Source organism: Stenotrophomonas sp. 220_Sma (genome assembly GCF_056487375.1).
The window spans coordinates 4,732,442-4,788,563 of sequence record NZ_CM151348.1; the positions used below are offsets into that span (position 1 = coordinate 4,732,442).

A 56,122-nucleotide genomic window follows, 5' to 3' on the forward strand; every position below is an offset into this window, starting at 1 on the left:
ATGGGCGTGGGCAGCAGTGGCTCGCCGGTGGGCATGTCGGTCGGCGCCGGCACGTTCGGCTCGCACGTCGGTGGCGGCGTCGGCATCGGTATTCCGACCACGCAGAAGCGCGCCGCCGGCGTCGCGATCTGGGTGCCGAATCCGGCACCGCCCGCGCGGTTGCCGACACAGGTGATCACACCGCAGCCGCAGCGGTGACCCGAGAGGGTCACCGCCGGTAGTGCCGGCCGCTGGCCGGCAACCTCAGGAATCCTCTCTGCCCAAGGGAAATGCCGGCCAGCGGCCGGCACTACCCCTGCAATAACCAACGCATCGCTCTGGCAGGTGCCAACCTTGGTTGGCACGAAACCCACAGCGCCGACCAAGGTCGGCATCTACCGACGGCAATTGCCGGCCAGCGGCCGGCACTACCCCTGCAACCACCGACGCATCGCTCTGGTAGGTGCCAACCTTGGTTGGCACGAAACCCACAGCGCCGACCAAGGTCGGCATCTACCAACGGCGCTTGCCGGCCAGCGGCCGGCACTACCCCTGCAATAACCGACGTATCGCTCTGGTAGGTGCCAACCTTGGTTGGCACGAAACCCACAGCGCCGACCAAGGTCGGCATCTACCAACGGCAATTGCCGGCCAGCGGCCGGCACTACCCCTGCAACCACCGACGCATCGCTCTGGTAGGTGCCAACCTTGGTTGGCACAAACCCACAGCGCCGACCAAGGTCGGCATCTACCAACGGCGATTGCCGGCCAGCGGCCGGCACTACCCCTGCAATAACCGACGCATCGCTCTGGTAGGTGCCAACCTTGGTTGGCACGAAACCCACAGCGCCGACCAAGGTCGGCATCTACCAACGGCGATTGCCGGCCAGCGGCCGGCACTACCCCTGCAATAACCGACGCATCGCTCTGGTAGGTGCCAACCTTGGTTGGCACGAAACCCACAGCGCCGACCAAGGTCGGCATCTACCAACGGCGATTGCCGGCCAGCGGCCGGCACTACCCCTGCAACCACCGACGCATCGCTCTGGTAGGTGCCAACCTTGGTTGGCACGAAACCCACAGCGCCGACCAAGGTCGGCATCTACCAACGGCGATTGCCGGCCAGTGGCCGGCACTACCCCTGCAACAACCGACGTATCGCTCTGGTAGGTGCCAACCTTGGTTGGCACAAACCCACAGCGCCGACCAAGGTCGGCATCTACCAACGGCGATTGCCGGCCAGCGGCCGGCACTACCCCTGCAACCACCGACGCATCGCTCTGGTAGGTGCCAACCTTGGTTGGCACGAAACCCGCGGCGCCGGCCAGTGGCCGGCACTACCGGTGATGCTCAGCGCTTGTACTTCGGCACGAACACCTTGTTCACCGCATCGGCCAGCTGGTCCGGCGGCAGCAGGCCCTGGTCGAGCAGGAAGTTGTTGAACGCCAGGCGGTCGAACTTCGCGCCCAGTGCCAGCTCGGTCTGCATGCGCAGTTCGAGGATGCGGGTGTAGCCGTAGAAATAGCTGCCGGCCTGGCCCGGCATGCGCACCATGTAGCGGTCCAGTTCCTGGGTGGCCATCGCCTTGGACAGGCCGACCTGCTCCATCAGCACGCGCTCGCCGTTGGCACGATCGGTCAGGCCAAGGTTGAGCATCGGGTCCAGCATCGCGCGTGCGGCGCGCAGCAGGCGGAACTGCAGGGCGATCATCTGCCCGTCCAGCGGCTCGTACGGCACCATCTCGGCTTCGGCATACAGCGCCCAGCCCTCCACGTTCACCGAATTGAACGCGAACATGGTGCGAGCCAGCGACACGCCGCGCTCGACCATGGCGGTGAACTGCAGCTCGTGACCCGGGCGGCCCTCATGCGCGCTCAGCGTCCACGCCGCCGCACCGAAGTTGAAGTCGTCGTACTGCGCACCCGGGCCCGCGGCCGGGTTGCCCAGCGGCAGCACGAAGGTGCCCTGCTGCCCGGTGTTGTTGACCAGCGGCGCCGGCAGGAAATGCGGCGCCGGGCTCGCAGCACTCTCGGCGGCCGAGCCCAGGCGCATCTGCATCGCGCGCTTGGGCACGTCGACGATGGCGTGCTCGCGGATCAACGGGTCGATCGCATCGATCACCTTGCGGTAGTGGCCTTCCAGATGATCGTCGGCGATCTTGTCGGCCTTCAGCGCGCGGATCACCGCCACCGGGTCGCTCGGGTCGGCCACCTTCAGGCCCTTGTCCTTCACCACCAGCGGCGCCAGCTGCTGCATCGCCGATCGGGTTTCCATGAACTCCAGCTGCGCGCGCTGCATCAACAGCTTCGGGTCGATGTCGATGCCGACCTGCTTGAGCTGGTACGCGTACAACGGTGCCGGCAGGCGTGCGTCGGTGCGAGCCTTCGGCAGCACGGTGGTGCGCGTCCAGCTGGCGTAGTCCTTCATCTGCCCGGCCAGCGCCTTCATCGCTTCATCGGCACCGGCGATCTGGTACTTCTTCAGCAGCGACTCGATGCCGGTGATGTAGGTCTCGACGTTGTCCAGCGACTGCTGCACTTCGATCTTGGTCGGCTGCAGCAGACTGCTGTCCTTCAATCGCTCTTCGTAGCGCTGGCGGGCCAGCGTGGTGAACGCGGTGCCGCCCGGCTGCAGGCCGGCATAGGCCTTGAGGCGTTCGATCGCCTTGGCCCGGCGCTCGGCGGGCACCTGGTCGGACAGCAGCAGGTTGAGGCCGCTGAACACGGTCTGCGGCGCGTCACTCCATGGCAGCAGGTACTTCTCGTTGAGCTCGCTGCCTTCGATGTTCTGGTTGGCGGCGTGGATCATGATCTCCAGGTCCTGGCGGACATTGGGATCCTGTTCGGTGGCCAGCTTCGCCTTCAGTTCGTCGCGGGCCTTGGCCATCGCGGCGCGGTAGCGCTTGCCGTTGTCCGGGCCGAGGTCGGCCACCTTGTCGTCGTAGCCGGGCACGCCGAAGAAGCCGGTTTCCTCCGGCTGGAACGGGCCCTGCGCATCAAGCAGGATCTGCGCCAGTGCATTGCTGCGGGCGACCCAGGCAGGGCTGGCGGGAGTCGCGGCCTTGGCAGCCGGCGCGGCCAGGGCCGGCGGTGCGGACAGCAACGGGGCGGCAGTCAGGGCCAGGGCAACAGCGAGCGCAATCGGCTTCATGGGACACTCCAGCAAAGGGTTGCCCGCAACTTACGCGCTCACGGCGATGGCGACAATCGGCTGGAGGTCACGGCGCGGCTGATGGGTAGAGTCGACTGTCAGTCGACTATCGCGCGCAGCGCGGGGTTTTTCAGGCGTCTTGTGGAGAGCAGTCGACTAACAGTCGACTCTACATGGCCGCCCTTACCCGGCCGCGCGACCTGCGGTCACAGCGCGGCGGTCAGCGGGCATTCGCCACGCTCACGGCAGGCCTGCAGCTCGCACTCCCCCGCAGCCTCGTCGTCATCCAGTGCAGTCAGGTCGAAGGTCTGCTTGTCTTCGGCCAGTACATACATCACCGGGTAATCCCAGACTTCATCGCGACGGCTGCCCTGCACGAACAGCCGGCCGTGCGCATGCGGTCCTTCCAGCGCAACGGTCAGGCCGACGTCGCGCTGGCCGTTCATCGCGGTCTGCATGCTGCCCAGCGGCATCGATTCGATATGCAGCGGCTCGCCAAAGGCTTCCACCAGTTCGATGCTGCAGCCCGCGCGGCGCAACGCTTCGCGCATCGGCGGGCTCTCGCGTGCCGCCTCGCTCCAACGCAGCACGCTCCAGGTCACCACGCCACCGGCGCCGCCCAGCACCAGCACCACCGTCAACGGCATCGCCCAGCGCCAGTGTCGGCACCACCAGCTGGCAGGCCTCTGGCCATGGGCAGGAATCGGCGGTGGCAGGGTCATCGGCGGGCTCCTTCCCGGCTGTGGATCAGGGTTTCAGGCAGCGTCCCAGGAAGGCTTCGGCCACGCGGTAGCGATGCAGCGCATCGGCACCGGACAGGCCATGCTTGGCACCCGGGTAGGTCATCAGCTCGAACGGCTGTGCACGCTTCTGCAACGCGCTCATCAGGCTGGTGGAATTGGTGAACAAGACGTTGTCGTCGGCCATGCCGTGGATCAGCAGCAGCGGCGAGCGCAGGCCGTCGATATGGGTCAGCACGCGCGCTTCGCGGTAACCCGCTTCGTTGCGCGCCGGCAGGTCCATGTAGCGTTCGGTGTAGTGGCTGTCGTACAGGCCCCAATCGGTCACCGGCGCACCGGCCACGCCACAGGCGTACTGGTTCGAGGCCTTGGCCAGCAGCATCAGGGTCATGTAGCCACCGTTGGACCAGCCCTGCACGCCGATGCGCGCCGGGTCCACCCACGATTGCTGCTTCAGCCAGGTCACGCCGCGCAGCTGGTCGGTCACTTCCACCGTGCCCTGCTTGCCGTACAACGCGCCACCGAAGTCACGGCCACGGCGCGGGGTGCCGCGGTTGTCCAGCGAGAACACCACGTAGCCCTGCTGGGCCAGGTACTGATTGAACAGGTGGTCGCCACGACCGGGCCAGCTGTCGGTGACGGTCTGGCTGGCCGGGCCACCGTAGACGTACACCGCCACCGGGTAACGCTTGGACGGATCGAAGCCGGCCGGCTTGATCAGGCTGTAGTTGAGCGGGGTCTTGCCGTCGGCCGCGGTCAGCGTGCCGAACTCGATCGGGCGCTGTGCATCGCGGTAACGCGCATACGGATGCTTCGGGTCGGCCAGGTCGTTCTCGAGCAGAGTGGCGATCTTCTCGCCATTGGCGCGGAACAGTTCGATCTGCGGCGGCGTGGTGCTGTTGGACCAGCTGTCCACATAGACGCTGGCATTGCGGGCGAAGCTGGCGCTGTGCATGCCCGGTGCCTTGGACAGGCGCTGCGGCTCACCGCCCTGCAGCGACACCGCGTAGATCTGGCTTTCGCGCGAGGTCTCGATGCCGGCGCGGAAGTAGGCCTTGCCAGCCTTCTCATCGACCGCCAGCAGTTCGTCCACCGGCCAGTTGCCGTGGGTCAACGCGGTGGCCTTGCCCTTGCTGTCGATGCGGTACAGATGCTGGAAACCGGTGCGCTCGGACGACCACAGCACGCTGCCGTCATCGAGGAAACGCAGGCTGTTGTGCAGCGGCACCCAGGTCGGGCTGGTCTCGTGGGCGAGCACGCGCTGGCGATTGGAGTCGAGCGCCACTTCCACCAGGTCCAGCTGCTTCTGGTCGCGCGACTGGCGCTGGAAGCTCAGGTGCTGCGCATCGCGCCAATCGACACGAGCCAGATAGATGTCCTGTTCCTTGCCCAGGTCGACCCAGCGCGGCTGCGCATCGGCGGCCGGTGCGATCACGCCCAGCTGCACGCGCACGTTGGCGTCGCCCGCGGCCGGGTAACGCTGCTCGATCACGTCGGTGCGGTCGGCGTAGACCTCGTAGCGCTTCTGCACCGGCACCGGTGCTTCATCGATGCGCGCGAAGGCGATGGCCGAATCATCCGGCGCCCACCAGTAGCCGGTGTGTCGGTCCATTTCCTCGTCGGCGACGAACTCGGCCACGCCGTTGCCGATGGTGGTGCTGCCGTCGCGGGTGAGCTGCAGCTGCTTGCCGCTGGCCAGGTCGATCACCCACAGGTTGCGGCCACGGATGAAGCTGACGAAACCGCCCTTGGGCGACAGCTTGGCGTCGGTAGCGAAGCCCTCGCCGTGGGTCAGCTGGCGCACTGCGGCCTGGCCCTGCTGCTTGAGGTCGTACAGGTACAGCTCGCCGCCCAACGGGAACAGCAGGCGCTGCGCGTCCGGCGACCACTGGTAATCGACGATACCGGTCATCGCGGCGATGCGCTGGCGCTCGCGGCGGGCCTTTTCCTCATCGCTGAGGGTCTCGGTGCCGGGCAGCACCACCTTCGAATCCACCAGCAGGCGGGTCTGGCCGCTGCCGATGTCATAGGTCCACAGGTCCAGCTGGTTGCGGTCGCTGTCCTTGCCGCGCAGGAAGCTGACCTGCGAACCATCGGGGGCGACCTTCGGCTTCATCAGGGTCGGGCCGGAAAGCGGCAGCGGGCCGGTGATGGCTTCCAGAGTCAGCTTTTCAGCGTGGGCGGCGGTACTGGTGGCGAGCATGAGGGCGAGCGAAGCGAACAGGTGGCGCATGGAGGATCCCGGCAAACGGCAGGTCCGCCACCGCGATGGACGCGGGGCGGTCAGCCTCCATCCTAACCAAGCCGGTGCGGGAAGGCAGCATGACCTTCTGCCCATGAGGCGTGCCGACCAACGGTCGGCACCAATCGTTCCGGGTCAACGCTGGCCGAACAGGTGCTTGCGCTCTTCGTCGCTGAGCGGCTTGCCGGCGTTGGGGTTCACCTGCTGGCGCAGGGCATAGGCGCGCTGGGTGGCCGGGCGTGCAGCAATCGCTTCGTGCCAGCGCTTGAGGTTCGGGAACGCGGCGAAATCCACCGGCAGCTTGTCGTAGGCGCCGATCCACGGGTAGCTGGCCATGTCGGCGATGGTGTACGCGTCCCCGGCCAGGAAGGCGTGCTGGGCCAGGCGCTTGTCCATCACCCCGTGCAGGCGGCGCACTTCGTTGTCATAGCGCTCGATCGCATACGGGATCTTCTCCGGCGCATACACATTGAAGTGGCCCATCTGGCCGCTCATCGGACCCAGGCCGGCCATCTGCCAGAACAGCCACTCCAGGGTGGTGACGCGGCCGCGCGGGTCGCTGGGCAGGAACTGGCCGGTCTTCTCGGCCAGGTACAGCAGGATCGCACCGGACTCGAACACGCTCTGCGGGGCGCCGCCATCGGCCGGGGCGTGGTCGACAATCGCAGGCATCTTGTTGTTCGGCGAAATGGCGAGGAATTCCGGCTTGAACTGGTCGCCCGAGCCGATGTTGACCGGATGGATGCGGTACTCCAGGCCGGCTTCTTCCAGCAACAGGGTCACTTTGTGGCCGTTCGGGGTGGGCCAGTAATACAGGTCGATCATGGCGGCGGCTCGGGGTGCGGAAAGGAACCTGAAGTCTAGTGCGAGAGTTGGGTTGGCACCGTCACGACGGGCCGGTAACCTCGCCTCTCCCCCGCAACGCAGCATCCTCCGCATGAGTGCAAACCGCCCGCCGCTCTCCCCGCTGTCCACGCTGATCTTCGCCTCGCGCTGGCTGCAGCTGCCGCTGTACCTGGGCCTGATCGTGGCGCAGTGCGTCTATGTGTTCCTGTTCGGCAAGGAACTGTGGCACCTGATCTCGCATTCGGCCTCGATGGGCGAACAGCAGATCATGCTGATCGTGCTGGGCCTGATCGACGTGGTGATGATCTCCAACCTGCTGGTGATGGTGATCGTCGGTGGCTACGAGACCTTCGTCTCGCGCCTGCGCCTGGAAGGCCATCCGGACCAGCCGGAATGGCTGAGCCACGTCAATGCCAGCGTGCTGAAAGTGAAGCTGGCAATGGCGATCATCGGCATCTCCTCGATCCACCTGCTGAAGACCTTCATCGCCAGTGGCGCGCTGGGTGGCATCCCACTGTGCACGCCGGAGCAGATGAGCGTGGCCGCCGCCAACATCGGTGTCGCCCGCTGCTCGATGCTGACCCAGGACGGCGTGCTGTGGCAGACCATCATCCACTGCGTGTTCATCCTGTCGGCGATCGGTATTGCCTGGACCGACAAGCTGATGTCCAACAGCCACAGCAAGTCGCACGACCACTGATGCGGCAACCGGCAGCGGTCCTTCGCCGCTGCCCCATCCCGGCCCCTGCCCCTTGTACGCGGCGGTGGCCGGGATGCTAGATTGCACCCTCGCCGTTGCCGGCGGTGGCGTCGGGAAACGTCATCGTTCCGCGCCCGGACCACAGGTCCCGGCCATGCGTATCAATGATTTACGTCACGTCGTCTTCTAGAGGGGAGCAGGATGTCGCACGTCTCAACGATCACCGCCGCGCGCCGGTGGCTGCCGGTTGCTTTGGCACTGGCGCTGGCCGCCTGCTCGGGAAAGGAAGAATCTGCAGCACCGGCCCCGGCCGCCGCACCCGCCACCGCTGCACCGGCCGCACCGGTGGTCGCCGCCAAGGTGCAGTCCATGGGCACCGAACAGCTGCGTGAATCGGCCAGCCAGGCACTGCGCGAGAACCGCATGTACGCGCCGGCCGGCGACAACGCCATCGAGTACTACCTCGCCCTGCGCGACAAGACACCGGACGACGCGTCGGTGAAGAGCGCGCTGACCGACCTGCTGCCCTACACCCTGATCGCCGCCGAGCAGCACCTGGGCCGCGAGGACTACACCGAGGCGCAGCGCCTGGTGGCACTGATCGAGAAGGTGGACGCCTCCGCTCCCGCCCTGCCGCGCCTGAAGGAAGGCCTGGCCAAGGGCGTGGAAAATGCGGCCAAGCGCAGCGAGACCGAAGCCGAGAAGGCCAGGAAGGACGCCGAAGACCGGACCAAGCAGCAGGCCGAACAGCAGCGCCTGACCGAGCAGCGCGCCAAGGAAGCCGATGCGGCCAAGCAGATTGCCGCGCAGCAGGATGCCGCACGCCGCGACAACGAGCGCCAGGAGGCCGAGCGCCAGGCCGCGGCCCGTCGCGATGCCGAACAGAAACAGCAGCAGGCCGCCGCCCAACAGGCCAGCGCCGCACGCCAGGCAGCCGCCGCGGCAGCGCCCACCCTCCGCCCGGTCAGCACGCCGGCGCCGCGCTATCCGGCCGAGGCACTGCGTTCGGGAACGTCGGGCGAAGTGCTGGTGGAGATCACCGTCGGTACCGACGGCTCAGTGGTCAGCGCCCGCGTGCTGCGCGCGACGTCGGGACGGACCTTCGACCGCGAAGCCCTGAACGCGGTCAAGCGCTGGCGCTTCGAGCCGGTCAACGCGCCGGTCACCACCCGCCGCACCCTGGTGTTCGCACCGGGCGGCTGACCGCAAAAAAGGGGACGAAGGGGATTAAGTCGTTTCTGCCACCTCCATGACGCCAAGGCCCGGTCCGTCCGGGCCTTGTCCGTTTCAGGCAGCGCCATCAATCAGGCGCTGCAACGCCAGATCGCGCGCAGCCAGCACCTGGAACAGGCCCAGCGCATGCAGGCCGGGCAGCAACGCACGCAGGTCGGCTTCGGCAGTGGCGCGTGTGGCGTGATCGCTGGACGGATCCTGCCAGTCGCGGACGCTGGCCAGGAAAGCACCCACGCTGCCCTTGCGCACGGTGAGGCCATTTACCTGCACGTCGTTCTGATGGTCGGGAAGAATGTCCTGTGGCTGCATGGGGAAGCGCTCCGTTGAAGTGGGCTCCAGTGTCTGAGCCCGGACGCGACGTTTCTGCCGTATAACTGCCAATTGATATGGCAGATCAGACAACCACCGCATTGATTGACCCGGCGCTGGCCAATGCCGCCGACGGGCCTGCATTGCTGGGGGCGCAGCTGCGCCTGCCGGCTCCGCGCCGCACGGCACGCCACCAGCACGCCCGCGGGCAGCTGCTGGGTGCACATCAGGGCCTGCTGCGGATCGAGGTGGGCGACCTGCACTGGCTGCTGCCGGCGGGTCATGTCGCCTGGATACCGCCTTCGCTGCCCCACGCACTGGCCAGTACCAATGCGTTCGACGGCTGGAGCCTGTACTTCAGCGCGCAGGCCTGCACCGACCTGCCTGCAGCCCCTCGCATCTTCCAGCCGGGGCCGCTGCTGCAGGCCGCGGTGATTCGGGCGCTGCAGTGGCCGCATGTTCCTCTGGATGCCACACAGGCACGACTGGCCGGTGTGATCGCCGATGAGATTGGCGCCAGCTCGCCATTGCCGCTGGCCCTGCCGCAACCGCGTGACCGGCGACTGCAGAAACTTGCCGCCGCACTGGCGCGCGCACCGCACGACAACCGCAGCATCGAGGACTGGGCCGCCAGCAGCGGTCTGTCCAGCCGCAGCCTCGCCCGCCATTGGCTGGCCGAGACCGGCCTGTCGCCAAGCCAGTGGCGGCAACGCCTGCGGGTGCTGCTGGCACTGCCACGCCTGCTGTCCGGCGAGTCGGTGATCAGCGTCGCGCTGTCGATGGGCTACGACACACCCAGTGCCTTCATCGCCGTGTTCAAGCGCGAGATGGGGGTGACGCCTGCGCGGTATGGAAAAGGGGACGGAGGGGATTAAGTCGCTTCTGCCCTCCCCCACATCAATTCGCGGCATCGCCTGATGCCCTTCGCGGTCACGGAGGCGGCAGGCTGATGATTCCTTGAACCCCCTGAACTGCCATGCCTCGACAAGCACGCCTGATGTTGGCCGAACAGCCGTATCACGTAACCCAGCGCGGTGTGAACAAGGGGGCGATCTTCGTTGACGATATCGACCGCCAGCTGTTTCTGCACCTTTTGCACAGTGCCTTCCTGAAACATCAGGTCGCGCTGCATGCCTACGTATTGATGGGCAATCACGTCCATCTATTGGCCACACCCTCCACTCAGGCCGGCTTGGCCAACGCGATGCGGATGCAGGGCAACAACTATGTCCAGGCGTTCAATCAGCGGCATGAGCGCAGCGGACCACTCTGGCAGGGCCGCTTCCATTCTTCGATGGTGGACAGCGACGCCTATCTGCTCAGCGTCTATCGCTACATCGAACTCAATCCGGTTCGTGCAGGCATGACAGGCGCCCCGGAAGATCACCCATGGTCGAGCGTGCATGGAAACCTGCAGCGCCGCGATGATCCGATGCTGACAGAACACCCCGCCTTTCAGGCACTGGCCTCGACCAAGCGACAGCGGACGACGCTCTATGCGCAGTTCCTGCGGGACGTGAACGCGTCCGCCGACCTGCCGGCAATACGCGCGCACAGTGCCGGGCAGCATCCGTTGGGAAATGCAGCTTACCTGCGGATGGTGGAACAGACACTGGGCCGCCCCGTGGTGCTGCGCAAGCGGGGGCGCCCTCAGAAGAAGGGGGCGGAGGGTTAAAAACGACTTAATCCCCTCCGTCCCCTTTTTGCAGTCAGCCCGAGATCGCCAGACGCTCGTTGTGGTAACGGCGCACGGCGGCGAACCACAGCAGTGCGGCCAGGCCGAGGCTGGCACCGAGATAGATGGCCCAGACCGACGGCGTGATGGTCTCGTGGCGGATCACCTTCAACAGCATCTGGTTCTGCGACAGGAACGGCACGGCGTACTGCCACAGCTCGCTCTTCAGCGGATAGGCCACCAGCGCGTAGCCGGGCATCATCGGCAACAGCATCAGCCAGGTCATGTGGCTCTGCGCTTCCTTCATGCTCTTGGCCGCCGCCGACAGGAAGGTCAGCAGCGAGGTGCCGATCATCAGCATCGGCAGCATCACCAGCAGCATCTGCAGCATCGAGGCGACGTTCATGTTGAACTGGCGGCCGATGTTGCCGGGCGCGATCTGTGCGCTCACCTTGAACGCCACCAGGGTCAGCAGCAGCGATACGAACCCGACCACGCAGGCGGCGGCGATCTTGCCGCTGACAATGGCGCTGCGCGAGCCGGGCGTGGCCAGCAGCGGTTCCAGTGACTGCCGCTCGCGCTCGCCGGCGGTGGCATCCATCACCAGATAGGCGCCGCCGATGAACGAGGTCAGCGTGAGCAGCACCGGCAGCAGCATCGACAGGATCATGCCGCGCTTGGCCTCGGCACTGGCCAGGTCCTGGCGCGCCACGTCCAGCGGCCGCGCCACCTGCGCGTCGATGCCACGCGCCATCAATCGCAGCGCGCCCACCTGGCCGTTGTAGGTGGCCAGCGCCGCCTCCAGACGCGCACTGGGTACTTCTGCGGCGCGACGGGTACTGTCCTTGATCACCTCCACCAGCGCCGGCTTGCCATCGGCCCAGTCCTTGCCGAAGTCATCGCTGATGCGCAGCGCCACGTCGATCTCCTGGCTGCGGATGGCCTCGGCCAGGTCCTTCGGTGCCGGCGCGGTATTCAGCCCCTGCGCGGCGAGGAAACGCACCAGATTGGGGGCGTTCTCCGCACCGATGGTCGGAATCTGCAGCGGCTGCTCGATCTGGGTGCGTACCCGGCTCTCGGCCAGCTTGCCCATGCCCAGCAGCAGCACCGGGTACAGCAGCGGCCCGAACAGCAGGGTGAGCAGCAGCGTACGGCGATCACGGGAAAGATCGCGCAGCTCCTTGCGCATCACCGTCATCAGGGTCGACATCATGCTCATGCGTGCAGGCCCTCTTCGCTGCCGATCAGTTTCACGAACGCGTCTTCCAGGTTGGATTCGCCGGCTTGCGCACGCAGTTCATCGGCGCTGCCGGCAGCCATCACCGTGCCCTTGGCGATGATCACGATGTGATCGCACAGCGCGGCCACCTCCTGCATGATGTGGCTGGACAGGATCACGCAGCGGCCCTCTTCGCGCAGGCCCAGCAGGAAGCGGCGCAGTGCGCGCGTGGTCATCACGTCCAGGCCGTTGGTCGGCTCATCCAGAATGACGTTGCGCGGGTCGTGCACCAGCGCGCGGGCGATCGCGGTCTTGGTGCGCTGGCCCTGCGAGAAGCCATCGGTCTGGCGGTCGAGGATGTCACCCATGTCCAGGGCATGCGACAGCACTTCGATGCGTTCGCGGATGCGCTCGGCCGACAGGCCATGCAGCTCGCCGAAGTAGGCGATGTTCTCGCGCGCGGTCAGGCGCTTGTAGACGCCACGCGCATCGGGAAGCACGCCAAGGTGGCGGCGTACTTCCACTGGATTGCGTGCGGCATCGACACCATCGACGCCGATGCTGCCCTGGTCCGGGGTCATCAGCGTGTACAGCATGCGCATGGTGGTGGTCTTGCCGGCACCATTGGGGCCCAGCAGGCCGGTGATGCGGCCGTCCTCGGCGCGGAAGCCGACGTTGGAGACCGCCTGGATGCGGCCGGTGCGGGTGTCGAAAGCCTTGTGCAGGTTGTCGGCGACGATCATGGTTCCCATCCGTTGAACGAGGTGAACGCCGGCACGTAGCTCAGCGTGTCCAGGCAGCCGGCATCCAGCGCCTTGGCATCGGTCTTGTCGATGAACTGGCCGAGCAGGCGCGGCATGCAGCCGGCACTCAGCGTGCCGTGGCCCTGGCCGCGGGCGACCAGCGCGCGGCCACTGGGCAGGCCCTTGAGGACCTGTTCGGCATAGCGCGGAGGTGTCACCGGGTCGAGTTCACCGGACAGCAGCAGCGCCGGTACGTCACTGCGCAGCGGCATGGCATTGGCCGCTGGCGCCGGCTGGTGCGGCCATACCGGGCAGGCCGCGAAGAAGGCACTGGCCACGTCGTTGCCGAACAGTCGCTCCGGGTCCTCGGCCGGCGCCTTGTAACGCGGCGCATCCTCGCTGCAGATCACCGACCACTGCATGCCTCGGTTGATCTGGAAATCCATGCTGCGGCTCGCACCGCGTGCCAGCGACGCCAGCGGTGCATAGCGGCCATGCGCGGCTTCATCGAGCACCAGCGGCAGCAGCGAGGAATACTGCGGCACATAGGAGAAGGCGAACGCCAGGCCGATCACGCTGTCCGGACTCAGCACATCCTGCCGGGTCTGGTTGGTGCCGGGGTCGCGATACTCCACCGAGACCGGCGCACGGCGCAGGGTCTCGACCACGCTGCGCAGCTGCGCGCGGGTGTCGGTCGGGAAGCGTTTGCTGCAGGCGGCATCCTTGCGGCACTGCGCCGACTGCAGGGCGATCGCATCCTCGAACGTCGTGGCGAAGTCGCCGCCCACCACCAGTTCATTGGGCACTACGCCATCGATGACGATGCTGCGGGTGTGCTGCGGATAGGCACCGGCATAGCGCTGGGCCACGCGGGTACCGTATGAGCCGCCGACCAGGTTGATCCGGTCCACGCCCAAGGCCTGGCGTACCGCATCCAGGTCGGCGATGGCTTCGGTGGTCGTGTAGAAGCGGGCATCGGCACGCCCCTGCAGCGAGGCCGCGCAGCGCTGCGCGTAGTCGCGCAGCGACGCCTCGGTGGGAGCGGCGTCCTCGTCCATCTGCAGGTCCTTGCCGTCCGCGCCGAGGCAGCTGAGCGGGTTGGAGCCGCCGGTACCCCGCTGGTCGACAAGGAAGATGTCGCGCTGCTTGCGCACCTGGCGCAGCGCGGTATCGACGATAACCGCCACTTCGCTGGCCGCCTGGCCGGGGCCACCGGCCAGGAAGAACACCGGATCGGGCTGGCTGGAGCCGCTGCTGCCCGATTCCAGCCAGGCGATGCGCAGGCCAATGCGTCGGCCATCGGGCTGGGCCCGGTCCTCCGGCACCTGCAGGGTGGCGCACTGCGCTTCCACGTTGGCGCTGGCGCCTTCGGTGGACAACGTGCAGGGCTGGAAGTCGATCGTGCCGAAACGGCGGCTGGGTGCATCGCTGGCGCTTTCAGCGCCGGGTGACGGTGACTGGCTGCAACCGGCAAGCATCAGGCTGGCCAACGCTGCGGCCAACGCGAGGTGGTGTCTTTGCATCGTGCTCGTTTCCCCTGGAGGACGTTCCTGGCAACCACGACGGGCTGCCGCGGAAGATGTGACTCAACTTACACGGGCACGGCGTCGTCGGCGATGGGCAGACGCGAAATCTCCGCGGGCGTGGCGCAGGCCAGGCGGTCGCGGCCTGCGGCCTTGGCCCGGTACAGCGCCGCATCCGCCGCTGCCAGCAGCGTGGACAGGTCGCCATGGCCGTCGTCCATGGCCAGGCCGATGCTGGCGGTGACCGTCACCGGCCCGGTGCCCAGCCGCGCCGGCTTCTGCTGCAGAGCGGTACGGATCGCGGCGGCCCACGCCATCGCTTCGCCCTGTGTGCTGCCGGCCAGCACCAGCACGAACTCCTCGCCACCGTAGCGGCCCAGCAGCGTGTCGTGGCCCTGCAAACCATGCTGCAGCAGCGCAGCGAAGTGACGCAGTACCTGGTCACCGGCCAGGTGGCCCCAGCGGTCGTTGATCTGCTTGAAGTGATCGACGTCGACCAGCAACAGGGCCAGTGGCCGGCCCTGCCGACGCAGCCGCTGCAACTGCGCCTGGCCATCGGCCAGCACCGCGCTGCGGTTGAGCAGCCCGGTCAGGCCATCGGTGCGTGCCGCACGCCGCAGATCGACCAGCATGCGCTCGACCAGCAGCAGTACCATCGCGAAGCATCGCGCCAGCTCCAGCATCACCCCGGCAATGTAGGTGACGAACATCGGCGTGCCGGTGCGCATGATGTCCTCACCGGCATCCGGCGCCACCGGCAGGAACAGGCGCACCGCGTACAGTGCCGCCTCGGCCAGGAACACCGCCGCCGCCAGACGGCAGCTGGTGCGCTGCTGCACGGGGGCATGCCGCAGCAGCAGCCATGCGATCCAGCCATCGACCAGCAGCGTGAACACACTGAACACCTGCAGGCGCACGCCCAGGTCCGGCCAGAGCACCAGGAAGGCGAAGATGCAGGCCATGAACGCGGCTGCCATCAACAACGGCCGCCACAGCGGCAGCGGCTGTTCCAGATGCAGCGCCACGCCGCGCAGCATCAGCACCGCGCAACCGGCCATCGCCGCATTCCCGGCCAGTATGGCCGGCGCCAACGGCAGGTAGGGGCGCAGCGCAAGCAGGGTCACGCCCAGGGTCAGCAGCCACAGGCTGGCGGTCCACAGGCGCAGCACCGGTTGCCCGCGCAGCACCACCAGCAGCAATGAGAACCCCACGGCGATGCCGATGCAGAGCAGGAAGCCAAGCACGGTGATGGTGGGGAAATCCAGGGACATGCGGCGCTCATCGGCCGGGGCGGCGCGCGCATCTTAGCGCCTTGCGGTGCGATCCCCGTGGCACTGCCTGGCCCGATGGCGATGCCGGGTCTGAAAACGGCGAGCATGACGGCCGGTGCGTGCGCAGAATCCGGGGAAAACCAAGGAGACGCCCATGCATGCGTGGTACCTCGGTGGCCTCGACCACCGCCCCTTCCAGCACCTGTTCGAGAAGAGTGACACCGCGCTGGCTGCGCTCGGCATCCAGCGTCGCTGGGCCGGCGAAACAGGAGGACACCCCTGCCGGATCGGCCTGAGCGATCCGCCCAGCGGCAGCGAGCTGCTGCTGTTGTCCCATGTGCACCTGCCGCTGCACTCGCCCTATCACGCCTCGGGCCCGATCTTCGTGCAGCGTGGCGTAACGCGCTGCGTGCTGCCGCCGGGCGAGGTACCCGCCTATGTACAGCGCCGTACGATCTCGTTGCGCGCCTATGACCAGGCTGCATTGATGCTGGCCGCAGAGATCAGCGCGGGCACTGATGTTGCCGCCCGGCTGGACGCGCTGTTTGCCGACCCTGCCGTGGCCTTCGTGCAACTGCACAACGCGGCCCACGGCTGCTTCTCGTGCCAGGCCGATCGGATCGACTGCGAGATTGCCCAGCACGATCTCCACGACGTGATCGATGCCACGCCGAAGACGTGATCGCCAACGCATCCGTTCAGCCCCGCGTGAAGCCGGCGGGAAGGGCTTCACACCCCCAGTCACGGATCGGCGCTTCGGTGGTTCCGCACCCTGCATCGCGGCTCGATACTCGCCGTGGTGCCGCCGAAAGTCCGCCGTGCAGCGCAGCTCCTGCGGTCACCGTTCTCTTTCGACGACCACAAGGAAGCGCCATGTCATTCCGATCCACACCGCTGTTGCTGGCCACCTCGTTCGCCGCTGCGGGCCTGTGCCTGGCCGGCAACGCGTTCGCCCACGGCACCATGACCACGCCGGTCAGCCGCGTCTATGCCTGCTTCCAGGGCAATCCGGAGAACCCGACCAACCCGGCCTGCGCCGCCGCGAAAGCGGTGGGCGGTTCGCAGGCGTTCTACGACTGGAACGGCATCAACCAGGCCAATGCCAACGGCAACCACCAGGCCGTGGTGCCCGACGGCAAGCTGTGCAGCGGCAACAACCCGACCTTCCGCGGGCTGGATGTTAACCGCAGCGACTGGCAGACCACACCGATCCAGCCAGACGCCAGCGGCAAGTTCACCTTCGTGTTCAAGGCGACCGCGCCGCACGCCACGCGTGACTGGCGCTTCTTCGTCACCCGCGCCGGCTGGCAACCGGGCAGCCCGCTGCGCTGGGCCGACCTGCAAGAGTTCTGCACGCTGGGCAACACGCCGCTGTCGGCCGATGGCACCTACAAGCTGCAGTGCACGCTGCCACAGCGCAGCGGCCAGCATGTGATCTACAACACCTGGCAGCGCTCGGATTCGACCGAAGCGTTCTACACCTGCATGGACGTGCGCTTTGAAGGAGGCGGTGGCAGCACCCCGCCCGCAGCGCAGTGGCAGGATGCCGGCCCGGTCACCGCGCGCGGCGAGCTGCCGGTCGGCACCACCCTGGCGTTGCGCGTGTTCAACGCCAACGGCAATGATGTCGAACGCGTGGAAGCGACCCTGGCCAGTGGCCAGACTGCGGCCGCGCAGTGGCCGTTGGCGCTGGCCCGCAAGGTCAATACCAGCGCCCAGCACGCACGCGTGGGCGTGCTCAGCAATGGCGTGATCACACCGACGGCCTCGGCCACCGCCAACCGCGTGTACCTGAAGGATGGCAACCGCTTCCAGCTCGATACCCAGGTGCCCGACCCCGGCACGCCATCACCGGGCGGTGATTTCGACCACGTGTATCCCGCTGGAATCGGCAGCTACGTGCCGGGCCAGACCGTGGTGAAGGGCGGCGACGGCAAGCTTTATGCCTGCCGCCCGTTCCCGGAAGGTGCATGGTGCAACGTCAACGCCGAAGCCTACCGGCCGGGCGTGGGTGCAGCATGGCGCGATGCGTGGATCGCGTACTGAGGCAGTGATGCGGGAGGCGGTGCACAGTGCACCGCCTTTCGCCCGGATGGCGGCACAGTGAGCACCGTGTTGCAGATCGAACACAGCCGCCATCGATTTCAAACTTGTCCGATGTTGCCGACGGCCCTGCATGTGAAGACTGCGCGAGGTTTCCCACACTTCGCAAAGGAGTTCCTGCATGCATCTGTCCCACCGGGCAGTCCTCGCTCTGTCCGTCGTTGTCGGCCTGGCCCTGTCCGGCAGCGCCCTCGCCCACGGCACCATGTCCAAGCCGCTCAGCCGCGTGAAGCAGTGCCACGAAGGCAATCCGGAAAACCCGACCAACCCGGCCTGTGCCGCGGCCAAGGCCATCGGCGGCGCGCAGCCGTTCTATGACTGGAGCGCGATCGCCCACGGCAACGCCAATGGCAACCACCGTGACCTGGTGCGCGATGGCGAGCTGTGCAGCGCCAGCATCCCCAAGTACCGCGGCCTCGATCTGAATCGCAGCGACTGGCCGACCACGCCGGTGCGCGCCGATTCGCGTGGCCGCTACACCTTCGAATTCCTGGCGCCGGCGCCGCACGCCACCCGCGAGTGGAAGTTCTACGTCACCCGTGACGGTTGGCAGCCGGGCAGCCCGCTGCGCTGGGCCGACCTGCAGGAATTCTGCACCCTGGGCAACGTGCCGCTGTCCGAAGGCGGTGTCTACAAGCTGGACTGCCCGCTGCCCAAGCGCACTGGCCAGCACATCATCTACAACACCTGGCAGCGCTCGGATTCGCAGGAAGCGTTCTACACCTGCATGGACGTGCGCTTCGAAGGTGGCGGTGGCGTGGTTCCGCCGCCGCAGTGGCAGGATGCCGGCGCGGTGACCGCCAATGGCGCACTGGACGTGGACAGCACCGTGACCCTGCGTGTGTTCAATGCCAACGGCAACGACCTGGAGCGCGTGGAAACCAAACTGGCCGCTGGCCAGACCAGCCCGACGCAGTGGCCGCTGGCCCTGGCCCGCAAGGTCAATACCAGTGCACAGCATGCGCGCGTGGGCGTGATGAAGAACGGCGTGATCACGCCGGTCGCCTCGGCCACCGACAACCGCGTGTACCTGAAGCCGGGCAACCGCTTCCAGCTGGAAACCCAGGTGCCGGGGCCGGGCCCGATCGATCCGGTCGATCCGCCGGGCGGCGACTTCGACTTCGTGTATCCGGCCGGCCTCGGCAGCTACAAGCCGGGCGAGACCGTGGTGAAGGGCACTGACGGCAAGCTGTATGCCTGCCGCCCGTTCCCGGAAGGCGCCTGGTGCAACATCAATGCCGATGCCTATCGTCCGGGCACCGGCTATGCGTGGCGCGACGCCTGGATCGCGTACTGAGGCAGGACACCGGGGGCGGCGTGATGCCGCCCCTGGTTCATGGGCTGCCGGCCAGCGGCCGGCACTACGCAGGCTTACTTGCTGCTGACGTACTTCTCGCGGCGGATCTGCGGGTTGCCCAGGCCAGCGGCCTTCAGCAGTTCGGCACAGGCATCGACCATGTCCGGGTTGCCGCACAGGTAGGCGATGTCGGTGGCCGGGTCCGGGGTGAAGCCGGCCAGCGCCTGCTGCACGTAGCCGTGCTGCACGTCCGGGTGCGGATCAGCCGGCAGTTCGCGCGACAGGCATGGAACATAGCGGAAGTTCGGGTGTTTTTCGGCGAAGCTGTAGAAATCTTCGCTGTACAGCAGCTCACCCGGGCTGCGCGCGCCCTGCAGCAGCACGATCTGCACGCCGCGCTCGGCCATGGCCGTTTCCAGCAGCGGCAGCATCGAGCGGTACGGGGTAACGCCAGTACCGGTGGCGATCAGCAGGTAGCGGGCGTTGTGATCACCGGGATTCAGGCAGAACCGGCCATAGGGGCCGGACGCACTGATCTGGCCGCCCTGCTCCAGCGCCTCGAACAGGGCCGTGGCGGCGCCGCCGGGTACGAAACTGACCGCGATATCCACCGCCTCGCCCGGGCCCAGCGCGTGGTCGTGGATGGTCGCCAGCGAGTAGCTGCGCTTGGTTTCGGTGCCGTCGGCGTAGCTGAAATGGACCTGGATGAACTGGCCGGGCTGGAAATCCAGCGGCTGTCCATCGTCACGCACGAACTGGTAGTGGCCGACGGTCGGGGCCAGCATGCGGCAGCCGACCAGCTTGAGGGGGAATTGAACAGGCACGACTTTTCGGGACAGTGTGTAGCCGGGGCAAGCCCTCGGGGTCTTCTATAATAGCCCCTCCCCGCCCCTCTCCAGCGCCAGCCCATGGGCGCGAAGGCTTCGAGCTTGGCATCCCAGAACGATACGGCGCCCGCCCTGCGCGTGCGCGACCTGCGCAAGACCTATGACAACGGCACCCAGGCCCTGAAGGGCGTTTCCCTGGAAGTGGCCCCGGGCGACTTCTTCGCCCTGCTCGGCCCCAACGGTGCCGGCAAGTCCACCCTGATCGGCATCATCAGCTCCCTGGTCAACCTCAGCGAGGGCCAGGTGGAAGTGTTCGGCAGCGACCTGGTGCGCAACCGCAGCGCCACCATGCGCCTGATCGGGCTGGTGCCGCAGGAAATCAACTTCAACCTGTTCGAAAAGCCCTTCGACATCCTGGTGAACTACGCCGGTTTCTATGGCGTGCCGCGCGAGGAAGCCGAGCAGCGTGCCGAAGAGGAACTGAAGCGGGCGCACCTGTGGGAAAAGGCACAGGTGATGAGCCGTACGCTGTCCGGTGGCATGAAGCGCCGGCTGATGATCGCCCGCGCGATGATGACCCGCCCGCGCCTGCTGATCCTGGACGAGCCGACCGCCGGCGTGGACATCGAGATCCGCCGCGACATGTGGCGCGTGCTGAAGGAGATCAACGCCGCCGGCACCACGATCATCCTCACCACGCACTACCTGGAAGAAGCCGAGTACCTGTGCCGCCACCTGGCGATCATCAACCATGGCCAGATCGTCGAGCAGGGGCCGATGCGCACCCTGCTGGCCAAGCTGGACGTGGAAGGCTTCCTGCTGGACATCGACGGTGACCTGCCGGCGCAGCTGCCGGTGATCGAGGGCGCGACGCTGACCGCACCGGACCCGCACACGCTGGACATCGACATGCCGCGCGCAATGGACCTCAACCGCGTGTTTGCCACGCTCAACGAGTCCGGTATCCGCGTGCGTTCGATGCGTACCAAGAGCAACCGCCTGGAGGAGCTGTTCGTGCGCCTCACCGGCAACCTGGAGAAGCCTGCATGAGCACCACCGAGCTGACCGACGGCCAGCGCAACCGCATCGCACTGATGACCATCGTGCGCCGCGAAGTCGCCCGCATCATGCGCATCTGGGGCCAGACCCTGGTGCCGCCGGCGATCACCATGACCCTGTACTTCCTGATCTTCGGCAACCTGATCGGGTCGCGCGTGGGGGACATGGGCGGCTACACCTACATGCAGTTCATCGTGCCGGGCCTGGTGATGATGAGCGTGATCCAGAACAGTTACGGCAACATCAGCTCCTCGTTCTTCGGCGCCAAGTTCGGCCGCCACGTGGAAGAGCTGCTGGTCAGCCCGATGCCGAACTGGGTGATCCTGTGGGGCTACGTGGCCGGTGCGGTGCTGCGCGGCCTGATGGTGGGCGTGATCGTGCTGATCATCGCGATGTTCTTCACCCCGGTGCGCATTCCGCACCCGCTGGTGATGCTGACCACGGTGATCCTGGGTGCGACGATCTTCTCGCTGGCCGGTTTCATCAACGCGGTGTATGCGAAGAAGTTCGATGACGTGGCGATCGTGCCGACCTTCATCCTGACCCCGCTGACCTACCTGGGTGGCGTGTTCTATTCGGTAAAGCTGCTGCCTGGCTGGGCGGAAGCGGCGACGCACGCGAACCCGATCTTCTACATGGTCAATGCATTCCGCTATGGCCTGCTGGGCAGCAGCGATGTGCCGCTGCCGGTGGCCTACGGGCTGATGATCGGATTCGTGGTGGTGCTGACGGCGCTGGCGCTGTGGCTGCTGCGCCGTGGCGTGGGCATGCGCAGCTGAGGGGTGCCTGCAGGGCCTGCGGCCCTGCACCTGCACCTGCAGTGGTAGTGCCGGCCGCTGGCCGGCAACAGCAACAGCCAAGGCGGAAGCATCACGAGTTGGGCGGGGCGGTGTGAGGGTGCAGGACACGCCGTAAACCCGTCCGTGGGGGCTCGATGGCGCCATCCATGGCGCCAACGGTCCTGCACCCCCACACCGCCCCACCCCTGACAGTTTCCAGTCGCTGTTGGTAGGTGTCGACCTTGGTCGACACGGTAGATCCACGCCATGCGTGGATGAAGCGTTCCTGTAGAGCCAAGCCGATGCTTGGCTATTTTCGTTTCGGATTACGGCTAGGCTGTGGCGATGAAGATCACTTCCATTGCGTTGGACAAGGCCGTGTCGGATGGCCCGATCGATGCCTTCAGCCATGTCCTGCTGAGCGATTCGCCCATGCTGGATGAGGTGCTGGATTGCCTAGCCTCGCTGCACGTGGCTGATCCCCTTCATCGTTATCTGTGCACGCTCGACGAAGTCGGCCAGTGCCGCTACACCAGCATGCACGCGTCCGACGACGAGCGCATCGCGCTGTACGAGGACGAAGACCCGGCGACGCCTGAAGATGCGTTGGCGGCACGCGAGCGGTTGCTGGCGCACGTCGTCGCGCAGCTCGAGCATTCCACGCATCGGCTGCAGTGGACCGCGTTGGCGGGTACGTTGATGTGCAGCGACGAGGACATCGAGGCGCTGGTCGCTGCCAATGCGAAGCCGGATCTCATCATCGATGACGTGGTCTGCGTGCAGCAGGTACCCGTAGCCAGTGACGACCTGCTGATTGCCGCCCTGCCCAACGGCTACTTCAGCGCGGACTGGGACATCTTCCAGAACCACGCCCTGATCCGGCATCTGCAGGAGCGCTACGACTACCGTCTGTTCGGACTCGGCGCATCGTGGCTCGGCTTCCAGCGCGACCGCGCACCGTCACCTGCAGAAACGGACGCGTTGGTCGCGGACCTGCAGCGCGTCTACGCGGCCGGAACACACGACACGTGGTCACAACTGGCTGCAACGCTGGCCAACCGCACCACACTGCTATTGGGCTACACCGAAGACTTCAGCGAACAACTGCCCTGAGCACCGCTCTACACGAGCGAGCGCAGCGAGCGACCCGCTTCCGCTCTTGATCTGCTTTCCGTGGTGGCCGCGCCCGGAACATGTCCGTGGCCGGGCGGGTAGGTTGCGCAGGGGCGTGAGCCGCATGGATGCGGCGACCGAGCTTACATGGATGTACTTGCAGCGTCCCCTGCGCGGCCTACCCGCCCGGCCAACCCCAGTGAACAGTGCATTCCGCGAACCACCACGAGGGGCTCCGCCGTTGGCCGCAATCTCCGGCACAATCGCACTCCTGATTCCCCAGAAAACGGTGAACGTGCAATGCGCATCCTGATCCTCGGCGCCGGCGGTACCGGCGGTTACTTCGGCGGTCGCCTGGCTCAGGCTGGCGTGGACGTGACCTTCCTGGTGCGCCCCGCACGCGCCGCCCAGCTGGACCGCGATGGCCTGGTCATCCGCAGCCCGCTCGGCGACGCCAGTTTCCCGGTGCAGCACGTCACCGCCGATGCGCTCCCGGCATTGGCCGCGCAGAAGCCGTTCGACCTGGTCATCCTCAGCTGCAAGGCCTACGACCTGGACAGCTCGATCGATGCCATCGCGCCGGCAGTCGGTGCGAACACCACCGTGCTGCCGATCCTCAACGGCCTGCATCACTACAACGCGCTGGACCTGCGCTTCGGCCGCGACGCTGTGCTCGGTGGCCTATGCTTCATCAGCGCCACCAAGGCCCCCGACGGCGCCGTGCTGCACCTGGGCAAGCCGGCCAAGCTCACCTTCGGCGAACGCGATGGCGGTGCGATCTCCACGCGCGTGCGTACCTTCGCCGCCGCCTGCGTGCAGGCCAACCTCGATCATCTGGCCAGCGAGCATATCGGCCAGGAACAGTGGATCAAGTACACCTTCCTGACCGCACTGGCCGCCGCTACCTGCCTGCTGCGTGCGGATATCGGCAGCATCGTCGCCACCGATGATGGCGAGGCGATCGTGCGTGGCCTGTACGACGAATGCCTGGCCGTGGCCGAAGCTGCCGGTGAGCCGATTCCCGATGCTGCGCAGGACACCGCACGCGGCACCCTGACCCAGGCCGGCTCTGCGTTGAAGGCTTCGATGCTGCGCGATCTGGAAGCCGGCCAGCAGGTGGAGGCAGAACAGATCGTCGGCGACATGCTGGCGCGCGCGCGCAAGGCCGACCAGGAAGCCCTGCTGCTGCAGGTCGCCTACAGCAGCCTGCAGGCCTACCAGGCGCTGCGCAGCGCGTGAGCGCCGCGTTGCAGACCAACGCGCTGCCGGCGCGGGTGCTGATCCTCGGCATGGGCTGGAGCGGGTGCGTGCTGGCTACGCATCTGCGGGCGTTGGGCGTACGCGTGGCCGGCACGGTGCGCGACCCGGCGTCGGCACCGCACGATGGCCTGCCGCGCCATCAGCTGCGAGCTGACATGCCACCGTCGCCCGCCCTGCTCGATGAGATCGCGCAGGCCGAGGCCGTGCTGTGCAGCGTGCCGCCCGATGCCGAGGGTGACCCGGCACTGCGTCTGCTGCTGCCGGCACTGCAGGAAAGTCCAACACTTCGCTGGGTGGGCTATCTGTCATCCACGTCGGTCTATGCCGATCGGGCCGGCGGCTGGGTCAACGAAACCAGCGTGGCCGATGCTACTGAAACGACCGGCATGCAACGCAGACGCGCCGAGGACCAGTGGCGTGCGCTGGCGGAGCAGCGCGGTATCGCCTCGGCGGTATTCCGCCTGCCCGGCCTGTACGGGCCGGGACGCAATGCGCTGCTGCAGCTGGCACAGGGACGTGCGCGCCACGTAGTGCGTCCAGGGTTGGTATTCAACCGCCTGCACGTGGATGACCTGGCAACGGTCGTTACCGCATCGATGCAGCGGCCGTGTGTGGATGGGCTGTATCTGCCGGCCGACGACGTGCCGGCACCGCCGCAGCAGGTACTGGCCTTCGCCGCGCAGCTGGGCGGGTTTGCGATGCCACCTGCCATGCCCTGGGACGATCCGGCGCTGAGCCCGACACTGCGGCGCTTCTACGAGAGCAGCAAGCGCATCGACAGCACCAGTACGCGCGAGGCGCTGGGCTGGGAGCCGCGCTTCCCGACGTATCGGGAAGGGCTGCGCGGGCTGCTGGAAGCACTCTGACCCGCTTGTAGAGTCGAGCTTGCTCGACTGCTTCTGCACGGCAGTCGAGCAAGCTCGACTCTACGACACACGGTCGCCGCGTTCGACGCGACGAAGGGAATCAACCCGCGTCCGGCAGGCGGAAGAACGTACGCGTCGCGGCAGTTGCATTCGCGGCGGTCACCGCCACGTCTTCGCCACGGTCGCGCGCCAGTTCTTCCACGATGTGCGAGAGGAACATCGGTTCGTTGCGGCGGTCCTTCGGCATCGGTTTCAGCGTGCGCGGCAGCAGGTATGGCGCGTCGGTCTCGATCATCAACCGGTTGGCCGGGATGTTCTTCACCAGTTCGCGCAGGTGCGCGCCACGGCGCTCGTCGCACAGCCAGCCGGTGATGCCGATGTACCAGTCCTGGTCCAGGTAGTCGAACAGCTCGTCACGCTCACCGGTGAAGCAATGCACCACCGCCGGGCCGACACGGCCTTCGAAGTTCTTCATCTGTGCCATGAAATCGGCATGCGCGTCGCGCTGGTGCAGGAACAGCGGCTTGCCGTTGTCTGCGGCCAGCTGCAGCTGGCGTTCGAACGCGCGGTGCTGGGCCGGGCGCGGCGAGAAGTCACGGAAGTAGTCCAGCCCGCACTCGCCCACCGCCACCACTTCCGGGTGGGCATGCAGCGCGCGCATCTCGGCGTCGCATTCCTCGGTGTATTCCACCGCATGGTGCGGGTGCACGCCGGCGGTCGCATACAGGAAGCCCGGGTGCTGCTGCGCCAGCTGCAGGGCCAGTGGCGAGTGCTCGCGGCTGGCACCGGTGATGACCATCTGCACCACGCCGGCCTGGCGCGCGCGGTCCAGCACGGCATCGCGGTCGCGGTCGAAGGAGTCGTGGGTCAGGTTGGCGCCGATATCGATCAGGTGCATGGTCATCGCGGGGGAAAAGTGCCCGCGCATTGTACCTGCGGCTGCCATGGCCCTTTATCCTTTGCACATGAACGCCCCGCTCTTCCCGATTTCCCCGCTGTTGCCGCAGATCCAGCAGCACCTGGCCACGCAGCCGAGGCTGGTGCTGGAGGCGCCGCCCGGCGCCGGCAAGACCACCCAGGTGCCACTGGCGCTGCTCGATGCACCGTGGCTGCAGGGGCGGAAGATCATCCTGCTGGAACCGCGCCGGGTCGCCGCACGCAGCGCCGCGCTGTTCATGGCGCGGCAGCTGGGCGAAGAGGTGGGCGGCACCGTCGGCTACCGCATCCGCTTCGAGAACAAGGTCTCGTCGCGCACCCGCATCGAGGTGGTTACCGAAGGCATCCTGACCCGCATGCTGCAGGACGACCCGATGCTGGAAACGGTCGGCGCGATCCTGTTCGATGAATTCCACGAGCGCCATCTCAGCGGTGATCTCGGCCTGGCGCTGGCGCTGGACGTGCAGGCACAGCTGCGCGATGACCTGCGCCTGGTGGTGATGTCGGCGACGCTGGATGGTGAGCGCCTGGCCCGCTTCCTCGATGCACCGCGCCTGAGCAGCGAAGGCCGCAGCTACCCGGTGGCGATCAGCCATTTCCCGGCGCGCCGCGATGAGGCGCTGGAACTGCAGGTGCGCCGCGCGGTGCAGCAGGCCCTGGCTGAATATCGCGGTGACCTGCTGGTGTTCCTGCCCGGCCAGCGCGAGATCGCGCGGGTGCAGGCCGGGCTGCAGGAATCGCTGGATGCCGGCGTGGAAGTGCTGGCTCTGCACGGTGAGCTGCCAGTGGAACAGCAGGCGCGGGTATTGCAGGCGTCCAGTGATGGCCGCCGCCGCGTGGTGCTGGCCACCAACGTCGCCGAGTCCTCGGTGACGCTACCCGGCGTGCGCGTGGTGATCGACAGCGGCCAGGCACGCGAGCCGCGCTACGACCCCAACAGCGGCTTCACCCGGCTGGACGTGGTGGCCATCGCGCAGGCATCGGCCGACCAGCGCGCGGGCCGCGCCGGCCGTGTCGCCGAGGGCGTGGCGTGGCGGCTGTGGCCGCAGTCGCAGCGGCTGGAGCCGCAGCGCCGCGCCGAAATCGATCAGGTCGAGCTGGCCGGACTGGCGCTGGAACTGGCCGCCTGGGGCAGCAGCGACCTGCGCTTCCTCGATCCGCCACCGGCCGGCCCGATGGGTGCCGCCCGCGAACTGCTGCAGCGGCTCGGCGCGCTGTCCAGCAGCGGTGCGATCACCGCACTTGGCCGCCGTGTGCTGGCGCTGGGCACGCATCCGCGGATGGCGGCGATGCTGCTGGCCGCGCCCGATGCCCGCGCACAGGCGCTGGCCGCCGATCTGGCCGCCCTGCTGGAGGCGCGCGATCCGTTGCGCCAGGGCGGTGATGCGCTGGCCGCGCGTTGGCGTGCGCTGGCGGCATTCCGCAATGGCCGCGCACCGGGCGACGCCAACCGCAGCGGCCTGGCCGCGATTGATGCCGCCGCCAAACAGTGGCGTCGCCGCCTGCGCTGCGATGCCGCACCGCCGGCCAGCATCGAAGCCCATGAACTCGGTGACCTGCTCGCGCACGCCTTCCCCGACCGCATCGGTGTCCAGCACCCCAGCGACCCACTGCGCTACCTGCTGGCCAATGGCCGCAGCACGCGCCTGCACGAATTGAGTGACCTGCGCGGCGAACCGTGGCTGGTGGCCAGCGAGCTTCGCTTTGAGGCACGCGATGCGCTGCTGCTGCGTGCCGCACCGGTGGATGAAGGCCAGCTGCGCAAGGCCTGGCCGGAGCGCTTCGTCACAGAAGACGTGGTGCGCTGGGACAGCGAGCGCCGCGCCCTGGTGGCACTGCGCGAGACCCGTTTCGACCGCCTCGTGCTGGACAGCCGCTCGGCCGGCCGGGTCGATCCGCAGCACGCCGCACAGGCACTGACCGACGCGGTGGCCGAACTTGGCCTGCAGGCGCTGCCGTGGACCGAGGGCCTGCGCCAATGGCAGGCACGCGTGGAGTCGCTGCGGCGCTGGATGCCCGAGCTCGGCCTGCCCGACTGCAGCGACGACGCCCTGCTGGCCACGCGTGCGCAATGGCTGCAGCCCGCGTTCGCCGGCAAGAGCCGCCTGGATGCGCTGGACGAGTCCAGCTTCGGCGAAGCGCTGAAGTCGCCCCTGGAGTGGTCACAGCGTCAGCTGGTCGAGCGTCATGCACCGACCCGCATCTCCGTGCCCTCCGGGCTGGAGCGGCCGATCACCTACGCGCTGGACAGCGAGAGCGGCGAACCGCTGCCGCCGGTGCTGGCGGTGAAACTGCAGGAACTGTTCGGCCTGGCCGACACGCCGCGCATCGCCGATGGCCGCGTCCCGCTGACCCTGCACCTGCTCTCGCCCGGTGGCCGCCCGCTGCAGGTCACCCAGGACCTGCGCAATTTCTGGGAAAACACCTACGCGGAAGTGAAAAAGGAAATGAAGGGCCGCTACCCGCGCCATCCGTGGCCGGATGACCCGTGGACGGCGACGGCCACCCATCGGGCCAAGCCGCGCGGGACCTGACCGATGGGGCCGGCTGCGGACCCTGCCTGATCCTGAATGGCTGCGGTAAAGTCACGCCACGTGTGACCTCGACTGACATACCGTTTACGGGCAACACGCGACACTGGACTTCGACCCGAGGCAAAGGACCCCCGCATGAGCAAGCTGACCGTAATCACCGACCGCGCTCTGGAGCGCGCCCTGGAGCTGGCCCACACCGCCGGCGATGGCCTGAAGAGCGCCGGTGGCAGCCTGCGCAATGCGGACTGGATCAAGACCGGCGCCGCCATCGGCGCAGTGAAGACCGGCGGCAAGGCCGCAACCAAGTTCGTGCGCCGCAATCCGGCAGTGGCCGTGGCCGCCGCTGCGGTCGGTGTAGGCCTGCTCGGCTACGCGCTGTACCGCAAGCAGCAGAAGAAGAAGGCAGCCAATGGCCACGTGGTGAATGGCCAGGCGCAGCGCATCAACGCACGTGACCGCCGCAACGACACCGTGGTGGACGAGCACAGCGATATCGGCAGCGACGCCTGAGCCTGCCGGGGTCGGATCCTTTCCACAGGAAGGACTCTGACCCCAAGGCACTACATGAGGGCCGGACACCGGAAGGTATCCGGCCCTTTCTGCATCAACCGATCTGCCGCCACTGCCCCGGCTGCAGGTCGTCCAGCCGGTAAGGCCCCATCGACACGCGGACCAGCCGCAGCGTCGGCAGGCTCACCGCCGCGGTCATCCGCCGCACCTGCCGGTTGCGGCCTTCCCGGATCGTGATCGCCAGCCAGGCGTCGGGCACGGTCTTGCGGACGCGCACCGGCGGATCGCGTGTCCACAGCGACGGCGCCGGATCGAGGCGCTCGATCTTCGCCGGCAGGGTCGGCCCGTCATTGAGCACCACGCCGTCGCGCAGCTGTTGCAGCTGTTCGTCGCTGGGCATGCCTTCCACCTGCACCCAGTAGGTCTTGTCAGCCTTGTGCTTCGGGTCGGTCAGCTTGTGCGCCAGCGTACCGTTGTCGGTCAGCAGCAGCAGGCCTTCGCTGTCATGGTCCAGGCGACCGGCGGCATACACGCGCGGCGGCAGGCCGAACCCGGCCAGGGTCGGCCGCGGCGGCACGCTGCGGTCGGTGAACTGGCAGAGCACGTTGAAGGGCTTGTTGAAGGCGATCAGCATTGCGGGCACGGCAGTCGGCGGGTGGGGCATTGTCCCATGCCGCGTGCGGCGGCTCGAAAGGTGCCGGTCAAGTCGGCCGGCATAGCCCATGCCCGGCTGCGCTTTCCTGCGACCACGAACACGAAGGGCTCAGCCGAATACCTTCCACTGCAGCAGGAACGACCCCAGCACCAACACGAAACCGCATGCCGTGACGACATTGGCCCGGCGACGCAGCGCCGCGGGTGGCGGACAGGTCATGCGGGCGCGTTCGTCCAGCACCCCGCCAAAGAACAGCACCGCAAAACCCGTCGCTCCCAGCAGGTCGTAAGCATGCCCACCGTGGTACACAAAGTCATACAGCCGCGGCAGCACCAGCACCGCGATGACGATATACAGCACCTTCTTCAACGGTCCATGTCCTTGAATTCGATTGGACTCCGGCGCATGGCCGGACCTGGGGCCAGCCATACGTTGCGCTGCGCGCGGTGAGCGTGGTTGCGGCTGCGCTTTCCTGCCGCCCCAATCTCGGCCGGCTCAGCCGAAAACCTTCCATTCCAGCAGGAACGAGCCCAGCACCAGTGCGATGCCGCACGCGGCGATGACATTGGCCCGCCGCCGCAGGCCTGCGGCCGGCGGGTCGGCCTTGCGCGAACGTTCCTCCAGAAGGGCACCCGCGAACAGCACGGCAAACCCTACCGTCGCCATCAGATCGTGGGCATGACCACCGTAGAACACAAAATCGATCAACCGCCCCAGCACCAGCACCGCGACAGCGATGTAAAAGATCTTCTTCAACAATTCATGTCCTTGCATACGATCGAATTCCGGCGCATGGCCGGTCTTGGGACCAGCCATGCGCCGCGCTACGCGCGATGAGCCGAGCATGGGCTCGGCTCTACAGAGTCAACATGCGCCAGCCCGGCACCACCCCTTACGGCTTGATGAAGCGCAGGGTCATGCGGTCGCTTTCGCCAATGGCCTGGTACTTCGCATCATCGGCCTTGTCATGCTGGTTGGTCGGCGGCAGCGTCCACACACCGTTCGGGTGGTCCTTGGTATCGCGCGGGTTGGCGTTGACCTCGCTGCGCGCATCCAGCTTGAAGCCGGCGGCTTCGGCCATCGCAATCACCTGCTGCTGGCCGACATAGCCGGTGTCATCGTTATCGGCCACGTCGGCCTTGGCGCGGTGCTCAACCACACCCAGCACACCGCCCGGCTTGAGCACGTTGAAGAAGCCCTGGAACATGCCCTGCGCCTGGCCGGCCTTGCGCCAGTTGTGCACGTTGCGGAAGGTCAGCACCACGTCGGCTGAACCGGCCGGGCCGAACACCGGCTTGGCCGGATCGTAGGCGACCACGGCGGTCTTGCCGAACTGTGCCGGTGCACCGGCGTACTTCTTTTCCAGGCTGTCGCGGCTGCGCTGCTGGTAGTCACGGCCGCGGCCCTCGGGCACCGCCATCGGGTCGACCACGGCGGCAACATAGTGGCCCTTGTCCTGCAGCAGCGGCGCCAGGATCTCCGAGTACCAGCCGTTGCCGGGGGTGATCTCGATGACGGTCTTTTCCGGCGTCACCTTGAAGAACGACAGCGTCTGCGCCGGATGACGGAAGCCATCGCGCTTGACGTTGTTGGCATCACGGGTCGACGCCTTCACCGCCGCATCGATGGCCGGTGACACCTGGATCTTCGCCGGCGCCACCGTGGCCGGTGCGGCGAACGCGGGAACAGCGGCAAGCAGGGCCGAAGCAAGCAGCAGGCGGCAACCACGCAGGGACGAAGCAGGCATCATCGGAGCGACTCCAGCGGAAGATGCGGCGAGACTAGCAGCCGCGGCGTCCCAGGTGTTCACAAAACGTTAGCTGCGTGCGTATCGCGGAACACTGTTTTGTGGTCACCGCCGCAGCACGGTCACACAACGCGTTTTATTCTGGAGCACTTCCCCCAAGGAGTCCGTGCCCATGACGGCAACCCGCGAACTGGGCCGTTCCGGCCTGCATGTACGTCCGCTCGCCTTCGGTGGCAACGTGTTCGGCTGGAGCGCCGATGAGAAGGCCAGCTTCGCCCTGCTCGATGCCTTCGTCGATGCCGGCTTCAACCTGGTCGACACCGCCGATGTGTATTCGGCCTGGGTGCCGGGCAATGCCGGCGGCGAATCGGAAACGCTGATCGGCAAGTGGTTCGCCCGCAGCGGCAAGCGCGACAAGGTGGTGCTGGCAACCAAGGTGGCCAAGTGGGCCGAACGCCCCGGCCTGACCCCGGACAACATCAATGCCGCGGTGGAAGATTCGCTGCGCCGCCTGCAGACCGACGTGATCGATCTGTACCAGGCCCATGAAGACGATGAATCCACGCCGCTGGAAGCGACCCTGGCCGCGTTCGGGCGCCTGATCGAAGCCGGCAAGGTGCGTGCGATCGGTGCGTCCAACTACAGCGCCACGCGCCTGGCCGATGCGCTGAAGGTATCCACCGACTACAAACTGCCACGCTACGAAACCCTGCAGCCGGAGTACAACCTGTATGACCGCGCCGGCTACGAAAAGGAACTGGAACCGCTGGTGCAGCGCGAACAGATCGGGGTGATCGGCTACTACGCGCTGGCCAGTGGCTTCCTCAGCGGCAAATACCGCACGCCGGCCGATGCGGCCAAGAGCCCGGCGCGTGGCGAGAACGTGGTGAAGCGCTATCTGAATCCGCGTGGCCTGCGCATCCTGCAGGCGCTGGATGACGTGGCCAGCAAGCACAGCGCCAGTGCCGCGCAGATCGCACTGGCATGGCAGATCGCACGGCCGTCAATCACCGCGCCGATCGTCAGCGCCACCAGCGTCGAGCAGCTGCACGATCTGTTGGCCGCAGCCAACGTGTCGCTGAGCGTGCAGGATGTCGCGCAGCTGGATGCCGCCAGCGCGGAAGCCTGAGACCCGGTAGTGCCGGCCGCTGGCCGGCATTGCACAGTCCGGTAGTGCCGGCCGCTGGCCGGCATTGCACAGTCCGGTAGTGCCGGCCGCTGGCCGGCATTGCGCGGTAAAGAAGAAAATAATTGAACAAAATGGTTGCGCGCGAGTAAATCGTGGTTTATCGTGCGCACCTCGTTTCAACAACCACTGGAAACTTCCCTTGAACGCGCATTCCGTCGCCATCGCCAAACTGCTGCCATGCCTGCGCATGGACGTGCTGGCGCGCGCGTTCGGCAAGGAAGTCCAGCTGACAACGGCCTGATACCCGCCCTGCGGAGATCGGCCACCCCGATCTCCGAGGCTTGACGACGCCCTCGGAACGCAAGTCCCGGGGGCGTTTTCGTTTGCGTCGGCACAAGGACCCGCGATGCCAGAACTGCACCCCGCGCGGCAACCCGCCGCTCACTGACACAGGTTTTTTCCGCTCCGCCGAAGGATTTACTTCGCGCGAGTGGCGACGCCTGGACATTATCTGCATAGCATCAAAACATTATCGCTCGCGATAATGTCGATGGCCTGCACCCTCGATTCTCCAACCGTCCCGTTTCCACCACGGGCTGGTGCGCGCGGCGTTGCCGTGGCGTATGCCGGAGGTCGCGGACATGCCATCGCCTGGATCGCCTGCTGGAAGCAGGCATCGGTTCGCCGGTACGCGGTTCGATTCCGCGCGGTCCCCAACTGGATAGCTCAGCTTGGTCAGAGCAACGGATCCGTAATCCGTCTGTCGTGGGTTCGATTCCCACTCCAAACCACATGACCTGTCACGTCATGACTTGAAGCAACACCCGGGGCGCAAGCCCCAGCGGCCATCGCCGCCGTCCACGGACAACGCCTTCGGGCAGGAACGTGGAAGGCAACGGACCGCACGCCGGGCCCCGGCCCGCCGCCACTGCCAGCCACGTTCCGCGCCGGTGCTACCTGCCGGGAACGACGATGGCAGCCGTGCCGGTGCACCGAAGGCTCCGCGCGTGGACCGTCCGCCGATGGCCGCCCTCTTCCGCTGCCTGCACGTGGTGTGCAGGCGGCCTCGCCACGACCTGATCGGCCCGGGTCATGGCGATTCATCCGCAACGGGTCGAACCACCAGAGCCATACAAGGAGAGACTCCCATGTTCTGGACCATCAAGGTCGTGATCGGCGACGGCGAGCGCGGCCTGGTGTATCGCAACCGTCGTTTCCAGCAGATCCTGCTGCCGGGCGTGCACCGCCTGTCGCCGTTCGGCGGCCGCCCGCACGTGGACATCCACACCGCATCCAAGGGCGCGGCCTATACCGGCAGCGACCAGGACAGCCTGATCGAAGCGCTGGGCACCGAGCTGGACACGCACTTCGTGCTGGCCAACGTCGGCGCCAGCGAGGTCGGCCTGTTGCTGCGCAACGGCCGCATCGATGAAGTGCTGCCGCCGGGCAGCCGCCGTCTGTACTGGCGGGGTTCGGTCGACACCCAGGTGCGCGTGATGGCGCTGGGTGACGAGCCGCGCATTCCGGCGGACGTGCAGCAGCGCCTGGGCCAGTTGGGCGTGCTGCCGCGTGTGGCAGTGATCAGCACCGTGCCGAGCGAGTCGGTCGGCCTGCTGTTCATCGATGGCACGCTGCGACAGACGCTGGACGCCGGCCTGCACGCGTTCTGGAACTTCAATGGCAACGTGTCGGTGGAGCGTGTGGAGCTGCGTGCGCGTTCGCTGGACGTGTCCGGCCAGGAACTGCTCAGCCGCGACAAGGTGACCCTGCGGGTGAACCTGGCCGCGACCGTGCAGGTGGTCGACCCGGTGCGTGCGCACCGCACGCTCAGCAATGCCGATGAGTTCGTCTACCGGCAGCTGCAGTTCGGCCTGCGCCAGGCAATTGCCGCGCGCAGCCTGGACGAGCTGCTGGGTGACAAGGCGGCACTGGACGGCGAGATCGCTGCGCATGTGCAGGCGGCGATCGAAGGCCACGGCGTGCGGTTGCTCGGCGTCGGCATCAAGGACGTGATCCTGCCGGGTGAGATGAAGGAGATCCTCAACGGTGTGGTGCTGGCCGAGAAGCAGGCCCAGGCCAGCGTGATCCGCCGTCGCGAAGAGGCCAACGCCACGCGTTCGCAACTCAACACCGCAAAGCTGATCGAGGACAACCCGGTGCTGATGCGCTTGAAGGAGCTGGAGGCACTGGAGAAGGTCACCGAGAAGATCGACACGCTCACCGTGTTCGGCGGCCTGGATGGCGTGCTGAAGCAGCTGGTGACGATCAGGTAGGGGGTCGCGGCGGCGCAGGGACGCGCCGCCGGCCCATCAAGGACATACACGAAGACATGGACACTCAACACAACTATCAATGGCTGCACGCCGAGGGCACCACGCCGATCAAGGGCTGGGTCAACGGTGTGCCGCTGGAAGCGCAGGCGCATGAGCAGCTGCGCAACATCGCCGCGATCCCATTCGTTGGGCCGTGGGTGGCCGTGATGCCGGACGTGCACCTGGGCAAGGGCGCGACCGTGGGCTCGGTGATCCCGACCCGCGGTGCGATCATCCCGGCCGCGGTCGGCGTCGACATCGGCTGCGGCATGGCCGCGGTGCGTACAACGCTGCGTGCCAACGACCTGCCCGATGACCTGCGGCAGCTGCGCAACAGCATCGAGCGCAGCATCCCGGTCGGCAACGGCCGTGGCGGCGAGCACCACCGCATGCCCGACAGTATCCACACGCGGCTGGTGCAGTCCGGGCTGGCCGCCGGTCTGGAGAACATCAAGGACAAGCACCGCAGGATCCGCACCGACAAGCTGGACCGCCAGCTGGGTACGCTGGGCGGCGGCAACCACTTCATCGAACTGTGCCTGGACGAGACGGACACGGTGTGGGTGATGCTGCACAGCGGATCGCGCGGCACCGGCAACCTGATCGGCACCTACTTCATCGAGAAGGCGCGCGAGGAGCTGGCCCGGCGCGTGCTCGGCTTCCATCTGCCGGACAAGGACCTGGCGTTCTTCATGGAGGGCGAGCCGCTGTTCGATGACTACGTCGAGGCGGTGTCGTGGGCGCAGGACTATGCCCGGCAGAACCGCGAGGCAATGATGTCGCGGGTGCTGGCCGAGATGCGCCACCGGCTGCCGAAGTTCCAGCTGGCGGCGATGGCGGTGAACTGCCACCACAACTACGTGCAGAAGGAGACGCACCACGGCCAGGAGCTGCTGGTGACGCGCAAGGGCGCGGTCAGTGCCCGCGAGGGCGAGCTGGGCATCATTCCCGGCAGCATGGGCACGCGCAGCTACATCGTGCGTGGCAAGGGCAACGCGGACAGCTTCCACAGCTGCAGCCACGGTGCCGGCCGGGTGATGAGCCGTGGCACGGCGCGCCAGCAGATCACGCTGGCCCAGCACCGCGAGGCCACCGCGCATGTGGAATGCCGCAAGGACAGCGGCGTGCTGGACGAGTCACCGGCGGCGTACAAGTCGATCGATGATGTGATGGCCGCGCAGCTGGACCTGGTGGACGTAGTGCACACGCTGCGGCAGGTGCTGTGCGTGAAGGGATGATGGAGCGGTGCCGGCCTCGGCCGGCACCCACCGTGCCTCAATGGTGCCCGACCACCCTGCAGTAGATCCACGCCATGCGTGGATGAAACGGCGCCGACCAGGGTCGGCATCTACCAGAGCAGCACGTCGCGTCGGGGGTCAGCGCGGCACGCTGTCCTCGGCCACCAGCGCATGATGCACGCCGATCCCCGCACGCACGCCCTCGGCGGTGGCCAGGGTGATATTGCCGACCGTGGTCGCATCGCCTGCGGCATACACGTTCGGCACCGAGGTCTGCTTCATCATGTCGACCTCGATCAGCACCCCCAGCGGGCTCTCGACCAATGTGCACCCCAGCTGCTGCACCAGCGGCGTGGCCATCGCCTGGGTGGCCGGCACGAACAGCGCACGCTGTGCGATGCGGCGGCCGTCGGCCAGCTCCACTTCCAGCCAGGTCGGCTGGTCGCCCTGCACACCCAGCACGGGTGACGTCTCGATGTGCACGCCACGCTGCTGCATGGCGGCGCGTTCCTCATCGGTGATCTCCAGACCCATGCTGAAGAACGTGACATTGCCCCAGTCGGCGAACAGCGGCGCCTTGCTGGCGGACATCGGATGGCCGCCGAGCAGGCCGATGGCACCACCACCGACTTCATAGCCGTGGCAGTAGGGGCAGTGCAGCACGGTGCTGCCCCAGCGCTCGGCCAGTCCGGGCAGTTCCGGCAGCTGATCGGCGATGCCGCTGGCCAGCAGCAGCTTGCGCGCGGCCAGCACCTGGCCATCGGCGGTACGCACTTCCACGCCTTCGGCGGTGGTGCGGGCGTGCTCCACTTCGGCATGCACCCAACGCACCGTGGGGTAGTCCAGCAGCTGCTGACGCGCGGTCTTCAGCAGCTCGGCGCCACTGATGCCATCCAGCCCCAGCACCCCGTGCGAATGACTGGCGAAGCGATTGCGCGGTGAACCGGCATCGATGACGGTGACCGGGCGACGGGCACGGGCCAGGATCAGGCCGGCGGCAATGCCGGCGTAGCTGCCGCCGACGATGAGCACATCAGGATTCATGGTGACCTTCCAGGGAACGGTGATGGGCAAGATGGCGGGCGAAGTCGGCGCCGAGCTGGTCCAGCGTGGTCGCCTGCAGGCGCTGCTCAAGCAGCCGCTGCGCCTCGCGCGCGCCTTCGAGCAGGGCGCTGTTGACCAGCTGCTGGATCGGGCAGCCACCGCCGGAATCGCGAGCGCCGACCTGGACCAGCGGCGGTGCTCCCACCGCCAGATAGATGTCATGCAGGGTGATCGCCGCGGCATCGCGTGCCAGCTGACTGCCGCCGCCGTGACCACGGGTGCTGCGCACCAGGCCGGCCTTGTGCAGCTGTGCCAGCAGACGACGGATCACCACCGGATGGGTCGGCAGGCACGACGCCAGCTGTTCGGACGTGCGCGGGGCGGCATGGCCGACCAGATGCGCCATCACGTGCAGGGCGTCGGAGAGGGGGTTCGCGGATTTCATGTAACAACATTAGTTACATTTAATTCCTCTGTCGAGGGTCTGCTTTCGTTCCATATGGACACATCTGTCCTATGAAACATCTCCTTCACATCACTAAACGAAACGCGAATGTGATCAACATCCCACTTCAGGGCGTGCGCAGCGGGTCGATACCGCAGTGCCCCTTCCCGAGAGTTCTTCCCCATGAATGCGTCTGTCCGTGCTCCGCGCCTGCAGTCCAAGCTGCTCGGCGCGGTTTCTGTTGGTCTGGCTGTGGTCCTGCTGTGCGCTCTGGCCGGCCTGGCCTCCGCCTGGTTGAAGTTGTCCACCGAGGTTCCACCCGAAGTCGCGCACAGCCGCGATGCCGAACGCCTGCAGCGCGAGTTCCGCGGCCAGGTGCAGGAATGGAAGAACGTGCTGCTGCGCGGCCACGACGACGCGTTGCGCCAACGCCACCTGGACGCCTTCGACAGCGAGGGTCGTCTGGTCGAGCAGCTGGCCAAGGGCCTGGTCAGCAGCCCGGATGCACGCACGCGCGAACTGGCGCAGGCCTTCATCGGCCTGCATGCGCAGCTGCAGCAGGACTATCACGCTGCGCTGCAGGCGTTCGCCGAGGCCAGCTACGATCCCGCCGCCGGCGACAACCTCGTGCGCGGCAAGGACCGCCCGGTGGCAACCGCGCTGGATGCGTTGAGTACGCACGCCACGCAGGTGGCCGAAGCGGCGGTAGCGGCCCGTTCGCAGCAGGCGCGGCAGACGCTGCTGCTGTGCGCGGCGCTGACCGTGCTGGCCGCCGTGCTGCTGCTGATGGGCCTGGGCTGGTGGCTGCGGCGTGCGGTGGTGCAGCCGGTGCTGGCGGTGGAAGCCGCTGCGCGTGCAGTGGCCGCCGGTGATCTGCAGCATGTTGTGCAGGTGCGCAGCCGCGATGAGATCGGTCGCCTCGCGCAGGCCATGCAGGCGGTGCAGTCCACGCTGCGCGGTGTGCTCGATGCACAGGCCACGATGGCACAGGCGCATGAAGCCGGCACCATCAGCCACCGCATGGATGCCAGTGCCTTCCCCGGCGCGTTCGGCACGATGGTGGCCGACAGCAACGCGCTGGTCGATGCGCACATCCAGGTAAAGATGCGCGCGATCGCGATCATGGGGCGCTACGCCATCGGCGACCTCAGCCAGGACATGGAACGCCTTCCCGGCGAGAAGGCCGTGATCACCGACGCACTGGATACCGCCAAGGTCAATCTCGGCATGATCAATGGCGAGATCCGCCGCCTGGCCGAAGCCGCTGCCAGGGGTGACTTCAGCCAGCGTGGCGACAGCGCGCGCTTCGAGCATGACTTCCGCGCGATGGTCGACGGCTTGAACCGATTGATGCAGACGACCGAACTGAACCTCGGCGAGGTCTCCAGCATGCTGCGCGCGATTGCCGATGGCCGCCTCGGCGCGCGCATGCATGGCGATTTCCAGGGCGTGTTCGCGCGCATCGCCGGCGATGCCAACACCACCGCCGCGCAGCTGGCGACCATCGTCACCGACATCAAGCACGCCTCCGGCAACATCCACACTGCGGCTGCAGAGATCGCCGCCGGCAACAATGATCTGTCGCGCCGTACCGAGCAGCAGGCGGCCAATCTGGAAGAAACCGCCGCGTCGATGGAAGAACTGACCTCCACCGTGCGCCAGAACGCCGAGCACGCACGCCAGGCCAACCAGCTGGCGATCGGCGCGCACACGGTCGCCTCGCAGGGCGGCAACGTGGTCGGCCAGGTGGTGACGACGATGAGCGCGATCGAAACCTCGTCGCGGCAGATCGCCGAGATCATCAGTGTGATCGATGGCATCGCGTTCCAGACCAACATCCTGGCGCTGAACGCGGCAGTGGAAGCCGCGCGTGCCGGCGAGCAGGGCCGCGGCTTCGCGGTGGTCGCCAGTGAAGTACGCACGCTGGCGCAGCGCTCGGCGGCGGCCGCGAAAGAGATCAAGGCGTTGATCGAAGCGTCGGTGGAACAGGTCGGGCACGGTGCACAGCGCGTGCGCGAGGCCGGTGACACCATGGCCGAGATCGTGGCATCGGTACAGCGCGTGACCGACATCATGGCCGAGATTTCCGCGGCCTCGCAGGAGCAGAGCGCGGGTATCGAGCAGGTCAGCCAGACCGTGATCCAGATGGATGGCACCACCCAGCAGAACGCCGCGCTGGTGGAGGAAGCCAGTGCCGCCGCACGCAGCCTGGAACAACAGGCGAACCGGTTGATCGATGCGGTGGATGTGTTCGATCTGTCGACCACGGCGGCAGCGAAGGACGCGTTGGCGCGCGCGGCCTGATTGATCCGGTTGCCGGCCAGCGGCCGGCACTACCCGTGCGATGTGCCGGCCGCAGGCCGGCAGCGTCCGCCGCCACATGGGTAGCGCCCGACCGTTGGTCGGGCGACGGCAGGATCAGTGCGGACCAACGGTCCGCACCCACCAGCGCAGCCGCGCCCACCGGCGCATGCGGTAGTGCCGGCCGCTGGCCGGCAACCTCAGCGCACGTAATCGCTCTGCGCCATCGCGTCGGCCAGGTAATCCACGAACGAGCTGATCCGCGACGATACGGCGGTGTTGCGGTAATACACCGCATGGATCGGCTGGTACACATCCAGCGTCTGCCCCGCCAGCACCTGCACCAGGGTGCCGGCGCTGCGGTCGCGATCGGTGACGAAGTCAGACAGGCAGGTGATGCCCACACCTTCCACCGCCAGCCGGCGCAACGTCTCGCCACTGGACACGGCGATATCCGGCCGCACCAGCAGCAGCCCATCCGACTCTCCGGGCAGCGGCCAACGGTTGAGTGATTCCGGCTCGTTGAAGCTGAGCAGCGTGTGCTGGCCCAGCGCGGCGACGCTGGCCGGTTCGCCGTGCCTGGCCAGGTAGGCCGGGCTGGCCACCAGCCGCAGCTGGCAGCGGCCCAGCAGCCGCGCATGCAGGGTGGAGTCGGCCAGCGGGCCGATCCGGATCGCCAGATCGGTGCGCCGTTCGAGCAGGTCGATGTAGCGGTCGGAACTGTTCAACTCCAGCTGCACTTCCGGGTAACGCGCGCGATAGCCGGCCACCAGCGGCGCGACCACGTGCAGCACGAACGGCATCGCCGCATCCACGCGCAGGCGCCCCGCCGGGCGCTCGCGGCGCGCCGCCATCTGTTCCTCGGCCGATTCCACCGCATCGATGATCGCGCGCGCATGGCGCAGGAACGCCTCACCCTCGGCAGTCAGGTGCAGGCGGCGGGTGGTGCGGGTCAGCAGGGTGATCCCCAGCTTGTCCTCCAGCCGCCCCAGCGCGCGGCTCACACCCGAGGGCGTCTGCCCCAGCTGCTCGGCGGCAGCACTGATCGAACCGCTGTCGATCACCGAAAGGAACGCCTGCATTTCATCGAGAGTGGTCTTCATGCCCCTATTATTGACTGCACGGCAATAGTGATTGGCGTGAAGACCGGTTTTTCAGCAAAGGTAGGCGGCGCAGACTGCGCAGCCTCTTCCTCCTGCTGGACCCTGTCATGATCCGTGGCATTCCCCTCGCCCTGCTGGCGTTGACCCTCGGTGCCTTTGCCATCGGCACCACCGAATTCGTCATCGTCGGCCTGATCCCGACCATCGCCGGCGACCTGCAGGTCAGCCTGCCCTCGGCCGGCCTGCTGGTCTCGCTGTACGCGCTGGGTGTGGCCATCGGTGCGCCGGTGCTGACTGCGCTGACCGGACGCGTACCGCGCAAGCAACTGCTGGTGGCGCTGATGGTGTTGTTCACGCTCGGCAATGTCGTCGCCTGGATGGCACCCGGCTATACCTCGCTGATCATCGCCCGCATCCTCACCGGCCTGGCGCACGGCGTGTTCTTCTCGATCGGCGCGATCATCGCCACCGCCGTGGTGCCGAAGGAGAAGGCGGCCAGCGCGATCGCCATCATGTTCACCGGCCTGACCGTGGCGCTGGTGACCGGCGTGCCGCTGGGCACCTTCATCGGCCAGCATCTGGGCTGGCGCGCGACCTTCCTGGCGGTGGCCGGCCTCGGCGTGGTCGCCCTGATCGGCGCGCTGCTGTTCGTACCGCGCAACCTGCCGCAGAGTGCGCCGGCGAGCCTCCGCCAGCAGCTTGCCGTGCTCGGCCAGCCACGCCTGCTGCTGGTCTATGCGATGACCGCGCTGGGCTACGGTGGCACCTTCCTGGCCTTCACCTATCTGGCGCCGATCCTGCAGGACGTCACCGGCCTTCCGGCCAACGCCGTGAGCCTGGTGCTGCTGGTGTACGGCGTATCGGTGGCGATCGGCAACCTGTGGGGCGGGCGCATGGCCGACCGCATGGGCCCGGTGCCCGCGCTGAAGCGCATCTTCGGACTGCTGGCATTGGTGCTGTTCGTGCTCACGTTCACTGCCTACAACACCTGGTTGATGCTGCTGACGGTGCTGGCGCTGGGTGCGGTGGCATTCGGCAACGTGCCCGGCCTGCAGGTCTACGTGGTCAAGCAGGCGCAGCGCTATGCACCGCAGGCCACCGACGTGGCATCGGGCCTGAACATTGCCGCGTTCAACGTCGGCATCGCCATGGGCGCCTCGCTGGGCGGTCTGGTGGTGGAGCACATCGGCCTGATGCATACGCCCTGGCTGGGCGCGCTGGTGGTCGTACTGGCCTACGCGCTGACCGTGCTCAGTGGCCGCCTCGACCGCCGCGATGGCGTCGACCACCGCGCCGACGGCATTGCCGCCACCGCGCATTGATCCATGCAATGCACCGTTGCCGGCATGCATACGGTGCCTGTCCTACCCTCTTCCCTCTGCTACTCCCTTCCCCCCGTTGGAGCTTCCCATGACTGTCCCCGCTTTCGGTCTCGGCACCTTCCGCCTCAAAGACCAGACCGTGATCGACTCGGTGCGCAATGCGCTGGAGGTCGGCTACCGCGCCATCGATACCGCGCAGATCTACGGCAATGAAGCCGAAGTCGGCCAGGCCATCGCCGAGTCGGGCGTGCCGCGTGATGATCTGTACTTGACCACCAAGGTGTGGATCACCGAGTTCAAGCGCGATGCGCTGCTGGCCAGCCTGCGTACCAGCCTCGAGAAGCTGCGCACCGACCGCGTCGACCTGGCGCTGATCCACTGGCCGTCGCCGAATGACAAGGTCGATGTGCCGATGGAGGAATACCTGCCGGCACTGGCCGAAGCCAAGGCGCAGGGGCTGACCCGCGAGATCGGCATCTCCAACTTCACCATCGCGCAGACCCGCAAGGCGATCGAGATCCTCGGCGCCGAAGCCATCGCCACCAACCAGATCGAGATCCACCCGTACCTGCAGAACCGCCTGCTGGTGAAGTTCCTGCAGGACAACGGCATCCACATCACCGCCTACATGAGCCTGGCCTATGGCGAAGTGCTGAAGGACCAGGTGATCCAGGCCATTGCCGGCCGCCACCAGGCCACCCCGGCGCAGGTTGCGCTGGCGTGGGCGCTGCAGCAGGGCTTCTCGGTCATTCCGTCGTCGACCAAGCGCGAAAACCTGGCAGCCAACCTGGAAGCAGCGGCCGTACGCCTGACCGACGAAGACATGGCGCAGATCGCCAAGCTGGATCGCGGCCATCGCCTCGCGAATCCGGAAGGGATTGCCCCGGCCTGGGATTGATCCCAACTGGGGTTACGTATCGGAATCGTAGGTGCCGACCTTGGTCGGCACTGGCCTCTGGTCAGTCGATGACACATCGTGCCGACCAAGGTCGGCACCTACCAAAGGCAGAGCTATCCCTCGCCTTGCAGCAACCACCCACGCATGGCCGCACTGACCTCGTCCGGCTTTTCCATCGGTGCCAGGTGCCCGCAATCGGGCACCACCACCAGCTGCGAGTGCGGCACCAGGGCGTGCATCTCCTCGCTCACCGCCAGCGGCGTGATGCGGTCGTTCGCACCGCAGACGATCAGCAGCGGATCGCGGTAGCCGGCCAGCACGTCATGGCCGTCGCGGCGCTCCAGCGCGCTCTGGCGCAGGAACACTTCGGCGCCCAACCGCCCGGTCATGTCGCGCACACGCTGCACCAGCACGTAGTCGTCCAGCCGCGAGGCATCGATGTAGCTGCGCATCAACGCGTCACCGAAGCCGTGGAATTTTCCCGGCAAGCGCACGCTGGCACGTTGGCTGCGGCGCTGCTCAGCACGTTCCGGCGAATCGGCATGGATCGAGGTATCGATCAGCGCCAGCTGCAGCACACGTTCCGGCGCGATGCGCAGGATCTGCTGGGCGACGAAGCCGCCCAGCGAGAAACCTGCCAGCGCAAAGCGCTCCGGCGCCTGAGCCAGCACGTCCTCGGTCACGCCCTGCAGGGTTTCGCCGCGGGTCTGGTCGCCCACCGTGCATTCGGCGATGTCGGCCAGGTCAGCCAGCTGTGCGCGCCACAGCTCGGCATCGTTGAGCAGGCCGGGCAGCAGCAACAGGGGGATACGGTTGGTCATGGGGGTATTGTCGCGCCATCACGGTGACGGAGCCATGCCGCAACGGGCGGTTGCGTTGTAGAGTCGAGCCATGCTCGACTGCGCCACAGCCAGTCGAGCATGGCTCGACTCTACAGAAAGCGACGACACGGACGCGACCATGGCAGACCCCTACAACAGCGGCTCCCCTTCCCCGCCCGCGCTGCGCTTCGACGATGCGCTGGTCACCACCGCCTTCGAGCTGCCCGGCCACCGCGTCGTGCGCAATCTGGGTGTGGTCCGCGGCATCACCGTGCGCTCGCGCTCGATCGTCGGCAACTTTCTGGGCGGCATCCAGACGATCTTCGGCGGCAACATCACCATCTACACCGAACTGTGCGAGCAGGCCCGCGAGGAAACCTACCGCGACATGGTCAAGCACGCGCGCCAGCTCGGTGCCAACGCCATCATCGGCATGCGCTACGACGCCACCGATGTGATGGCCGGGCTGACCGAGGTGCTGTGCTATGGCACGGCGGTGGTGGTGGAGCCCCTCCGCTAACCTGGCCGTAGAGTCGAGCTTGCTCGACTGCTTCCCGATGGCGACAGTCGAGCAAGCTCGACTCTACAAGTCCGGTGCCGGCACCTCGACCTGCTGCACCGGCAGGGTCACCATCATCACCGTCGGGTCATCCGGATCCAGCCTGGTCTTGAAGCCCAGGCTCTGGCACATCGCCAGCATGGTGCTGTTCTCGCGCAGCACCTGGCCTTCGACCACGTCCAGGCCCAGCCACTTGGCGTACTCGATCATGATCGCCATCAACCGCCAGCCGATGCCGTGGCCCTTCAGGTCCGAACGGATCAGGATGCCGTACTCGCCACGGTGGTAATCGGCATCGGCGTGCAGGCGTACCGCGCCCAGCATTTCGCCGCTGCGCGGTTCGATCGCCACCAGCGCGATCGAGCGTGCGTAATCGAGCTGGGTCAGGCGCGCGATGAACTCGTGGCTGAAGTGCTTCACCGACTGGAAGAAACGCAGGCGCAGATCCTCGTCACTGACGCGGGCGAAGAACGCACGGAACAGTGCGTCGTCCTCCGGCCGCACCGGGCGCACGAAGGCACGGCCGCCATCGGACAGCTCGATGGTGCGCTCCCACTCCTTCGGGTACGGGAACACCGAGAAACGCGGATGGCCGCGGCCCTTGTGCAGGATGCGCGACGGCGCCACCGCTACGCGGGCATCGAGGGCGAGGATGCCCTTGCCGTCGACCAGCAGCGGGTTGATGTCCAGCGTGCGCACCTCGGGGATATCGGCAGCCAGTTGTGCCAGCTTCACCAGCGCCAGCGCCAGTGCGCGCTCGTCAGCCGCCGGCACGTCACCGTAAGCCTTGAGGATGCGCGAGGCGCGGGTCTGGCCGATCAGCTCATGGGCCAGGCGCAGGTCCAGCGGCGGCAGCGCCAGTGCCTTGTCGTTGATCACTTCGACGGCAGTGCCGCCGCGACCGACCACGATCACCGGACCGAACGTCGCGTCATCGGCGATGCCGACGATCAGTTCGCGCGCCTTCGGGCGGACGATGGTCGGCTGTACCAGCAGGCCATCGATGCGTGCATCCGGCCGCAGCTGGCGTGCGCGCGACAGGATCGCGTTGGCCGCGCTCTGCACGGCCGGCAGCGTGGACAGGTTCAGGCGCACGCCATCCACTTCCGACTTGTGCGGAATGTCCGGCGAGAGAATCTTCAGTGCGACCGTGGCACCGCGCTCCAGCAGCGGCTGCGCCAGGTCCATCGCCTCGTGCGCATCGCGCGCATGCATCACCGGCGCGGACGGAATGCCATAGGCCTTGAGCAGTTCATGCGTGGCCAGCGGGTCCAGCCACTGCTGGCCGTTGGTCAGGGCGGCATCGACCAGTGCGCGCGCGGCGGCCGTGTCGACACTGAAATCCTGCGGCAGGCTGGGCGGCGTTTCCATCAACGCGTTCTGCGCTTCGCGGTAGCGCACCAGATGCTGGAAGCCACGTACGGCTTCGGCCTCGGTCGGGTAGGTCGGGACGCGTGCCGCGTTGAGCGTGGCCGTGGCCTGGTCGTCGTTGCCCAGCCACACCGCGAATACCGGCTTGTCGCGGTGATGGCGCGGGCGCAGGCCGAGCGTGCGGGTGAGCGCCTGCGCCGCGTCCGCCGATGACGTGAATGCGGTCGGTACGTTGACGACCATCACCGCATCATTCTCGTTGTCAGCCAGCAGCGCTTCGATGGCCGCGGCATAGCGGTCACCATCGGCATCGACCACGATGTCCACCGGATTGCTGCGCGACCAGCCCTGCGGCAGCACCGCGTCGAGTTTCTCGATGGTGCTGTCGGACAGGTTGGCCAGCGTGCCACGCAATGCGATCAGCTGGTCCACCGCAAGGCGACCCACGCCACCACCGTTGCTGAGGATGGCCAGGCGGCGACCGGGGAACGTCCCCAACCGACCCAGCGATTCGGCGGCAGTAAACAGTTCGTCCAGCGCACCCACGCGCAGCAGGCCGGCGCGGTTGAAGGCAGCACCGTACACATCATCGGCGCGGGCCAGGGCCTGCACATGGGTATCGCGGCTGCCCGGCTGCACGCGCTCGGCACGACCGGACTTCACCACCACCACCGGCTTGGCACGCGCGGCGGCACGCGCGGCCGACATGAACTTGCGCGCATCCTTGATCTGCTCGACGTAGAGCAGGATGGCGCGGGTGCGGTAGTCGGTGGCGAAGTAGTCGAGCAGGTCGCCGAAGTCGACGTCCATCGTGTCGCCCAGCGAGACCACGGCGGAGAAGCCGACCGAGCGCGCCACACCCCATTCCACCAGCGCCGCCGCAATCGCCGAGGATTCGGAGATCAGCGCGAGGTCACCGGCCTGCGGGAAGTGCGCGGCGATGCTGGCATTGAGCCGCGCATGCGGTGCGATCACGCCCAGGCAGTGCGGGCCAAGGATGCGCAGGCCGTGCTTGCGCGCCACCGTTTCCACCTGTTCCGACAACGAGCCCGGGCCTTCGCCCAGGTGCGCGGTGAGGATGATCGCGGCCTGCACGCCGCGTTCGGCGGCGGTACGCACTACCTGCGGCACGATCGCCGCCGGTGCGGTGATGACGACCAGGTCCGGTACCCAGTCCAGATCCTTCAACCGCTTGATCGTGCGGATGCCATCGATCTCGGCATGCCGCGGGTTGATCCAGGCCACCTTGCCGGGGAAGCCGGTGCCGCGCAGGTTGCGCATCACCGCGCGGCCGGCCGAACGCTCACGCGGACTGCCGCCGATCACCGCGACCGACTGCGGACGGAACACGGACTGCAGGTGGTAGGTACTCATGCGCCTACGGTACCCAAAAAAAGGGGACGGAGGGGATTAAGTCGTTTGTGCCTCATGTGCCTTAAACGACTTAATCCCCTCCGTCCCCTTTTTGTTCTGCGTGCCGACCAAGGTCGGCACCTACCAGAGCACGATGCTTCCGGCTTACAGCAGCGTGCCGTGCAGGATCATCGCGGCGATGCTGAAGTAGATCACCAGGCCGGTCACGTCCACCAGGGTGGCCACGAACGGCGCCGAAGCGCTGGCCGGGTCGAAGCCGAGCCGTTTCAGGATGAAGGGCAGCATCGAGCCGGACAGCGAGCCGAAGGTGACGATGCCGACCAGCGCGGCGCCGATGGTGATCGCCAGCAGGATCCAGTGCTCGCCGTAGTCGTGCAGGCCGCCCAGCTGCCAGATCACGATGCGCACGATGGCCAGGCAGCCGAGAATCGCGCCCAGCACCATGCCGGTGGGCACTTCGCGCAGGGCCACCTTCCACCAGTCACGCAGGCGCAGTTCGCGCAGTGCCAGGCTGCGGATCAGCAGCGAGGTGGCCTGCGAGCCGGAGTTGCCGCCCGAACTCATGATCAGCGGAATGAACAGGGTCAGCACCACGGCGCGCGCCAGTTCATCCTCGTAGTGCTGCATCGCGCTGGCGGTCAGCATCTCACCCAGGAACAGCACGCTCAGCCAGCCGGCGCGCTTGCGCAGCATCTCGAAGAAGCCGATCTGCATATAGGGCTTGTCCAGTGCCTCCATGCCGCCGAACTTGTGCGCGTCCTCGGTGGATTCCTCGATCAGCGCATCGAGCACATCGTCCACGGTGACGATGCCAAGCATCTGCTGCTGGTCGTCGACCACCGGGATCGCCAGCAGGTCGTGGCGGCGGATCAGCCGTGCTACTTCTTCCTGGTCCATCAGCGCATCCACCGTCACCGGCGGATTGACCTGGGCCACGTCCAGGATCGATTCCTCGGGCAGGCCGGTGATCAGCCGGCGCATGGTCACTACCTGCTGCAGCTGCTGGCTGGCTGGGTCCAGCACGTAGATCGCGTACACCGTCTCGCGGGTGCGCTCGACCTGGCGGATGTGCTGCAGGGTCTGCGCCACCGTCCAGCTGGCAGGCACCGCCACGTACTCGGTGGTCATCAGCGCACCGGCAGTGTTCGGTGGGTAGCTGAGCAGCTTCTGGATGGCCTGGCGGGCGTCGGTGCCCAGCAGCGGGATCAGCCGCGCGCGTTCTTCCTCATCCAGCTCGTGGACGATGTCGGTGGCGCGGTCATCGGCCATCAGGCCCAGCAGCGCCGCAGCCCGCGCCGGCGGCAGCGCGGCCACCAGTTCGCCACTGCGGTGCAGCTCCGGCGCTTCCAGCATCTTCACTGCACGCGGCAACGGCAGCGCCGCCAGCGTTTCCGCGGCGCGGGTCAGTTCCAGCGTATTGAGGAATTCCACCGCGTCGGCGGTGTTGTAGTTCGCCAGCGGTGCAGCCAGTGCGGCGGCATCGGCCACCGGGCGCAGCAATTGCTTCTGGTTCATCGGTTTTGCCTTGTGGGGGTGCGACCTCGCGCAACGCCAACGCAGGCAAACCGTCCCGATGTCAGGCGGTGGCCATCGCTGGCGTCGAACGAGGTCGACTTCTACTGTCGCTGGACATGGGTTGGGGACTCCGGGATGCGTGTGCCGGCGGACGCGCCGCCAGCGGCGGGCAGTCTGGACCCGTGGGCCATGCAGGTCAACCCGGCCACCCCGCGCCGACGGCCGGCGAGTTGTTCTCGTGCATACACAGGCCGGCGCGCATAATGACGCGGTGGCACTCGCCTCCCCTTCCCCCACCCGAACGGACGCACTGCGGGCTTCCCCGATGACCAGGTATTCCCATGCATAGCGGTGGTCTGGAACTGGCCCTGGTGCTGCTGCTGGCGGCGGTCATCGCCGTGCCGGTGTTCAAGAAGTTCGGCTTCGGCGCGGTGCTGGGCTACCTGGCGGCCGGTGTGGTGCTGGGCCCGGACGGGCTGGGCTTCGTGCAGGACGCCGACCGCATCCTCGGCGCCGCCGAGATCGGCGTGGTGATGCTGCTGTTCGTGATCGGTCTGGAACTGTCGCCGGCCCGCCTGAAGGTGATGCGGCGCTCGGTGTTTGGTGCCGGTGCGGCACAGGTGGCGCTGTCCGGGCTGGTGCTGGGCGGCCTGCTGCTGCTCGACCATTTCCAGTGGAAAAGCGCGCTGGTGGTGGGCGTGGCGCTGGCGCTGTCATCCACCGCGGTCGGCCTGCAGCTGCTGTCAGAACACAAGTCGATCAACAGCGACCATGGCCGGCTCGGGTTCGCCATCCTGCTGTTCCAGGACCTGATCGCGATTCCGCTGCTGGCGGCCATCCCGCTGCTGGGCGGGGTAAAGAACGAGACCCTGCGCTGGGAAGACGCCGCCGTGGCCCTCGGCGCGCTGGCGGTGGTGATCCTGTGCGGGCGGCCGGTGCTGCGCAGGGTATTCGGCATCATCGCGCGCACCCGCAGCCCGGAAGTGTTCACCGCCACCGCGCTGCTGGTGGTGCTGGGCACCGCCTGGTTCATGCAGGAGGCCGGCCTCAGCCCCAGCCTGGGCGCGTTCCTGGCCGGCGTGCTGCTGTCCGATTCGGAGTTCCGGCACGAACTGGAAGCGCAGATCGAGCCGTTCAAGGGGCTGCTGCTGGGCCTGTTCTTCATCGCGGTGGGCATGGGCATCGACCTCGACCGCATCGTTGCCGAGCCGTGGCTGATCGCCGCCGGCGTGGCGATCCTGCTGGTGGTCAAATTCAGCCTGCTGTACGTGATCGGGCGCATCGCAAAGCTCAGTTCACGGCACTCGCTGCTACTGGGCAGCGTGCTGTGGCTGGGCGGCGAGTTCGCCTTCGTGGTGTTCAACGAAGCGCAGCGCGCGCACCTGCTGGGCAACGCCAACCATGACCGCCTGGTGGCGATCGTCGGCCTGTCGATGGCGATCACGCCACTGCTGATGATCGCGCTGCTCAAGCTGCTCGGCCAGGAGAAGACAACGCCGCGCGAGGCAGCCGAGGCCGACAAGGTGGCGCCGGACAACCGGCCGAAGGTGCTGATTGCCGGCATGGGCCGCTTCGGCCAGGTCATCGCGCGCCTGCTGACCGCGCAGAAGGTGCCGTTCGTGGCGCTGGAAGCGAACCCCGATACCGTGGCCGACCTGCGCCGCTTCGGCAACCAGCTGTACTACGGCGACCCGACCCGGCCGGAGATGCTGCGCGCGGCCGGCGGCGAGCACATCGATGTGTTCGTGATCACCGTGGACGACCCGGAGACCAACCTGCGCGCGGTGCGCATGGTGCGCCGGTTGTACCCGGACGCGAAGGTGCTGGCGCGCGCACGCAACCGCCAGCATGCGTGGCGCCTGATGGACATGTCGGCTGAGCCGTTCCGCGAAGTGTTCGGCACCAGCCTGGAAATGAGCGGGCGCGTGCTGACTGCATTGGGTGTTGCACCTGAAGTGGCTGAACGCCACGTGCAGCGCTTCCGTGAGCACGACGAGCAGCTGCTGCGCGACCAGTACCTGGTCTACGACGACGAGGCAGCGGTGATCCAGACCTCGCGCGATGCACGCAACGACCTGATGCACCTGTTCGAGGCCGACGCGGAAAGCGACGGCAAGTAGGCGTGCCGACCAACGGTCGGCACCCACCACAGATTGCGGTAGTGCCGGCCGCTGGCCGGCAGCCTCGGGATTCCGGTGGTTTCATGAGGTTGCCGGCCAGCGGCCGGCACTACCCACTGCGGATTCCGGCAGTAGATCCACGCCATGCGTGGATGCTTTGGATTCCGGACACGATCATCCACGCATGGCGTGGATCTACTGGGTCCCGATCAGCCGTTGTCGCGCAGGAACCGCGCCATCGACGAAACGCCCGGCACGCGCGGTTCGAACTCGCCGGCCACGTCGATGAAGCCGCGCATCACCGCGATCTCGCGCGGGCTGCGGTTGAGGCTGTCGCGTACTTCCGGATCGGCACCGGCGCGCAGCAGGCGCTGCACCAGCAACGGCAGGCCATGCAGCGCCGCCAGGTGCAGTGGACCGAAGCCGCGCGGATCACGCACCTCAAGGCTCACGTCTTCGTCCAGCAGGCGTTCCACCGCGGCCATCACCACCTGTTCGTCGCAGGCGGTACCCGGCTCGGCACGCGCACCCAGCAGCAGCAGCAGCGGCGTGACCGAACCGGCGGCGGCCTGGTCCGGTTCGGCACCGGCCAGCAGCAGGGTGTCGAGCAGGGCCAGCAGGCGCGAGCGGTCGCGGGCACTGAAACCGTACAGCGCGGCACAGTGCAGCGGGCCCAGCTGCTGCGCGTCACCGGCATGCACGTCGGCACCGGCGGTGAGCAGGCGCGCGACGATGTCCGGCAGGCCCAGCGCCGAGGCCAGCATCAGCACGGTCACGCCGCCCGGCAGGCGGTGTTCCAGCTTGGCACCGGCGTCGAGCAGGGCCGAAACGATGTCCACCTGGCGCATGCTGACCGCCGCCGACAGCGGCGTCGCGCCACTGGCAGCGGCGTGCTGCGGATCGGCGCCGCGTGCCAGCAGCAGGTCGGTTACTGCCAGATGGCCACCACCGGCCGCACGCAGCAGCGCGGTGCAGCCCTGTGCGTCGACTGCGTCGACGGCAAATCCCAGATCGATCAGGCGGCGCACCGCATCGACGTCACCAGCCATCGCAGCGGCCGGCAGATCGGCCTCGCGCAGGGTGCGGCGCGGCAACGGCCACACCCGCCAGTCGAGCCAGTCGGCCAGGTCACGGCGACCGATCGACAGCGCCACGCCCAGCGGCGTCTGGCCGTCGGCGGCACGTGCTTCCGGCGAGGCACCGTGCTGCACCAGCAGCTTCAGCGCGCCTTCGCGGGCCAATGCGGTGGCCAGATGCAATGCGGTCATGCCATGGCTGTCACGCGCTTCACGATCGACACCGGCCTTGAGCAGGGCCTGCTGCAGGCGCAGCCAGCCCAGGCGCACTGCCAGCGACAACGGTGGGTCACCCGCCGGCGAGGCCGCGAACGGATCGGCACCACGTTCCAGCAGTTCCAGCGCCAGCTGCTCCAGGCCACGGGCGGCCTGATCGTGCTGTGCGCAGGCGGCAAGGAAGCGCGCCAGGCCACCGCGACCGGCCGGTGACAGGCCACGCTGCAGCATCACCTGCAGCGCCGGCACCGCATCGATGCCGCGCGACAGCAGCGCGAACATCGGCGTGTCGGAGCAGGCGTCACGCACGTAGGGATCGGCGCCGTGGCCCAGCAGCCAATCGACCGCACGCGGCTCCAGTGCCAGTTCCGGATCGAGCAGCAGGCCACCCAGTTCTTCCGGCTGGCACAGCTTGGCCAGCGCGGCCATGCCATCGGTGTTGCCGAAGCCCAGCGCTTCGCGCAGCAGGGTCAGCGGCGGGCGGTCCGGCAGCAGGCCACTGGCGCTGGCGGCTTCGCCGCGCTCGGCCAGGCCATCACTGACGGCGGCCGGCAACGGATAGGACGGGTCCAGCAGGGCCACAATCGCCCAGCGACCGGCTTCGGCGGCGTAGTCCACCGCACGGCGGCCAACCGGATCGGTGGCATCGGCGGCGATGCCCAGCTCGACCAGGCGCTTGATCAGCAATGGCGAGACATCCTCGGCCATCGCCGCCAGCTGCACCGCATTGCGGCCTTCGCCGTCCACCGCAACCAGATCCGGCTTGTGCGGCAGCAGATGCTCGACCACGGCGGCGCGACCGGCACGGGCCGCTTCCAGCCACGGCGTACGGCCAAGCGCATCGCGCGCTTCCAGATTGGCACCGGCACCCAGCAGCACGCCGATGATCTCGACGTGGCCAGCCAGTGCGGCCTCATGCAGCGCGCTGCGGCGCTGGCGATCACGCGCGTCAGCCCGCGCCTTGTGCTTGAGCAGCAGCTGCACGCCGGCCGGATCGTCGTCTTCGGTGGCGGCCGCGGCCAGCAACACCGGGGTGCCTTCGGCCGGTTCGCTGCGCGCACCGCGTTCGAGCAGGAAGCGGGCCAGGCGCCAGTTGCCGACCTGGCAGGCCACGGCCAGCGGCGACCAGCCCTCGTTGTTCAGCGCGTCGACTTCGGCAGCGGCATCGCGCAACAGCGCGGCCACGCCCGGGTCGGAACTGCGCGCGGCATGATGCAGCGGGGTATTGCCATCGCTGTCGGTGGCACGTGAATCGGCACCGTTGGCGAGCAGGGTCATCACCGCTTCCGGGCGGCCGTGCCAGCTGTCGCGGGTGGCGGCCAGCAGCGGGGTCATGCCCCGGTGCGGCGCATTCACATCGACGCCGCGGGCGATCAGTTCGCGCAGCAGGCGCAGGTCGGGCAGCACCGCCGCCAGCACCGCCAGGCTGCGCTGGTCGCGCCAGTTCGGGTCCGGCAGCGCATACGGATCGGCACCGGCCTGCAGCAGCTGCAGGCCCCGGTCGATGCGGCCATGACGGGCGGCTTCATACAGCGCCGGTGTCAGTTCCTGCGGCGCCATCGCCTCCAGCGGCGCGGTTTCGGCCGCAGCGGGGAACATCGGTTCCTGTTCGCTGCTGGCCGCTGCGAACGGGCTGGGGCGCAGCGACACCAGCGGCGCGGGCGCGACCCGCTGCAGCAGCAGGTGCAGCACCGGCGACAGCAGCACGACCGCCAGTGCGGCGGGCCAGCGTGCGCTTTCCGGCAACAGGCCCGGCCAGGCCGGCAGCACCACCAGCGCGGCCAGCGCGATCACCAGCGCGGCGACACCGAGACCGCGCCAGGCGGTCAGGTCGCGTCCGGCCAGCGCCTGCCAATGCTGGGCGAGATTGCCATCCAGGCGTTCGACATCGTTCCACAGCGGCCAGGTGCGCCAGGCCGCCAGCAGGCCGGCACTGACCAGCACGCTCAGGCCCAGCACCGCGGCCAGGCTGCCGCTGTCACGCAGCGCCGCCAGCGGCCAGGCCAGCAGCAACGCCAGCAACAGCGGCGCTGCCGTCCACAACGCCAGCAGCGCCGGCAGGTCCTGGCGCGCGACGATCTTCAGCGGCAGCAGCGCGCGGCTGCGACGCCACCACGACACACCCAGCGCGAACGCCGGCTGCGCCAGGGCGGCAAGGATGGCACCTGGAACGCCGCCCACAGCGGCGCCAAGCGCCAGCACGGCGCCCACGGCGAAGGCGATCGACAGGGCGCGCGGACGGGACGTGTCAGTCATAGTGGCGCGGCATCAGGCTGGCCACCGATGGCGGCACCTGCAGGTAGAACCCGCGCTCGCTCATTTCGCTGCGGACCTTTTCCGGATCGGCCTGGGCCAGGCGGCGCTGGGCATCCAGGGCCACGTCCAGGACGAAGGCGAGCGTCCCCAGCGAGGTGAGCAGCGGCGCAGGCAGCGCGCTGAAATCATCGCGACGGGGAACGTAGACGTAGGTGTCCGGCTTGAGTTGGCTTTTATAGACGTAGGCGTGCATGTCCGCGGGACGATAACCCGGGAAGAGCCATGATTGTGTCGGAAAGCCGACACCGGGGAAAGCCGTCAGCCGACGATGGCGGCGTGATCGGCGGCGTTTCCCCGGCGGGATTCAGCAATGTGGCGGCGGCGTTCAGCCAACGCCGCCGCCACACGGGCGCTTACTTGACCTTGGCGTAGGTGCCCTTCAGCGCGACACCGGCGAGGATCGCACCGGCATAGCATTCGTAGTTGGTGCTGCTCTTGAACTCGTTCTTCTTGTAGTAGCTGACGATGTCGACCACGGCGTTGGCGCCGCGCGACTTGGCACCGTCCTGCAGCGCGCGCAGCGCCGACAGCGCGACCCAGCGGCAGGCCTCGGCATCGCTCTTGTTGGCGGCGTTGGTCTTCTTGTTGGTCACGTCTTCGCCCAGGCGCTGCTGCACGCTGACCGGCTGGCCGGCCAGGTAGAAGCGGACGCTGCCGTCGATGCCGGCGTCCTTGGCAGCCTGCGAGCTGATCAGTTCCTGCAGGGACTGCTCCACGCGGGTATCGCGGGCAGAAGCGGTGGAGGCCAGGGCCAGCAGTGCGGTGGCCGTGGCGATCATCAGGGTGCGGCGCATCGGAACATCTCCTTGTCGAGGGTGCGGGTAGGTTGCGGGAACAGCGGCGGTGGGGCGGTGGATCACTCGCGCCAGCGGCGGAACACCAGCGAGGTGTTGATGCCACCGAAGGCGAAGTTGTTGCTCATCACGTACTCGGCCTGCAGTTCACGGCCCTGCCCGGTGATGAAGTCGAGCTGGCCGCAGCGTGGATCGACCTCGGCCAGGTTCAGGGTGGGCGCGAACCAGCCGGCGCGCATCATCTCGATGCTCATCCAGGCCTCGAACGCACCGCAGGCACCCAGCATGTGGCCGACGTAGCTCTTCAGCGAGCTGATCGGCATGCGGCTGCCGAACACCTGCGCGGTGGCCTGGGTCTCGGCGATGTCACCGTGGTCGGTGGCGGTGCCGTGGGCGTTGACGTAGTCGATCTGCGCCGCGTCCAGCCCGGCATCCTCCAGCGCCAGGCGCATGGCCTGGGCCATGGTGTCGGCACTGGGCTGGGTGACGTGCTGGCCATCGCTGTTGGTGCCGTAGCCGACCACCTCGGCAAGGATGGTGGCGCCACGTGCCTGCGCGTGCTCCAGGTCTTCCAGGATCAGCGTACAGGCACCCTCGCCCAGCACCAGGCCATCGCGGCCGGCATCGAACGGGCGCGGCGTGGTCTGCGGCGCGTCGTTGCGCACGCTGGTGGCAAACAGGGTGTCGAACACCGCCGCAGCGGTGGCATCGAGCTGCTCGGCACCGCCGGCCACCATCACCGTCTGCTTGCCGCTGCGGATCGCTTCGTAGGCCGCGCCCACGCCCTGGCTGCCCGAGGTGCAGGCACTGGAGGTGGTGTAGACGCGCCCGGACAAACCAAAGAACACACCG

The 56,122-nt window shown here is 67.4% G+C and carries 48 protein-coding genes and 1 tRNA gene (2 of these 49 cut by a window edge); 24 read left to right on the forward strand and 25 right to left on the reverse strand.

Annotated features, from left to right (window positions below):
* Nucleotides 1-198, forward strand: partial view of a hypothetical protein gene (locus ACZLIB_RS22000; protein WP_014038879.1) — the 3' portion only. It extends 267 nt beyond the left edge of the window; only the last 198 of its 465 coding nucleotides appear in the window; its start codon lies beyond the left edge, outside the window; it ends in the stop codon at nucleotides 196-198.
* 1,131 nt (nucleotides 199-1,329) lie between these two features.
* Here ACZLIB_RS22000 and ACZLIB_RS22005 read toward each other — a convergent pair.
* The 4 genes from ACZLIB_RS22005 to ACZLIB_RS22020 all read right to left on the reverse strand — a co-directional run bounded on the left by ACZLIB_RS22005 (nucleotide 1,330) and on the right by ACZLIB_RS22020 (nucleotide 6,936).
* On the reverse strand, nucleotides 1,330-3,129 hold the full coding sequence (locus tag ACZLIB_RS22005) for a DUF885 domain-containing protein (RefSeq protein WP_478468743.1): 1,800 nt from the start codon (nucleotides 3,127-3,129) through the stop codon (nucleotides 1,330-1,332).
* 206 nt (nucleotides 3,130-3,335) lie between these two features.
* Nucleotides 3,336-3,851 carry a cytochrome c oxidase assembly factor Coa1 family protein gene (locus tag ACZLIB_RS22010; RefSeq protein WP_478468744.1) on the reverse strand — a complete coding sequence of 172 codons (516 nt, stop codon included), beginning with the start codon at nucleotides 3,849-3,851 and terminating at the stop codon, nucleotides 3,336-3,338.
* Between the two features lie 25 nt (nucleotides 3,852-3,876).
* The gene (locus tag ACZLIB_RS22015) at nucleotides 3,877-6,102 is read right to left on the reverse strand and encodes a S9 family peptidase (protein ID WP_032129127.1); all 2,226 of its coding nucleotides are present in this window, start codon (nucleotides 6,100-6,102) and stop codon (nucleotides 3,877-3,879) included.
* Nucleotides 6,103-6,246: 144 nt separating this feature from the next.
* The gene (locus tag ACZLIB_RS22020) at nucleotides 6,247-6,936 is read right to left on the reverse strand and encodes a glutathione binding-like protein (RefSeq protein WP_032129128.1); all 690 of its coding nucleotides are present in this window, start codon (nucleotides 6,934-6,936) and stop codon (nucleotides 6,247-6,249) included.
* Between the two features lie 112 nt (nucleotides 6,937-7,048).
* Here ACZLIB_RS22020 and ACZLIB_RS22025 point away from each other — a divergent pair, with 112 nt between their 5' ends.
* Together ACZLIB_RS22025 and ACZLIB_RS22030 are read left to right on the forward strand one after the other, a co-directional pair.
* A complete protein-coding gene (locus tag ACZLIB_RS22025) occupies nucleotides 7,049-7,657 on the forward strand; it encodes a TIGR00645 family protein (RefSeq protein WP_071228550.1) in 609 nt (202 codons plus the stop codon).
* Between the two features lie 201 nt (nucleotides 7,658-7,858).
* Entirely contained in the window at nucleotides 7,859-8,860 is a 1,002-nt protein-coding gene (locus ACZLIB_RS22030; RefSeq protein WP_049424132.1) for an energy transducer TonB, read from the forward strand.
* A gap of 84 nt (nucleotides 8,861-8,944) precedes the next feature.
* On the opposite strand, the gene ACZLIB_RS22035 is transcribed toward ACZLIB_RS22030, so the two are convergent.
* Nucleotides 8,945-9,199 carry a hypothetical protein gene (locus ACZLIB_RS22035; protein ID WP_180860567.1) on the reverse strand — a complete coding sequence of 85 codons (255 nt, stop codon included), beginning with the start codon at nucleotides 9,197-9,199 and terminating at the stop codon, nucleotides 8,945-8,947.
* A gap of 77 nt (nucleotides 9,200-9,276) precedes the next feature.
* Between ACZLIB_RS22035 and ACZLIB_RS22040 the strand changes: the two genes are divergently transcribed.
* Nucleotides 9,277-10,074 carry an AraC family transcriptional regulator gene (locus tag ACZLIB_RS22040; protein ID WP_478468745.1) on the forward strand — a complete coding sequence of 266 codons (798 nt, stop codon included), beginning with the start codon at nucleotides 9,277-9,279 and terminating at the stop codon, nucleotides 10,072-10,074.
* A 101-nt stretch (nucleotides 10,075-10,175) separates the two neighbouring features.
* A complete protein-coding gene (locus ACZLIB_RS22045) occupies nucleotides 10,176-10,874 on the forward strand; it encodes a transposase (RefSeq protein WP_071228553.1) in 699 nt (232 codons plus the stop codon).
* A 34-nt stretch (nucleotides 10,875-10,908) separates the two neighbouring features.
* Here the strand turns inward: ACZLIB_RS22045 and ACZLIB_RS22050 are convergent, their stop codons facing one another.
* The 4 genes from ACZLIB_RS22050 to ACZLIB_RS22065 all read right to left on the reverse strand — a co-directional run bounded on the left by ACZLIB_RS22050 (nucleotide 10,909) and on the right by ACZLIB_RS22065 (nucleotide 15,630).
* Nucleotides 10,909-12,093, reverse strand: a complete 1,185-nt coding sequence (locus tag ACZLIB_RS22050) for an ABC transporter permease (protein ID WP_049400882.1) — start codon at nucleotides 12,091-12,093, stop codon at nucleotides 10,909-10,911.
* Complete coding sequence (locus ACZLIB_RS22055) at nucleotides 12,090-12,836, reverse strand: ABC transporter ATP-binding protein (protein WP_182266890.1); 747 nt, start codon at nucleotides 12,834-12,836, stop codon at nucleotides 12,090-12,092. Before ACZLIB_RS22055 ends, ACZLIB_RS22050 begins: the two co-directional genes overlap by 4 nt.
* Nucleotides 12,833-14,359 (reverse strand): alpha/beta hydrolase, encoded by a 1,527-nt coding sequence (locus ACZLIB_RS22060; protein WP_478468747.1) that lies wholly within the window; start codon nucleotides 14,357-14,359, stop codon nucleotides 12,833-12,835. Before ACZLIB_RS22060 ends, ACZLIB_RS22055 begins: the two co-directional genes overlap by 4 nt.
* Nucleotides 14,360-14,427: 68 nt before the next feature.
* The gene (locus ACZLIB_RS22065) at nucleotides 14,428-15,630 is read right to left on the reverse strand and encodes a GGDEF domain-containing protein (RefSeq protein ID WP_164080910.1); all 1,203 of its coding nucleotides are present in this window, start codon (nucleotides 15,628-15,630) and stop codon (nucleotides 14,428-14,430) included.
* Between the two features lie 154 nt (nucleotides 15,631-15,784).
* On the opposite strand from ACZLIB_RS22065, the gene ACZLIB_RS22070 reads away from it, so the two are divergent.
* From ACZLIB_RS22070 to ACZLIB_RS22080, 3 genes are all read left to right on the forward strand, one after another.
* Nucleotides 15,785-16,312, forward strand: coding sequence for a DUF1203 domain-containing protein (locus tag ACZLIB_RS22070; protein WP_049400886.1), 528 nt, complete (start codon nucleotides 15,785-15,787; stop codon nucleotides 16,310-16,312).
* 191 nt (nucleotides 16,313-16,503) lie between these two features.
* A complete protein-coding gene (locus ACZLIB_RS22075; RefSeq protein ID WP_478468749.1) occupies nucleotides 16,504-17,676 on the forward strand; it encodes a lytic polysaccharide monooxygenase in 1,173 nt (390 codons plus the stop codon).
* A 178-nt stretch (nucleotides 17,677-17,854) separates the two neighbouring features.
* Nucleotides 17,855-19,030 carry a lytic polysaccharide monooxygenase gene (locus ACZLIB_RS22080; RefSeq protein ID WP_478468750.1) on the forward strand — a complete coding sequence of 392 codons (1,176 nt, stop codon included), beginning with the start codon at nucleotides 17,855-17,857 and terminating at the stop codon, nucleotides 19,028-19,030.
* Nucleotides 19,031-19,104: 74 nt separating this feature from the next.
* On the opposite strand, the gene ACZLIB_RS22085 is transcribed toward ACZLIB_RS22080, so the two are convergent.
* On the reverse strand, nucleotides 19,105-19,854 hold the full coding sequence (locus ACZLIB_RS22085) for a ferredoxin--NADP reductase (protein ID WP_080291795.1): 750 nt from the start codon (nucleotides 19,852-19,854) through the stop codon (nucleotides 19,105-19,107).
* An 84-nt stretch (nucleotides 19,855-19,938) separates the two neighbouring features.
* Here ACZLIB_RS22085 and ACZLIB_RS22090 point away from each other — a divergent pair, with 84 nt between their 5' ends.
* From ACZLIB_RS22090 to ACZLIB_RS22110, 5 genes are all read left to right on the forward strand, one after another.
* Entirely contained in the window at nucleotides 19,939-20,907 is a 969-nt protein-coding gene (locus ACZLIB_RS22090) for an ABC transporter ATP-binding protein (RefSeq protein ID WP_049400895.1), read from the forward strand.
* Nucleotides 20,904-21,695, forward strand: a complete 792-nt coding sequence (locus tag ACZLIB_RS22095; RefSeq protein WP_005411568.1) for an ABC transporter permease — start codon at nucleotides 20,904-20,906, stop codon at nucleotides 21,693-21,695. The genes ACZLIB_RS22090 and ACZLIB_RS22095 overlap by 4 nt, the downstream gene beginning before the upstream one ends.
* A 345-nt stretch (nucleotides 21,696-22,040) precedes the next feature.
* Nucleotides 22,041-22,808 (forward strand): hypothetical protein, encoded by a 768-nt coding sequence (locus tag ACZLIB_RS22100; protein WP_478468752.1) that lies wholly within the window; start codon nucleotides 22,041-22,043, stop codon nucleotides 22,806-22,808.
* A gap of 300 nt (nucleotides 22,809-23,108) precedes the next feature.
* Nucleotides 23,109-24,047: a 2-dehydropantoate 2-reductase gene (panE, locus tag ACZLIB_RS22105; RefSeq protein WP_478468753.1), complete on the forward strand. Its 939-nt coding sequence runs from the start codon at nucleotides 23,109-23,111 to the stop codon at nucleotides 24,045-24,047.
* 50 nt (nucleotides 24,048-24,097) lie between these two features.
* Nucleotides 24,098-24,934, forward strand: a complete 837-nt coding sequence (locus ACZLIB_RS22110; protein ID WP_478469958.1) for a Rossmann-fold NAD(P)-binding domain-containing protein — start codon at nucleotides 24,098-24,100, stop codon at nucleotides 24,932-24,934.
* A gap of 100 nt (nucleotides 24,935-25,034) precedes the next feature.
* Here the strand turns inward: ACZLIB_RS22110 and ACZLIB_RS22115 are convergent, their stop codons facing one another.
* Nucleotides 25,035-25,832, reverse strand: a complete 798-nt coding sequence (locus ACZLIB_RS22115; RefSeq protein WP_478469959.1) for a TatD family hydrolase — start codon at nucleotides 25,830-25,832, stop codon at nucleotides 25,035-25,037.
* A gap of 67 nt (nucleotides 25,833-25,899) precedes the next feature.
* Between ACZLIB_RS22115 and hrpB the strand changes: the two genes are divergently transcribed.
* A complete protein-coding gene (gene hrpB, locus ACZLIB_RS22120) occupies nucleotides 25,900-28,404 on the forward strand; it encodes an ATP-dependent helicase HrpB (RefSeq protein WP_478468754.1) in 2,505 nt (834 codons plus the stop codon).
* Nucleotides 28,405-28,539: 135 nt separating this feature from the next.
* Nucleotides 28,540-28,914, forward strand: a complete 375-nt coding sequence (locus ACZLIB_RS22125; protein ID WP_019336760.1) for a hypothetical protein — start codon at nucleotides 28,540-28,542, stop codon at nucleotides 28,912-28,914.
* 94 nt (nucleotides 28,915-29,008) lie between these two features.
* Here ACZLIB_RS22125 and ACZLIB_RS22130 read toward each other — a convergent pair whose 3' ends face one another.
* The 4 genes from ACZLIB_RS22130 to ACZLIB_RS22145 all read right to left on the reverse strand — a co-directional run bounded on the left by ACZLIB_RS22130 (nucleotide 29,009) and on the right by ACZLIB_RS22145 (nucleotide 31,319).
* On the reverse strand, nucleotides 29,009-29,548 hold the full coding sequence (locus tag ACZLIB_RS22130) for a pseudouridine synthase (protein WP_478469960.1): 540 nt from the start codon (nucleotides 29,546-29,548) through the stop codon (nucleotides 29,009-29,011).
* A gap of 129 nt (nucleotides 29,549-29,677) precedes the next feature.
* On the reverse strand, nucleotides 29,678-29,929 hold the full coding sequence (locus ACZLIB_RS22135) for a hypothetical protein (RefSeq protein ID WP_223224685.1): 252 nt from the start codon (nucleotides 29,927-29,929) through the stop codon (nucleotides 29,678-29,680).
* 135 nt (nucleotides 29,930-30,064) lie between these two features.
* Entirely contained in the window at nucleotides 30,065-30,385 is a 321-nt protein-coding gene (locus tag ACZLIB_RS22140) for a hypothetical protein (protein ID WP_279913128.1), read from the reverse strand.
* A 76-nt stretch (nucleotides 30,386-30,461) separates the two neighbouring features.
* The gene (locus ACZLIB_RS22145) at nucleotides 30,462-31,319 is read right to left on the reverse strand and encodes a class I SAM-dependent methyltransferase (protein WP_478468756.1); all 858 of its coding nucleotides are present in this window, start codon (nucleotides 31,317-31,319) and stop codon (nucleotides 30,462-30,464) included.
* A gap of 169 nt (nucleotides 31,320-31,488) precedes the next feature.
* Between ACZLIB_RS22145 and ACZLIB_RS22150 the strand changes: the two genes are divergently transcribed.
* From ACZLIB_RS22150 to ACZLIB_RS22165, 4 genes are all read left to right on the forward strand, one after another.
* Entirely contained in the window at nucleotides 31,489-32,445 is a 957-nt protein-coding gene (locus ACZLIB_RS22150; RefSeq protein WP_279913129.1) for an aldo/keto reductase, read from the forward strand.
* Nucleotides 32,446-33,162: 717 nt separating this feature from the next.
* A tRNA-Thr gene (locus ACZLIB_RS22155) sits at nucleotides 33,163-33,236 on the forward strand.
* A gap of 357 nt (nucleotides 33,237-33,593) precedes the next feature.
* Nucleotides 33,594-34,718, forward strand: coding sequence for a slipin family protein (locus ACZLIB_RS22160; protein WP_478468758.1), 1,125 nt, complete (start codon nucleotides 33,594-33,596; stop codon nucleotides 34,716-34,718).
* A 56-nt stretch (nucleotides 34,719-34,774) separates the two neighbouring features.
* Nucleotides 34,775-35,995: an RtcB family protein gene (locus ACZLIB_RS22165; protein ID WP_180860594.1), complete on the forward strand. Its 1,221-nt coding sequence runs from the start codon at nucleotides 34,775-34,777 to the stop codon at nucleotides 35,993-35,995.
* A gap of 138 nt (nucleotides 35,996-36,133) precedes the next feature.
* Here ACZLIB_RS22165 and ACZLIB_RS22170 read toward each other — a convergent pair whose 3' ends face one another.
* Both ACZLIB_RS22170 and ACZLIB_RS22175 read right to left on the reverse strand, forming a co-directional pair.
* Nucleotides 36,134-37,039: an NAD(P)/FAD-dependent oxidoreductase gene (locus ACZLIB_RS22170; protein WP_049398662.1), complete on the reverse strand. Its 906-nt coding sequence runs from the start codon at nucleotides 37,037-37,039 to the stop codon at nucleotides 36,134-36,136.
* Nucleotides 37,029-37,484 (reverse strand): Rrf2 family transcriptional regulator, encoded by a 456-nt coding sequence (locus tag ACZLIB_RS22175; RefSeq protein ID WP_032129154.1) that lies wholly within the window; start codon nucleotides 37,482-37,484, stop codon nucleotides 37,029-37,031. The genes ACZLIB_RS22170 and ACZLIB_RS22175 overlap by 11 nt, the downstream gene beginning before the upstream one ends.
* A gap of 183 nt (nucleotides 37,485-37,667) precedes the next feature.
* Between ACZLIB_RS22175 and ACZLIB_RS22180 the strand changes: the two genes are divergently transcribed.
* Nucleotides 37,668-39,788 (forward strand): methyl-accepting chemotaxis protein, encoded by a 2,121-nt coding sequence (locus ACZLIB_RS22180; RefSeq protein WP_478468759.1) that lies wholly within the window; start codon nucleotides 37,668-37,670, stop codon nucleotides 39,786-39,788.
* 197 nt (nucleotides 39,789-39,985) lie between these two features.
* Here ACZLIB_RS22180 and ACZLIB_RS22185 read toward each other — a convergent pair whose 3' ends face one another.
* Nucleotides 39,986-40,888 (reverse strand): LysR substrate-binding domain-containing protein, encoded by a 903-nt coding sequence (locus tag ACZLIB_RS22185; RefSeq protein ID WP_478468760.1) that lies wholly within the window; start codon nucleotides 40,886-40,888, stop codon nucleotides 39,986-39,988.
* 107 nt (nucleotides 40,889-40,995) lie between these two features.
* Between ACZLIB_RS22185 and ACZLIB_RS22190 the strand changes: the two genes are divergently transcribed.
* Nucleotides 40,996-42,210 (forward strand): MFS transporter, encoded by a 1,215-nt coding sequence (locus ACZLIB_RS22190; protein WP_478468761.1) that lies wholly within the window; start codon nucleotides 40,996-40,998, stop codon nucleotides 42,208-42,210.
* A gap of 88 nt (nucleotides 42,211-42,298) precedes the next feature.
* Nucleotides 42,299-43,108 (forward strand): 2,5-didehydrogluconate reductase DkgB, encoded by an 810-nt coding sequence (gene dkgB / locus ACZLIB_RS22195; protein ID WP_478468762.1) that lies wholly within the window; start codon nucleotides 42,299-42,301, stop codon nucleotides 43,106-43,108.
* Between the two features lie 113 nt (nucleotides 43,109-43,221).
* On the opposite strand, the gene ACZLIB_RS22200 is transcribed toward dkgB, so the two are convergent.
* Entirely contained in the window at nucleotides 43,222-43,929 is a 708-nt protein-coding gene (locus tag ACZLIB_RS22200; RefSeq protein ID WP_478468763.1) for an alpha/beta fold hydrolase, read from the reverse strand.
* Nucleotides 43,930-44,068: 139 nt separating this feature from the next.
* Here ACZLIB_RS22200 and ACZLIB_RS22205 point away from each other — a divergent pair, with 139 nt between their 5' ends.
* A complete protein-coding gene (locus tag ACZLIB_RS22205) occupies nucleotides 44,069-44,449 on the forward strand; it encodes a YbjQ family protein (protein ID WP_478468764.1) in 381 nt (126 codons plus the stop codon).
* 63 nt (nucleotides 44,450-44,512) lie between these two features.
* On the opposite strand, the gene ACZLIB_RS22210 is transcribed toward ACZLIB_RS22205, so the two are convergent.
* Both ACZLIB_RS22210 and mgtE read right to left on the reverse strand, forming a co-directional pair.
* The gene (locus ACZLIB_RS22210) at nucleotides 44,513-47,233 is read right to left on the reverse strand and encodes a bifunctional acetate--CoA ligase family protein/GNAT family N-acetyltransferase (RefSeq protein ID WP_478468765.1); all 2,721 of its coding nucleotides are present in this window, start codon (nucleotides 47,231-47,233) and stop codon (nucleotides 44,513-44,515) included.
* 144 nt (nucleotides 47,234-47,377) lie between these two features.
* Nucleotides 47,378-48,748, reverse strand: a complete 1,371-nt coding sequence (gene mgtE, locus ACZLIB_RS22215; protein WP_032129164.1) for a magnesium transporter — start codon at nucleotides 48,746-48,748, stop codon at nucleotides 47,378-47,380.
* Between the two features lie 341 nt (nucleotides 48,749-49,089).
* Between mgtE and ACZLIB_RS22220 the strand changes: the two genes are divergently transcribed.
* Complete coding sequence (locus tag ACZLIB_RS22220) at nucleotides 49,090-50,868, forward strand: monovalent cation:proton antiporter-2 (CPA2) family protein (protein ID WP_478468766.1); 1,779 nt, start codon at nucleotides 49,090-49,092, stop codon at nucleotides 50,866-50,868.
* Nucleotides 50,869-51,077: 209 nt separating this feature from the next.
* On the opposite strand, the gene ACZLIB_RS22225 is transcribed toward ACZLIB_RS22220, so the two are convergent.
* From ACZLIB_RS22225 to ACZLIB_RS22240, 4 genes are all read right to left on the reverse strand, one after another.
* A complete protein-coding gene (locus tag ACZLIB_RS22225; RefSeq protein ID WP_478468768.1) occupies nucleotides 51,078-54,416 on the reverse strand; it encodes an ankyrin repeat domain-containing protein in 3,339 nt (1,112 codons plus the stop codon).
* On the reverse strand, nucleotides 54,409-54,669 hold the full coding sequence (locus ACZLIB_RS22230) for a YcgL domain-containing protein (protein WP_010482302.1): 261 nt from the start codon (nucleotides 54,667-54,669) through the stop codon (nucleotides 54,409-54,411). Before ACZLIB_RS22230 ends, ACZLIB_RS22225 begins: the two co-directional genes overlap by 8 nt.
* Nucleotides 54,670-54,829: 160 nt before the next feature.
* On the reverse strand, nucleotides 54,830-55,270 hold the full coding sequence (locus ACZLIB_RS22235; protein ID WP_049398675.1) for a hypothetical protein: 441 nt from the start codon (nucleotides 55,268-55,270) through the stop codon (nucleotides 54,830-54,832).
* A gap of 62 nt (nucleotides 55,271-55,332) precedes the next feature.
* On the reverse strand, nucleotides 55,333-56,122 hold the 3' portion of the coding sequence (locus ACZLIB_RS22240; RefSeq protein WP_032129167.1) for a beta-ketoacyl-ACP synthase. Its footprint extends 449 nt past the window's final position; 790 of the gene's 1,239 nt are visible here — the last part of the coding sequence; the start codon falls outside the window, past its right edge; its stop codon occupies nucleotides 55,333-55,335.

What these genes read in the sequence shown, in the direction of transcription:
- ACZLIB_RS22005 (WP_478468743.1), bottom strand. Translation starts at nt 3,129, where the DNA reads ATGAAGCCGATTGCGCTCGCTGTTGCCCTGGCCCTGACTGCCGCCCCG.
- ACZLIB_RS22010 (WP_478468744.1), bottom strand. Translation starts at nt 3,851, where the DNA reads ATGACCCTGCCACCGCCGATTCCTGCCCATGGCCAGAGGCCTGCCAGC.
- ACZLIB_RS22015 (WP_032129127.1), bottom strand. Translation starts at nt 6,102, where the DNA reads ATGCGCCACCTGTTCGCTTCGCTCGCCCTCATGCTCGCCACCAGTACC.
- ACZLIB_RS22020 (WP_032129128.1), bottom strand. Translation starts at nt 6,936, where the DNA reads ATGATCGACCTGTATTACTGGCCCACCCCGAACGGCCACAAAGTGACC.
- ACZLIB_RS22025 (WP_071228550.1), top strand. Translation starts at nt 7,049, where the DNA reads ATGAGTGCAAACCGCCCGCCGCTCTCCCCGCTGTCCACGCTGATCTTC.
- ACZLIB_RS22030 (WP_049424132.1), top strand. Translation starts at nt 7,859, where the DNA reads ATGTCGCACGTCTCAACGATCACCGCCGCGCGCCGGTGGCTGCCGGTT.
- ACZLIB_RS22035 (WP_180860567.1), bottom strand. Translation starts at nt 9,199, where the DNA reads ATGCAGCCACAGGACATTCTTCCCGACCATCAGAACGACGTGCAGGTA.
- ACZLIB_RS22040 (WP_478468745.1), top strand. Translation starts at nt 9,277, where the DNA reads ATGGCAGATCAGACAACCACCGCATTGATTGACCCGGCGCTGGCCAAT.
- ACZLIB_RS22045 (WP_071228553.1), top strand. Translation starts at nt 10,176, where the DNA reads ATGCCTCGACAAGCACGCCTGATGTTGGCCGAACAGCCGTATCACGTA.
- ACZLIB_RS22050 (WP_049400882.1), bottom strand. Translation starts at nt 12,093, where the DNA reads ATGAGCATGATGTCGACCCTGATGACGGTGATGCGCAAGGAGCTGCGC.
- ACZLIB_RS22055 (WP_182266890.1), bottom strand. Translation starts at nt 12,836, where the DNA reads ATGATCGTCGCCGACAACCTGCACAAGGCTTTCGACACCCGCACCGGC.
- ACZLIB_RS22060 (WP_478468747.1), bottom strand. Translation starts at nt 14,359, where the DNA reads ATGCAAAGACACCACCTCGCGTTGGCCGCAGCGTTGGCCAGCCTGATG.
- ACZLIB_RS22065 (WP_164080910.1), bottom strand. Translation starts at nt 15,630, where the DNA reads ATGTCCCTGGATTTCCCCACCATCACCGTGCTTGGCTTCCTGCTCTGC.
- ACZLIB_RS22070 (WP_049400886.1), top strand. Translation starts at nt 15,785, where the DNA reads ATGCATGCGTGGTACCTCGGTGGCCTCGACCACCGCCCCTTCCAGCAC.
- ACZLIB_RS22075 (WP_478468749.1), top strand. Translation starts at nt 16,504, where the DNA reads ATGTCATTCCGATCCACACCGCTGTTGCTGGCCACCTCGTTCGCCGCT.
- ACZLIB_RS22080 (WP_478468750.1), top strand. Translation starts at nt 17,855, where the DNA reads ATGCATCTGTCCCACCGGGCAGTCCTCGCTCTGTCCGTCGTTGTCGGC.
- ACZLIB_RS22090 (WP_049400895.1), top strand. Translation starts at nt 19,939, where the DNA reads ATGGGCGCGAAGGCTTCGAGCTTGGCATCCCAGAACGATACGGCGCCC.
- ACZLIB_RS22095 (WP_005411568.1), top strand. Translation starts at nt 20,904, where the DNA reads ATGAGCACCACCGAGCTGACCGACGGCCAGCGCAACCGCATCGCACTG.
- ACZLIB_RS22100 (WP_478468752.1), top strand. Translation starts at nt 22,041, where the DNA reads ATGAAGATCACTTCCATTGCGTTGGACAAGGCCGTGTCGGATGGCCCG.
- panE (WP_478468753.1), top strand. Translation starts at nt 23,109, where the DNA reads ATGCGCATCCTGATCCTCGGCGCCGGCGGTACCGGCGGTTACTTCGGC.
- ACZLIB_RS22110 (WP_478469958.1), top strand. Translation starts at nt 24,098, where the DNA reads ATGGGCTGGAGCGGGTGCGTGCTGGCTACGCATCTGCGGGCGTTGGGC.
- ACZLIB_RS22115 (WP_478469959.1), bottom strand. Translation starts at nt 25,832, where the DNA reads ATGCACCTGATCGATATCGGCGCCAACCTGACCCACGACTCCTTCGAC.
- hrpB (WP_478468754.1), top strand. Translation starts at nt 25,900, where the DNA reads ATGAACGCCCCGCTCTTCCCGATTTCCCCGCTGTTGCCGCAGATCCAG.
- ACZLIB_RS22125 (WP_019336760.1), top strand. Translation starts at nt 28,540, where the DNA reads ATGAGCAAGCTGACCGTAATCACCGACCGCGCTCTGGAGCGCGCCCTG.
- ACZLIB_RS22130 (WP_478469960.1), bottom strand. Translation starts at nt 29,548, where the DNA reads ATGCTGATCGCCTTCAACAAGCCCTTCAACGTGCTCTGCCAGTTCACC.
- ACZLIB_RS22140 (WP_279913128.1), bottom strand. Translation starts at nt 30,385, where the DNA reads ATGGCTGGTCCCAAGACCGGCCATGCGCCGGAATTCGATCGTATGCAA.
- ACZLIB_RS22145 (WP_478468756.1), bottom strand. Translation starts at nt 31,319, where the DNA reads ATGATGCCTGCTTCGTCCCTGCGTGGTTGCCGCCTGCTGCTTGCTTCG.
- ACZLIB_RS22150 (WP_279913129.1), top strand. Translation starts at nt 31,489, where the DNA reads ATGACGGCAACCCGCGAACTGGGCCGTTCCGGCCTGCATGTACGTCCG.
- ACZLIB_RS22160 (WP_478468758.1), top strand. Translation starts at nt 33,594, where the DNA reads ATGTTCTGGACCATCAAGGTCGTGATCGGCGACGGCGAGCGCGGCCTG.
- ACZLIB_RS22165 (WP_180860594.1), top strand. Translation starts at nt 34,775, where the DNA reads ATGGACACTCAACACAACTATCAATGGCTGCACGCCGAGGGCACCACG.
- ACZLIB_RS22170 (WP_049398662.1), bottom strand. Translation starts at nt 37,039, where the DNA reads ATGAATCCTGATGTGCTCATCGTCGGCGGCAGCTACGCCGGCATTGCC.
- ACZLIB_RS22175 (WP_032129154.1), bottom strand. Translation starts at nt 37,484, where the DNA reads ATGAAATCCGCGAACCCCCTCTCCGACGCCCTGCACGTGATGGCGCAT.
- ACZLIB_RS22180 (WP_478468759.1), top strand. Translation starts at nt 37,668, where the DNA reads ATGAATGCGTCTGTCCGTGCTCCGCGCCTGCAGTCCAAGCTGCTCGGC.
- ACZLIB_RS22185 (WP_478468760.1), bottom strand. Translation starts at nt 40,888, where the DNA reads ATGAAGACCACTCTCGATGAAATGCAGGCGTTCCTTTCGGTGATCGAC.
- ACZLIB_RS22190 (WP_478468761.1), top strand. Translation starts at nt 40,996, where the DNA reads ATGATCCGTGGCATTCCCCTCGCCCTGCTGGCGTTGACCCTCGGTGCC.
- dkgB (WP_478468762.1), top strand. Translation starts at nt 42,299, where the DNA reads ATGACTGTCCCCGCTTTCGGTCTCGGCACCTTCCGCCTCAAAGACCAG.
- ACZLIB_RS22200 (WP_478468763.1), bottom strand. Translation starts at nt 43,929, where the DNA reads ATGACCAACCGTATCCCCCTGTTGCTGCTGCCCGGCCTGCTCAACGAT.
- ACZLIB_RS22205 (WP_478468764.1), top strand. Translation starts at nt 44,069, where the DNA reads ATGGCAGACCCCTACAACAGCGGCTCCCCTTCCCCGCCCGCGCTGCGC.
- ACZLIB_RS22210 (WP_478468765.1), bottom strand. Translation starts at nt 47,233, where the DNA reads ATGAGTACCTACCACCTGCAGTCCGTGTTCCGTCCGCAGTCGGTCGCG.
- mgtE (WP_032129164.1), bottom strand. Translation starts at nt 48,748, where the DNA reads ATGAACCAGAAGCAATTGCTGCGCCCGGTGGCCGATGCCGCCGCACTG.
- ACZLIB_RS22220 (WP_478468766.1), top strand. Translation starts at nt 49,090, where the DNA reads ATGCATAGCGGTGGTCTGGAACTGGCCCTGGTGCTGCTGCTGGCGGCG.
- ACZLIB_RS22225 (WP_478468768.1), bottom strand. Translation starts at nt 54,416, where the DNA reads ATGACTGACACGTCCCGTCCGCGCGCCCTGTCGATCGCCTTCGCCGTG.
- ACZLIB_RS22230 (WP_010482302.1), bottom strand. Translation starts at nt 54,669, where the DNA reads ATGCACGCCTACGTCTATAAAAGCCAACTCAAGCCGGACACCTACGTC.
- ACZLIB_RS22235 (WP_049398675.1), bottom strand. Translation starts at nt 55,270, where the DNA reads ATGCGCCGCACCCTGATGATCGCCACGGCCACCGCACTGCTGGCCCTG.